Annotated in this window: 56 protein-coding genes (1 of these 56 only partly in view); 27 read left to right on the top strand and 29 right to left on the bottom strand. The window is 69.1% G+C overall.

Annotated features, from left to right (window positions below; all coding sequences use genetic code 11):
- Together ACLQ7T_RS10910 and ACLQ7T_RS10915 are read right to left on the bottom strand one after the other, a co-directional pair.
- Positions 1-271, bottom strand: a 271-nt coding sequence (locus ACLQ7T_RS10910; protein ID WP_420479455.1) for a hypothetical protein, incomplete at its 3' end; no start/stop codon positions are given.
- Between the two features lie 378 nt (positions 272-649).
- Positions 650-1,018: a hypothetical protein gene (locus ACLQ7T_RS10915; protein ID WP_420479456.1), complete on the bottom strand. Its 369-nt coding sequence runs from the start codon at positions 1,016-1,018 to the stop codon at positions 650-652.
- Between the two features lie 435 nt (positions 1,019-1,453).
- On the opposite strand from ACLQ7T_RS10915, the gene ACLQ7T_RS10920 reads away from it, so the two are divergent.
- Positions 1,454-2,119, top strand: a complete 666-nt coding sequence (locus ACLQ7T_RS10920; protein ID WP_420479457.1) for a hypothetical protein — start codon at positions 1,454-1,456, stop codon at positions 2,117-2,119.
- A 71-nt stretch (positions 2,120-2,190) separates the two neighbouring features.
- Entirely contained in the window at positions 2,191-2,355 is a 165-nt protein-coding gene (locus ACLQ7T_RS10925; RefSeq protein WP_420479458.1) for a helix-turn-helix domain-containing protein, read from the top strand.
- Positions 2,356-2,412: 57 nt separating this feature from the next.
- Here ACLQ7T_RS10925 and ACLQ7T_RS10930 read toward each other — a convergent pair whose 3' ends face one another.
- The 3 genes from ACLQ7T_RS10930 to uvrB form a co-directional block, all read right to left on the bottom strand.
- On the bottom strand, positions 2,413-3,228 hold the full coding sequence (locus tag ACLQ7T_RS10930; RefSeq protein ID WP_420479459.1) for a hypothetical protein: 816 nt from the start codon (positions 3,226-3,228) through the stop codon (positions 2,413-2,415).
- On the bottom strand, positions 3,228-4,433 hold the full coding sequence (locus tag ACLQ7T_RS10935) for a GmrSD restriction endonuclease domain-containing protein (RefSeq protein WP_420479460.1): 1,206 nt from the start codon (positions 4,431-4,433) through the stop codon (positions 3,228-3,230). The genes ACLQ7T_RS10930 and ACLQ7T_RS10935 overlap by 1 nt, the downstream gene beginning before the upstream one ends.
- A gap of 105 nt (positions 4,434-4,538) precedes the next feature.
- A complete protein-coding gene (uvrB, locus tag ACLQ7T_RS10940; RefSeq protein WP_420479461.1) occupies positions 4,539-6,875 on the bottom strand; it encodes an excinuclease ABC subunit UvrB in 2,337 nt (778 codons plus the stop codon).
- A gap of 144 nt (positions 6,876-7,019) precedes the next feature.
- Between uvrB and ACLQ7T_RS10945 the strand changes: the two genes are divergently transcribed.
- The 4 genes from ACLQ7T_RS10945 to ACLQ7T_RS10960 all read left to right on the top strand — a co-directional run bounded on the left by ACLQ7T_RS10945 (position 7,020) and on the right by ACLQ7T_RS10960 (position 9,425).
- Complete coding sequence (locus ACLQ7T_RS10945; protein ID WP_420479462.1) at positions 7,020-7,529, top strand: methylated-DNA--[protein]-cysteine S-methyltransferase; 510 nt, start codon at positions 7,020-7,022, stop codon at positions 7,527-7,529.
- 70 nt (positions 7,530-7,599) lie between these two features.
- Positions 7,600-8,283, top strand: a complete 684-nt coding sequence (locus ACLQ7T_RS10950; protein ID WP_420479463.1) for a hypothetical protein — start codon at positions 7,600-7,602, stop codon at positions 8,281-8,283.
- The gene (locus tag ACLQ7T_RS10955; protein ID WP_420479464.1) at positions 8,276-8,485 is read left to right on the top strand and encodes a helix-turn-helix transcriptional regulator; all 210 of its coding nucleotides are present in this window, start codon (positions 8,276-8,278) and stop codon (positions 8,483-8,485) included. Before ACLQ7T_RS10950 ends, ACLQ7T_RS10955 begins: the two co-directional genes overlap by 8 nt.
- Positions 8,486-8,600: 115 nt before the next feature.
- Entirely contained in the window at positions 8,601-9,425 is an 825-nt protein-coding gene (locus ACLQ7T_RS10960; protein ID WP_420479465.1) for a sulfite exporter TauE/SafE family protein, read from the top strand.
- A gap of 16 nt (positions 9,426-9,441) precedes the next feature.
- Here ACLQ7T_RS10960 and ACLQ7T_RS10965 read toward each other — a convergent pair whose 3' ends face one another.
- Positions 9,442-9,951: a TIGR02281 family clan AA aspartic protease gene (locus ACLQ7T_RS10965; protein WP_420479466.1), complete on the bottom strand. Its 510-nt coding sequence runs from the start codon at positions 9,949-9,951 to the stop codon at positions 9,442-9,444.
- A 103-nt stretch (positions 9,952-10,054) separates the two neighbouring features.
- The gene (locus ACLQ7T_RS10970; protein ID WP_420479467.1) at positions 10,055-10,240 is read right to left on the bottom strand and encodes a DUF1289 domain-containing protein; all 186 of its coding nucleotides are present in this window, start codon (positions 10,238-10,240) and stop codon (positions 10,055-10,057) included.
- A gap of 196 nt (positions 10,241-10,436) precedes the next feature.
- Between ACLQ7T_RS10970 and ACLQ7T_RS10975 the strand changes: the two genes are divergently transcribed.
- Both ACLQ7T_RS10975 and ACLQ7T_RS10980 read left to right on the top strand, forming a co-directional pair.
- Positions 10,437-10,592 (top strand): hypothetical protein, encoded by a 156-nt coding sequence (locus ACLQ7T_RS10975; RefSeq protein WP_420471790.1) that lies wholly within the window; start codon positions 10,437-10,439, stop codon positions 10,590-10,592.
- Positions 10,593-10,823: 231 nt separating this feature from the next.
- Positions 10,824-11,621 carry a crotonase/enoyl-CoA hydratase family protein gene (locus ACLQ7T_RS10980; RefSeq protein WP_420479468.1) on the top strand — a complete coding sequence of 266 codons (798 nt, stop codon included), beginning with the start codon at positions 10,824-10,826 and terminating at the stop codon, positions 11,619-11,621.
- A gap of 7 nt (positions 11,622-11,628) precedes the next feature.
- Here ACLQ7T_RS10980 and ACLQ7T_RS10985 read toward each other — a convergent pair whose 3' ends face one another.
- Genes ACLQ7T_RS10985 through ACLQ7T_RS10995 form a run of 3 tightly spaced genes read right to left on the bottom strand, consistent with a single transcriptional unit; the run spans position 11,629 to position 14,593 of the window.
- Complete coding sequence (locus ACLQ7T_RS10985; protein ID WP_420479469.1) at positions 11,629-12,642, bottom strand: HlyD family secretion protein; 1,014 nt, start codon at positions 12,640-12,642, stop codon at positions 11,629-11,631.
- 26 nt (positions 12,643-12,668) lie between these two features.
- Positions 12,669-13,424 carry an ABC transporter ATP-binding protein gene (locus ACLQ7T_RS10990; RefSeq protein WP_420479470.1) on the bottom strand — a complete coding sequence of 252 codons (756 nt, stop codon included), beginning with the start codon at positions 13,422-13,424 and terminating at the stop codon, positions 12,669-12,671.
- Positions 13,421-14,593 carry an ABC transporter permease gene (locus tag ACLQ7T_RS10995; protein WP_420479471.1) on the bottom strand — a complete coding sequence of 391 codons (1,173 nt, stop codon included), beginning with the start codon at positions 14,591-14,593 and terminating at the stop codon, positions 13,421-13,423. Before ACLQ7T_RS10995 ends, ACLQ7T_RS10990 begins: the two co-directional genes overlap by 4 nt.
- A gap of 192 nt (positions 14,594-14,785) precedes the next feature.
- Between ACLQ7T_RS10995 and ACLQ7T_RS11000 the strand changes: the two genes are divergently transcribed.
- Both ACLQ7T_RS11000 and ACLQ7T_RS11005 read left to right on the top strand, forming a co-directional pair.
- The gene (locus ACLQ7T_RS11000) at positions 14,786-16,879 is read left to right on the top strand and encodes a S46 family peptidase (RefSeq protein WP_420479472.1); all 2,094 of its coding nucleotides are present in this window, start codon (positions 14,786-14,788) and stop codon (positions 16,877-16,879) included.
- A 117-nt stretch (positions 16,880-16,996) separates the two neighbouring features.
- A complete protein-coding gene (locus tag ACLQ7T_RS11005) occupies positions 16,997-19,072 on the top strand; it encodes a S46 family peptidase (RefSeq protein ID WP_420479473.1) in 2,076 nt (691 codons plus the stop codon).
- A 171-nt stretch (positions 19,073-19,243) separates the two neighbouring features.
- Here the strand turns inward: ACLQ7T_RS11005 and pgsA are convergent, their stop codons facing one another.
- The 6 genes from pgsA to ACLQ7T_RS11035 form a co-directional block, all read right to left on the bottom strand.
- Positions 19,244-19,888, bottom strand: a complete 645-nt coding sequence (gene pgsA / locus ACLQ7T_RS11010; RefSeq protein WP_420471797.1) for a CDP-diacylglycerol--glycerol-3-phosphate 3-phosphatidyltransferase — start codon at positions 19,886-19,888, stop codon at positions 19,244-19,246.
- A 68-nt stretch (positions 19,889-19,956) separates the two neighbouring features.
- Positions 19,957-20,568, bottom strand: a complete 612-nt coding sequence (locus ACLQ7T_RS11015; protein WP_420479474.1) for a carbonic anhydrase — start codon at positions 20,566-20,568, stop codon at positions 19,957-19,959.
- 56 nt (positions 20,569-20,624) lie between these two features.
- A complete protein-coding gene (locus tag ACLQ7T_RS11020) occupies positions 20,625-20,936 on the bottom strand; it encodes a YdeI/OmpD-associated family protein (protein WP_420471799.1) in 312 nt (103 codons plus the stop codon).
- Positions 20,937-20,966: 30 nt separating this feature from the next.
- Positions 20,967-22,862 carry an excinuclease ABC subunit UvrC gene (gene uvrC, locus ACLQ7T_RS11025; protein WP_420479475.1) on the bottom strand — a complete coding sequence of 632 codons (1,896 nt, stop codon included), beginning with the start codon at positions 22,860-22,862 and terminating at the stop codon, positions 20,967-20,969.
- A 49-nt stretch (positions 22,863-22,911) separates the two neighbouring features.
- Positions 22,912-23,394 carry a DMT family transporter gene (locus ACLQ7T_RS11030; RefSeq protein WP_420471801.1) on the bottom strand — a complete coding sequence of 161 codons (483 nt, stop codon included), beginning with the start codon at positions 23,392-23,394 and terminating at the stop codon, positions 22,912-22,914.
- A 6-nt stretch (positions 23,395-23,400) separates the two neighbouring features.
- Complete coding sequence (locus ACLQ7T_RS11035; RefSeq protein ID WP_420479476.1) at positions 23,401-24,294, bottom strand: alpha/beta hydrolase; 894 nt, start codon at positions 24,292-24,294, stop codon at positions 23,401-23,403.
- 134 nt (positions 24,295-24,428) lie between these two features.
- Between ACLQ7T_RS11035 and ACLQ7T_RS11040 the strand changes: the two genes are divergently transcribed.
- From ACLQ7T_RS11040 to ACLQ7T_RS11050, 3 genes are read left to right on the top strand one after another with little or no spacing between them, the layout of a single operon-like run.
- Positions 24,429-25,214 (top strand): prolipoprotein diacylglyceryl transferase, encoded by a 786-nt coding sequence (locus ACLQ7T_RS11040; RefSeq protein ID WP_420479477.1) that lies wholly within the window; start codon positions 24,429-24,431, stop codon positions 25,212-25,214.
- Entirely contained in the window at positions 25,129-26,562 is a 1,434-nt protein-coding gene (locus ACLQ7T_RS11045) for a radical SAM protein (RefSeq protein ID WP_420479478.1), read from the top strand. Before ACLQ7T_RS11040 ends, ACLQ7T_RS11045 begins: the two co-directional genes overlap by 86 nt.
- Positions 26,559-26,816: a hypothetical protein gene (locus tag ACLQ7T_RS11050; protein ID WP_420479479.1), complete on the top strand. Its 258-nt coding sequence runs from the start codon at positions 26,559-26,561 to the stop codon at positions 26,814-26,816. The genes ACLQ7T_RS11045 and ACLQ7T_RS11050 overlap by 4 nt, the downstream gene beginning before the upstream one ends.
- On the opposite strand, the gene ACLQ7T_RS11055 is transcribed toward ACLQ7T_RS11050, so the two are convergent.
- Entirely contained in the window at positions 26,800-27,273 is a 474-nt protein-coding gene (locus tag ACLQ7T_RS11055) for an NUDIX domain-containing protein (protein ID WP_420479480.1), read from the bottom strand. The genes ACLQ7T_RS11050 and ACLQ7T_RS11055 overlap by 17 nt on opposite strands.
- 27 nt (positions 27,274-27,300) lie before the next feature.
- Here ACLQ7T_RS11055 and ACLQ7T_RS11060 point away from each other — a divergent pair, with 27 nt between their 5' ends.
- From ACLQ7T_RS11060 to ACLQ7T_RS11085, 6 genes are all read left to right on the top strand, one after another.
- A complete protein-coding gene (locus ACLQ7T_RS11060) occupies positions 27,301-27,432 on the top strand; it encodes a hypothetical protein (protein ID WP_420479481.1) in 132 nt (43 codons plus the stop codon).
- Entirely contained in the window at positions 27,425-28,183 is a 759-nt protein-coding gene (locus ACLQ7T_RS11065; protein WP_420479482.1) for an SDR family oxidoreductase, read from the top strand. The genes ACLQ7T_RS11060 and ACLQ7T_RS11065 overlap by 8 nt, the downstream gene beginning before the upstream one ends.
- 12 nt (positions 28,184-28,195) lie before the next feature.
- Positions 28,196-28,582, top strand: a complete 387-nt coding sequence (folB, locus tag ACLQ7T_RS11070; RefSeq protein ID WP_420479509.1) for a dihydroneopterin aldolase — start codon at positions 28,196-28,198, stop codon at positions 28,580-28,582.
- A gap of 71 nt (positions 28,583-28,653) precedes the next feature.
- Positions 28,654-29,328: a hypothetical protein gene (locus ACLQ7T_RS11075; protein WP_420479483.1), complete on the top strand. Its 675-nt coding sequence runs from the start codon at positions 28,654-28,656 to the stop codon at positions 29,326-29,328.
- 55 nt (positions 29,329-29,383) lie between these two features.
- Complete coding sequence (locus ACLQ7T_RS11080) at positions 29,384-29,671, top strand: GNAT family N-acetyltransferase (protein WP_420479484.1); 288 nt, start codon at positions 29,384-29,386, stop codon at positions 29,669-29,671.
- 58 nt (positions 29,672-29,729) lie between these two features.
- Complete coding sequence (locus tag ACLQ7T_RS11085; protein ID WP_420479485.1) at positions 29,730-30,239, top strand: hypothetical protein; 510 nt, start codon at positions 29,730-29,732, stop codon at positions 30,237-30,239.
- A 6-nt stretch (positions 30,240-30,245) separates the two neighbouring features.
- Here ACLQ7T_RS11085 and ACLQ7T_RS11090 read toward each other — a convergent pair whose 3' ends face one another.
- The 4 genes from ACLQ7T_RS11090 to ACLQ7T_RS11105 form a co-directional block, all read right to left on the bottom strand.
- Positions 30,246-30,560: a hypothetical protein gene (locus ACLQ7T_RS11090; protein WP_420479486.1), complete on the bottom strand. Its 315-nt coding sequence runs from the start codon at positions 30,558-30,560 to the stop codon at positions 30,246-30,248.
- Between the two features lie 108 nt (positions 30,561-30,668).
- A complete protein-coding gene (gene dusA / locus ACLQ7T_RS11095; RefSeq protein WP_420479487.1) occupies positions 30,669-31,694 on the bottom strand; it encodes a tRNA dihydrouridine(20/20a) synthase DusA in 1,026 nt (341 codons plus the stop codon).
- Positions 31,695-31,836: 142 nt separating this feature from the next.
- Entirely contained in the window at positions 31,837-34,671 is a 2,835-nt protein-coding gene (locus tag ACLQ7T_RS11100) for a M16 family metallopeptidase (RefSeq protein ID WP_420479488.1), read from the bottom strand.
- 94 nt (positions 34,672-34,765) lie between these two features.
- Positions 34,766-36,628 (bottom strand): monovalent cation:proton antiporter-2 (CPA2) family protein, encoded by a 1,863-nt coding sequence (locus tag ACLQ7T_RS11105; protein ID WP_420479489.1) that lies wholly within the window; start codon positions 36,626-36,628, stop codon positions 34,766-34,768.
- A gap of 148 nt (positions 36,629-36,776) precedes the next feature.
- On the opposite strand from ACLQ7T_RS11105, the gene ACLQ7T_RS11110 reads away from it, so the two are divergent.
- Positions 36,777-38,684: a vWA domain-containing protein gene (locus tag ACLQ7T_RS11110; RefSeq protein ID WP_420479490.1), complete on the top strand. Its 1,908-nt coding sequence runs from the start codon at positions 36,777-36,779 to the stop codon at positions 38,682-38,684.
- Positions 38,685-38,748: 64 nt separating this feature from the next.
- Here the strand turns inward: ACLQ7T_RS11110 and ACLQ7T_RS11115 are convergent, their stop codons facing one another.
- On the bottom strand, positions 38,749-39,069 hold the full coding sequence (locus ACLQ7T_RS11115; protein ID WP_420479491.1) for a helix-turn-helix domain-containing protein: 321 nt from the start codon (positions 39,067-39,069) through the stop codon (positions 38,749-38,751).
- A gap of 155 nt (positions 39,070-39,224) precedes the next feature.
- On the opposite strand from ACLQ7T_RS11115, the gene ACLQ7T_RS11120 reads away from it, so the two are divergent.
- Genes ACLQ7T_RS11120 through ACLQ7T_RS11135 form a run of 4 tightly spaced genes read left to right on the top strand, consistent with a single transcriptional unit; the run spans position 39,225 to position 43,877 of the window.
- On the top strand, positions 39,225-40,415 hold the full coding sequence (locus ACLQ7T_RS11120; protein WP_420479492.1) for a winged helix-turn-helix domain-containing protein: 1,191 nt from the start codon (positions 39,225-39,227) through the stop codon (positions 40,413-40,415).
- Between the two features lie 55 nt (positions 40,416-40,470).
- Complete coding sequence (locus ACLQ7T_RS11125) at positions 40,471-41,034, top strand: TetR/AcrR family transcriptional regulator (protein ID WP_420479493.1); 564 nt, start codon at positions 40,471-40,473, stop codon at positions 41,032-41,034.
- The gene (locus tag ACLQ7T_RS11130) at positions 41,031-42,725 is read left to right on the top strand and encodes an MFS transporter (protein WP_420479494.1); all 1,695 of its coding nucleotides are present in this window, start codon (positions 41,031-41,033) and stop codon (positions 42,723-42,725) included. Before ACLQ7T_RS11125 ends, ACLQ7T_RS11130 begins: the two co-directional genes overlap by 4 nt.
- A gap of 27 nt (positions 42,726-42,752) precedes the next feature.
- Positions 42,753-43,877: an HlyD family secretion protein gene (locus tag ACLQ7T_RS11135; protein ID WP_420479495.1), complete on the top strand. Its 1,125-nt coding sequence runs from the start codon at positions 42,753-42,755 to the stop codon at positions 43,875-43,877.
- Positions 43,878-43,953: 76 nt separating this feature from the next.
- On the opposite strand, the gene amaB is transcribed toward ACLQ7T_RS11135, so the two are convergent.
- The gene (gene amaB, locus ACLQ7T_RS11140; protein WP_420479496.1) at positions 43,954-45,447 is read right to left on the bottom strand and encodes an L-piperidine-6-carboxylate dehydrogenase; all 1,494 of its coding nucleotides are present in this window, start codon (positions 45,445-45,447) and stop codon (positions 43,954-43,956) included.
- Between the two features lie 112 nt (positions 45,448-45,559).
- Between amaB and ACLQ7T_RS11145 the strand changes: the two genes are divergently transcribed.
- The 3 genes from ACLQ7T_RS11145 (at position 45,560) to ACLQ7T_RS11155 (ending at position 48,634) form a co-directional block, all read left to right on the top strand.
- Positions 45,560-45,970 carry a CBS domain-containing protein gene (locus tag ACLQ7T_RS11145; RefSeq protein ID WP_420479497.1) on the top strand — a complete coding sequence of 137 codons (411 nt, stop codon included), beginning with the start codon at positions 45,560-45,562 and terminating at the stop codon, positions 45,968-45,970.
- A 97-nt stretch (positions 45,971-46,067) separates the two neighbouring features.
- A complete protein-coding gene (locus ACLQ7T_RS11150) occupies positions 46,068-46,640 on the top strand; it encodes a hypothetical protein (RefSeq protein ID WP_420479498.1) in 573 nt (190 codons plus the stop codon).
- Between the two features lie 137 nt (positions 46,641-46,777).
- Positions 46,778-48,634 (top strand): PAS domain-containing sensor histidine kinase, encoded by a 1,857-nt coding sequence (locus tag ACLQ7T_RS11155; protein ID WP_420479499.1) that lies wholly within the window; start codon positions 46,778-46,780, stop codon positions 48,632-48,634.
- 10 nt (positions 48,635-48,644) lie between these two features.
- Here the strand turns inward: ACLQ7T_RS11155 and ACLQ7T_RS11160 are convergent, their stop codons facing one another.
- The 6 genes from ACLQ7T_RS11160 to ACLQ7T_RS11185 all read right to left on the bottom strand — a co-directional run.
- The gene (locus tag ACLQ7T_RS11160) at positions 48,645-49,151 is read right to left on the bottom strand and encodes a periplasmic heavy metal sensor (protein ID WP_420479500.1); all 507 of its coding nucleotides are present in this window, start codon (positions 49,149-49,151) and stop codon (positions 48,645-48,647) included.
- A complete protein-coding gene (locus tag ACLQ7T_RS11165) occupies positions 49,148-49,576 on the bottom strand; it encodes a hypothetical protein (protein ID WP_420479501.1) in 429 nt (142 codons plus the stop codon). The genes ACLQ7T_RS11160 and ACLQ7T_RS11165 overlap by 4 nt, the downstream gene beginning before the upstream one ends.
- 5 nt (positions 49,577-49,581) lie before the next feature.
- Positions 49,582-50,145 (bottom strand): RNA polymerase sigma factor, encoded by a 564-nt coding sequence (locus ACLQ7T_RS11170; RefSeq protein WP_420471827.1) that lies wholly within the window; start codon positions 50,143-50,145, stop codon positions 49,582-49,584.
- 65 nt (positions 50,146-50,210) lie between these two features.
- Complete coding sequence (locus ACLQ7T_RS11175) at positions 50,211-50,831, bottom strand: EF-hand domain-containing protein (protein ID WP_420479502.1); 621 nt, start codon at positions 50,829-50,831, stop codon at positions 50,211-50,213.
- A gap of 48 nt (positions 50,832-50,879) precedes the next feature.
- On the bottom strand, positions 50,880-53,786 hold the full coding sequence (locus ACLQ7T_RS11180; protein ID WP_420479503.1) for a bifunctional [glutamine synthetase] adenylyltransferase/[glutamine synthetase]-adenylyl-L-tyrosine phosphorylase: 2,907 nt from the start codon (positions 53,784-53,786) through the stop codon (positions 50,880-50,882).
- Positions 53,783-54,030 carry the end of a sensor histidine kinase gene (locus ACLQ7T_RS11185; RefSeq protein WP_420479504.1) on the bottom strand. Its footprint extends 1,189 nt past the window's final position, so only the last 248 of its 1,437 coding nucleotides appear in the window; its start codon lies off the right edge, out of view; it ends in the stop codon at positions 53,783-53,785. The genes ACLQ7T_RS11180 and ACLQ7T_RS11185 overlap by 4 nt, the downstream gene beginning before the upstream one ends.

The following is a 54,030-nucleotide window of genomic DNA, read 5'->3' on the forward strand; positions in this document are numbered from 1 at the left end:
CCACATCCGGGCCGACCCCCGCCTTGGCGGCGATGGCCCGCGCCCCCGGCGGGATCAGCCAGGGGGTGACGCGGGCGGCGAAGGCCGCCTTGGTCCAGCCCTCGCGCCCGGCCCGCCGCCGGATCGAGGTCTCCGACACCCCGAACCGCGCCGCCACCGCCGGCGCCGACATCCCCGACAGATAGGCGCCCCGGATCAGCCCCCAGGTCTCCGGACTGGCCGTCACATACCGCGTGCGCGGCAACCGCCGCCGCTGTGAAGTCTCCTGCATCTGTGTGTCCCCGTTGTGCAGCCTCCGACGCGCGGAGTCTGACACGCCGGTGCGTCGAATTTGGTCGCAGGCGCGGGATGGCAGGGTTTGGTGGGCGGGTTTGGCAGGGAGGGAGGGTGTCGGGAGTGGTGGGTTTTGAGGGTGTAGGGTGTGGGGTGTGGGGTGTCGGACGCCCCCGGACGTCCTGGCCCTCCCCCTCGATGGGGGAGGGTTGGGTGGGGGTGGAGGCAGGGCGGATGTGGACTAGCCCGTGAGGCTTTGCCCTCGCCTCGCGCACCACACTCTCACGCACCGAGCCCTCACCCCCATCCCCGACCCTTCCCCCGTCGAGGGGGAAGGGAGCGAACGCAGCGGCCGACCGGACAGGGCCCGCCCCCCTCACGTTCGCCGGAACCACGCATGCCAGTCCCGCCGGTCATACGGGTCCCAGCGCCAGTGGCGCCGCAGGCGTTCGGCGGTGAAGGCCTCGCCCAGCGCCCATTTCTCCTTGCGGCAACCGGCCAGCTCCGACTCCGTCACCTCCAGCGAGGTGGCCGGGCGACCACAGCCGGAACAGCGGAACCGCCCGCACAGCCACAACTCGCCCAGCGAGACGGCGCGCAACTGCTCCGGCAGGTCCGCCCCGCGCACCTTCCGCCACCGACCGCAGAAGTCGCAGCCGATCCTCAGCGCCATGTCATGGCGCCGCGCCGACTGCAGGGTGATCAGGGCGGGCGGCTTGTCCGGGCCTTGCGGGCGATGGTGCATGACCTACAGCCACCCGCAGCCGTTCTCGCGCTTCGGCTTGCGCGTCTCATGGCTGACATGCGCCGTCCGCGCCCCGCACTCACAGACGAACCGCCCCGACAGCCCCTGCGGCGGCAGCGCCCGCCCGGCGAACCTTCTGGCGACATCAAAGACCGCGTCATGACCGCAGCCGGGGCGGAGGCAGCGGACGTGGAGGAAGCGGATCGCGGCGGGATCCGGCGAGACAGGCGGGGTGGGCAAGGGGTTGGGCTTTCGTCGAGGGGCCATCCGACGAAGGCCGACGGTAGCGCGGGCGGGGCCGGGAGCGGAAGACGCCCGTTCGCTTTTTGTTCTCAATGCTGTGTACCGGCGACGGGACGATGCGAGCGAAGGTTTAACGGGCCCTCGCGCGCGGCCAGCGCCCCGATCCGTTCCACCACCGCAGGACCGGACGCCTTGACCTCGCATCCGGCGAGCCACCAAGATGGCGCTTGGGGGATTCAGACAATGAAAAAATCGACCGGTAAAAGCGTCGCGGTCACCGTGACGCAGATCGCATCTGAACCATCGACTGACCTGCGAAGCATCGCCGGGCGCATGGGCGAAAGCGCTCGCGCCTCTGTCCGCACCGGGGCCGAAGCCACGCGCAAGGTCGCGGCGAAGGCGGGCGCGGGCCTGTCCAAGGCTGGCGAAGGCATCGGCAAGGCGGCGGGATCAACCGCTCGGGCCGCAGGCAAGCTGGGCGGCGCCGCTGCCCATGCGATCGGGGACCTGAATGGCGACGGCAAGATTGATGAAGCCGACTTCAGGATCGCCCGCGACGCCGCTGCCCGGGTCGCGACCGCCGCGGCACGCGAAGCGGGCGAGCTGGGAAAGGCCGTCGCGCGTCACGAGATCACCAAGGACGCCGCCGCCGGAGCGGCGGTCGGCGCCCTGATCGCTGTCCCCATTCCGATTGTCGGTCCGGTCACGGGCGCCGCCGTCGGCGCCGCCATCGGCCTGACACGCGGCGTTGTGGACGCCGGGGTTATCGGGAACGTGGTCGGCCAGATTGCAGAGGGCGTCCGCAGCCCTCCGCGCCGGAAGACCACGCGGCGGAAGAAGCCCACGTCGAAGGCATAGCTGTCGGCGCCTGGGAGGAGATCACCCTACGCGCGATCAAGAGCGTCATCGCGCTCCAGCTCCGTCAGGCGATGAAGGACCGCAACCTGACCCTCTCCGCCATGGCCGCCGAGGTGGCTGCCAGCCGCGCCCAGTTGAACCGTGTGCTGGACCCGGACGCGGCCAATGTGACGCTGGAAACCCTCAGCCGCGCCGCGAAGGTGGTTGGGCGGGGGCTGAAGATGGAGCTGGTTTAGCAGGAAAGAGCGCGTCCCGCACTCGGTCCCATTCTCATCCCCATTCAACCAGCCCCCTTACGCAGCCGTCAGTGCTTTCGCCGCTGCCTTCGCCTTACGCTTTGCCAAATCGGCTTCGTACTCCCCCAGAGCGGCAACCATCGCCTCGGAAAGCGCGGTTGAGAAAGCCCTCAGAAAAACAGCCCATTGCGCGAATACAGTTCTGCCAATTCCAGAATTCTGAGAGATTGAATGAACGACCCCATTTCTTAGATCGTAAAATTCTTTCAATTTTACGCGCAAACTCACCGCGAAATCGTCCTTCTTCAAGGCCCCAACCACTGCCTTCAAGGCTGCGCTTTTGGAAAGTTTGCCTGCGAGATCTTTTATTCCCACCCGACCAGTAAGCAGCAGAACAGTGTCCATGCGCATGTTGTTTTCGTGCTCGCAGAGCCATGAGGCGACGAGGTGGCTATCATCGCCCGACACAGGAAACTTCAGCATTGATGACAGTGATGTCGAAGCTAACCCTGCCCAAGCAGGGTCATCCTTGGGTCGCAAACGCGACAGCTTTGAAAGACCCGCCTTCCAGTACGCGTCTATCATTTTTGCCTGCAGCGGCTCTTCGATATCTCCGTAACTAGCCACCAAAGATTTTGCGTACTCTTCCACCTGTTGGCGAACGCACTCTTCGAAATGAGCTGCGATCAGCACCACGCCGCAAGCCGCCATTGTGTTCTGGCCACCAGCGGCGACAAGCGGAAGCAAATTACTTTCGACGGCGTATCTGGTTTGGCCGTCCTGCTTGGCAGTCACGTCCACGATATCAAAAAGATTATCGAGAATGTCGCACTGGCGCTGAAAATCAGCGTTTGCCACCGCAAAATCAGCCATCAGAGCGCCGCAGCAATAATTTTTTCCATCGCGACGATACGCGCTCGAACATCGCTCGATGTGTTTGCGCGACCAGTGAAAGTCTCGACCTTCTCCGGTGTATCCAAAGCCGCCCAATAAGCTGCCTGGACCTGGGCTTTCCGGGCAATAATCCGTGCACGGTCCTTCCAGAGTCGGTCGATGGCAACCATAACCGCGTCATACATGCTTACCGATGGCGGCCGGTCGCCTTGGCTGAGCCTAAAGGGACGCTGGTCAAATAGATCGTCTGCGAGGGCTAATCGCTCTTCATATTCAGAGAAAAGCTGTCCGGCCTCAACATTGGACATCTGCAAGTTTGTCTCCATGCACCGGTCCAAAATAGACCTCATGGAACCCTTGATCAGCGACGTCCGGCGCAAAGCAAAGAACCTCAATGCGATCTCACAATCGCCCATCGTACGATACAAGTTGTTTGCTTTACGTTCCGGACTTTCATAATCACGCTCGTCGAAAGACGCGCTATACTCCGGTATTCCCCAAATTCGAGCAAATCGCGACTGCCTAGTGAGCGCAACGACAACCTCGTTAAAGGGCCCTGCGAAAATCGCGTTTCGTATCTCTTGGGCATTGAGCCGCTTACCGCCGGTGTTCAGGCGTTCGAAAACAAACTTCCTAAGCTCCAAAATTCTTTGAGTGCTCGACTCTCTTAGCGCGGAACGAGACTCTTTCAGCAAGACTATCGCAGATAACGACGCCCTCTCCAGAGTCCGCCTAGTCCTCAGCGGAAGCTGCGAATAAGTCCTACCATTCAAGGGAGCCAAAACGCTCAATGAGGAAAGTTTATAATTACCGCTAAAAAATTCTTTGATGGCAAGCAACCTCTGCTGACCATCCATGACCTCATACCGAGCAAATTCATTCTCAAACAAGAATATCGGAGGAACGGGAATGTTGAGCAAAAAAGATTCTATAAGAAGAGACTTTTGCTTAAGTGTCCAACGAGATCGCCTTTGATATTCCGGCCTAAGATTTACAGTCCTTTCCTCATCGACAATGTCTTTTATCTGAGGAAGAAGGAAATTGTTCGTCTGATATATAGCCCTGAATGGCGTCTCGACGATGGACCGCTCAATCTCATCGACGCTTTTAAAGGAAATGATATCAAGCGCCTCATCATCGACATCCGAAGCGATGCTGAGGTCCATTTCAAACGTATCGGTCATAAACGATCACTTCCGAGCCACTCGCGTTGATGGAGTTCGTAGCCGCTCAAACGCGTTGAGGCTACAGCTGAGCCACCAGACCGCACAACGGAAGCTCCTCCCCCCTCACCGCCCCTTCCGGAACGCCTCCGCCTTCTCCGCCGCAGCCTCCGCCCGCCACCGCTTCGGCGCGCTCTTGTCGACCTCTTCCCCGGCGCCGGTCAGGGCTTCGTTGGCGAACTCGAGGTCGAGGAGCTTCATCTTCTTGATCTCGTCGCGCAGACGGGCGGCTTCCTCGAACTCCAGGTTGGCGGCGGCGTTGCGCATGCGGCCTTCCAGGTCCTTGAGGGCGGCCTGGAAGTTGGAGCCGATGAAGGGCTTGGCCTCTTCGGCCACGCCCGGGCGGGTCAGGCGATCCATCTCGCGGCTCTCGTAGGGCGAGGCCATGATCTCCTTGATGTCGCGCTTGACCGATTCCGGCGTGATGCCGTGTTCGGCGTTGTAGGCCTCCTGCTTTTCGCGCCGGCGGTTGGTCTCGGCGATGGCGCGCTCCATCGAGCCGGTCATGCGGTCGGCGTAGAGGATGACGCGGCCGTCGACGTTCCGCGCGGCGCGGCCGATGGTCTGGATCAGGCTGGTTTCGGAGCGCAGGAAGCCCTCCTTGTCGGCGTCGAGGATGGCGACCAGACCGCACTCGGGGATGTCGAGGCCCTCGCGCAGCAGGTTGATGCCGATCAGGACGTCGAAGGAACCCAGGCGCAGGTCGCGCAGGATCTCGATGCGTTCGAGGGTGTCGACGTCGGAGTGCATGTAGCGGACGCGGATGCCCTGCTCGTGCATGTATTCGGTCAGGTCCTCGGCCATCTTCTTGGTCAGGGTGGTGACGAGGGCGCGGTAGCCCTTGGCCGCCGTCTGGCGGACCTCGTCGATCACGTCGTCGACCTGGTTGCGGGTGGCGCCGGAGACGGGGCGGATCTCGACCGGGGGGTCGATCAGGCCGGTGGGGCGGATGACCTGTTCGGTGAAGACGCCGCCGGTCTGGGCCAGCTCCCACGGGCCGGGGGTGGCGCTGACGTGGACGGTCTGGGGCCGCATGGCGTCCCATTCGTCGAACTTCAGCGGGCGGTTGTCGATGCAGCTGGGCAGGCGGAAGCCGTACTCGGCCAGGGTCGATTTGCGGCGGTAGTCGCCGCGGTACATGGCGCCGATCTGGCCGATGGTGACGTGGCTCTCGTCCACGAACAGCAGGGCGTTGTCGGGGATGTATTCGAAGAAGGTGGGCGGCGGCTCGCCCGGGGCGCGGCCGGTCAGCCAGCGGCTGTAGTTCTCGATGCCGGCGCAGGAGCCGGTGGCCTCCATCATCTCCAGATCGAAGCGCACGCGTTGCTCCAGGCGCTGGGCCTCCAGCAGCTTGCCGTTCTCGACCATCCAGTCGAGCGTCTCCTTCAGCTCGGCCTTGATGCCGGTCATGGCCTGGTTGAGGGACGGGCGCGGGGTGACGTAGTGGCTGGCGGCGTAGACGGTGATCTCGTCCAGATCGGCCGTCTTCTTCCCGGTCAGGGGATCGAACTCCTGGATGGATTCCAGCTCGTCCCCGAACAGCTGGATGCGCCAGGCGCGGTCCTCCATGTGGACGGGGAAGATTTCCAGCGTGTCGCCGCGCTTGCGGAACATGCCGCGCTCGAACTGCAGGTCGTTGCGCTTGTACTGCAGCGCGATCAGGTCGGCCCGCAGCTTGGCCTCGTCGATCTGGTCGCCGACCTTCAGGGTGAAGGTCATGGCCGTATAGGTCTCGACCGAACCGATGCCGTAGATGCAGCTGACCGAGGCGACGACGATGACGTCGTCCCGCTCGAGGATCGCCCGCGTCGCCGAGTGGCGCATGCGGTCGATCTGCTCGTTAATCGAGCTGTCCTTCTCGATGTAGGTGTCGGTCCGGGGGACGTAGGCCTCAGGCTGGTAGTAGTCGTAGTACGAAACGAAATACTCGACCGCATTGTCCGGGAAGAAGGCCTTGAACTCGGAATAGAGCTGGGCCGCGAGGGTCTTGTTGTGGGCCAGGATCAGGGCCGGGCGCTGGGTCTGTTCAATGACCTTGGCCATGGTGAAGGTCTTGCCCGAACCGGTGACGCCCAGCAGGACCTGATCGCGGTCGCCCTCCCCGGCCTGGGCCACCAGTTCGGCGATGGCGGCGGGCTGGTCGCCGGCGGGGGTGTATTTCGTCTCCAGCCGGAAGGGGACCCGCTTCTTGTCGCCGGGCCGCTCGGGGCGGTGGGGCGTCCAGCCCTCGGGCTTGCCCGGGGCCTCCTCGGGGGTCAGCCGGGGGCCGGTGACCGGGGCGAACATGGGCATGCGCCCGCCGCCCGGACCGTCCGGAACGAAGGGCGCCTGGGCCTCCTGCATCCCCGGGGAATGGACGGGTTTCGGCGTCCCCTGCGGGGTCGGACGGGTAGAACGGGCCATGAACGCAATCTAGGGGGCGGAGCGGGTGTGCGCCAGTCAACGCGCGAGCGCGGCGGCGGGATGCTGACAGCAGGGTGGCGGCAGGGCGCGGGGCAGGTCCGGAAGCCGCGCGCGCTCCGGCGGGACTCGCGGCAGGATGCCGGCATGATCCTGATCCTCTCGACCCTGCCCTCGCCCGTCGGTCCGCTGGCGCTGGCCAGTGACCCCGGGGGGCGGCTGCGCGGGGTGTCGTTCGGCGATGGACTGCAACGGGAGATGCGGCGTGAGTATCCGGGCGCGACGCTGGCCGAGGGCCCGGTCCCGGAGGCGGTCCGGTCGGGGCTGGACGCCTATTTCGCGGGAGATCCGGGCGCGCTGGGCCGCATTCCCTGGTCGCTGGACGGCGCGGCGGCGGGCGACGGTTTCCAGGCCCGGGTCTGGCGGGCCCTGGCCGACATCCCGGCGGGCCTGACCATCAGCTACGGCGAAATGGCGAGGCGGGCGGGCGAACCCGGTGCGGCGCAGGCTGCGGGCGTGGCGCTGAACCGCAACCCGCTGCCGGTCGTGCTGCCCTGCCACCGCGTCGTCGGCGCGGACGGCGCCATGGTCGGCTTCGGCGGCGGACTGGAGCGCAAGGCCTGGTTGCTGAGACACGAAGGCGCCCTGCTGCTCTGACCCCTTGACTCATGTAACCCACAGGTGACATGTAACCTTCAGGTGACATTCACACAGGGAGGGCCTCATCATGGACGACGCCAGACTTCAGATCGAACTCAAACAGCGCCGGCGGAAGTTCCGGATGGCGGTGGCCGCAGCCGTGCTGGGCGCCGGGATGGCGGCGGTCGGCGTCGCCATCGGGCTGGACCGGACCGGCGACGCCGCGACCGGCTGGGGCGTGCTGACCGGCGTCGGCGCGGGCCTGGCCGTGGGCGGAGCCGTCATGGCCTGGCTGGTGCGGCCGGGCGCGACCGGCTGGCGGACCGAGGGCGAGCAGACCAAGCGCGACCGCCTGCAGGCCCAGCGCGCGCGACAGCTGTGGATGTTCCCGCTGCTGACCCTGGCCTTCCTGTTCCAGTCGACGCTGGCCGTGCAGGACATCCTGGCCGGCGAGGGCAATTTCGCCGACTACATCATCGCCCCCATGCCGGTGATCTACGCCTGGATCGTGGCCTCGATCGCCATGGGGTGGGATCACATGTCGCGGACCCAGAAACGCTATCTGGAGGACGAACTGACCGCGGTCCTGCGGGCGCGCGCCATCGCGGCGGCCTTCGTGGTCCTGATGGCCGGCGGCACCCTCGCCTTCGTGCTGGGCCTGTGGCGGACCGACGCCGCCGTCACCGCCCTGCCGTTCGTGCTGTCCGCCGCCGGCGCCACGGCGGGCATCCGCTACGCCTGGCTGGATCGGGAGTTCGGCAAGGATGCCTGATCCACGGCTGGCGTCCCGCCTGAAGGAGGCCCGGCAGGCCGCCGGACTGACGCAGGCGGAACTGGCCGAAAAGGCCGGGGTCTCGCGCAAGACCATCAACACCGTCGAGAACGGCGTCTTCATCCCCTCGACCATCCTGGCCCTGAGCCTCGCGCGGGCGCTGGGCACCACGGTGGAGGCGCTGTTCTGGCTGGCGGAGTGAAGTGAGGGGCCAGGGATTGGGGATCGGGCCGCCGACGCCGCTACCACCGACGCCCCCGGCCCTCCGTAATCCCTAATCCCTTCTCCTCCCCACGGCGGACAGCTAGACCGTCCCCATGACCGCCCTCCCCCTGTCCGAGATCCTGATCCTGCTGGCGGCGCTGGTCGCGGCGGGGCTGGCGGGCGGGCTGGTCGCGGGGCTGTTCGGGGTCGGCGGCGGGACGGTGATCGTGCCCGTTCTCTTCTACGCCTTCGAGGTGCTGGGCGTCGGCGGCGAGAGCAATCTGCACGTCGCGGTCGGGACCTCGCTGCTGACCATCGTCGCGACCTCGCTGCGCTCCCTGAAAGCGCACCGCAGTCATGGGGCGGTGGACGAAGCCGTGCTGAAAAGCTGGACGCCCTGGGTCGGACTGGGAGGACTGGTCGGCGCGGCCGTCGCGGGCGTCGCCTCGATGGAAGGGCTGGCCATCGTCTACGGCGTCTGTCTGGCGCTGATCGGCCTGCAGCTGGGCCTGCTGCCCGAGCGGTTCACCCTGGCCAGGGATCTGCCGACCGGCGGACTGCGCCGCGTGGTGGCGACCACCATCGGCGGGCTGTCCGCCATGATGGGGATCGGCGGCGGCAGCTTCGGCGGGCTGGTGATGACCCTCTGCGGCCGACCGATTCATCAGGCGGTGGCGACGGCGTCCGGGTTCGGGGTGGCCATCGGCGGGGCGGCGGCGCTGGGCTTTCTGGTCTTCGGCTGGGACGCCGCCGGCCGTCCGCCGTTCAGCCTGGGCTACATCAACATCCCCGCGGCGCTCATCATGGGCGTGCTGACCACGGCCGTCGCGCCGTGGGGCGCGAAACTGGCGCACCGGCTGGACAAGCGGGTCCTGCGACGGATCTTCGCCCTCTACATGATCGGGACCGCGCTGTCGGTGGTGCTGAAGGCGCTCTGAGCGCGCCCCGGCCGCCTCAGGGCGTCAGGGTCATCGCCGCGGGCGTGGCCGTGAAGCTGGACAGCCGGCCGAGATAGCTCATGCCCAGGAGGGAGTGGGGCAGGCCCTCGGCGACGACCAGGGCGTCGACCTGTTCCACGCTGGCGCCGGAGACCGAGACCAGCGGCAGACGCACCGGCGCGGCGCGGACCGGTCCCGAGGCGGTCACCAGTTCGGCGTCGAAATCGACCGGCTTGAGCCCGAGGCCCAGCCGCACCGCATCCTCCTTGGTCAGCACCATGACACTGGCGCCGGTGTCGACCATGGCGCGGATCGTGTGGCCGTGAATCCGGACCTCGGCCCAGTAGTGGCCGTCGGCGGCCTTGGGCAGACGGGCCGGACCACCCACGGCCGGGGCGGCGATCGCCACCGGCTCGGCCGCCCTCGCCTCGCCGCGCAGGCCGGCCTGGTCCATCCACCACAGGACCGTCAGTGACGAGGCGACGGCGAGACCGAGCACGCCGAGAGAGGACAGATTGAAACGCATCAGAACGCGCATCCGCGGCAACCGCCGCTTCCTGCGGCTGTCCCACCTGTCGCACAGGGCGATTGGGATGCGGTGAAGGAGGATGGTGGACGGGGGGTTAAGCTCAGGCCGGCCCCAGCTTGGCCGGATCGATCCGCGACCGGCGAGACGGCAGCTCGGCCATGATGGCGGCGCGACGCGCGTCGTCGAGCGCGCTCCATCCGCCGATCTCCTGCAGTGTCCGGTAGCACCCCAGGCAGAGGCCTGTGGGGCCGTCGACGATGCAGACCTTCACGCACGGCGTGGCCACGGGCGACGGGGGGCGGGCGGGGGATGAGGCGTTTGATGACATCTGAACGAAATATGGTCCGCTAGCGGAGTAAAAGCTGTTGCAATTCGCGCGATCGCGATCTACCTTGACCATGACGCGAAACGACTATGACGGTGAGACCCCCGATCAGCACGACGTGTCTCTTTTCATCGTTCAACGAAAGGAGACATCACAGATGAACGATAAGGACCGCAACCTGCAGCACGCCATGATGAGCTTTGCGCTCTGGGGCGGGATGCTCGTGAATACGAAGCACACCAACGGCGCCGGCGATCGCGTGATCAGCCACCCGTCGAACTTCGTGCCGATCAAGATCGAGAAACGCAGGTAACACGCGCGCCTGAACGGCGCGCCCCAAGCCTGAAGAACAGAAAAGCCCCGGATCGCAAGGTCCGGGGCTTTTGCTTTGTCGGGGCCGCTGGCGCTCGGGGCTTGAGCGGGTCGAGGGTCGAGGGTCGAGGGTCGAGGGTCGAGTTTGCGGGTTGGGCCGGGGAGGACAAGCGACTACTGAATCAGCCCCGGGGTCCTGACCCACTCGCCATTCATCACTCGCCACTTCCTCATGACCCTGATCCACATCGAACGTCGCGGCCCGATCGAACTCTGGACGCTGGACCGCGCCGACCGGCTGAACGCCCTGCCCGATCCCGGCGACGGGGCCGCCTTCGCCCGCGCCTGCGAGGCGGTGAACGCCGACCGCGAGGTGCGCTGCGTGGTGCTCACCGGGGCCGGTCGGGCCTTTTCGGCCGGCGGCGATCTGAAGGCCATGCGCGACAGGGCCGGGGCCTTCGGCGGCGCAGGGCCGGACATTCGCGAGAGCTACCGGCGCGAGGTGCAGCTGATCGTCCGCGCCCTCTACGGCCTGGAGGTCCCGCTGGTGACGGCGATCAACGGACCGGCCATGGGCCTGGGGGGCGACATCGCCGGGCTGGGCGATATCCGCATCGCCTCGGAGCAGGCAGCGTTCGGCGCGCCCTTCCTGCGACTGGGCATCCTGCCGGGCGACGGCGGGGCCTGGCTGCTGCCGCGCAATGTCGGCTACGCCCGGGCGGCGGAGATGCTGTTCACCGGCCGCACGGTGGACGCGCGGACGGCCTATGAGTGGGGACTGGTCAACCGCGTGGTCCCGGGCGACGCCCTGCTGGACGAGGCGATGAAGACCGCCGGCGAGATCGCCGCCCAGGCCCCGCACGCCCTGCGCATGACCAAGGCCCTGCTGCGCCAGGGCCGCGACGCCACCTTCGACCAGATCCTGGAGATGACCGCCGCCATGCAGGCCCTCGCCCACCTGACCGACGACCACGCCGAGGGCGTGGCCGCGGTTCTGGAGAAGCGGACGCCGGACTTCAGCGGGCGTTGACCGGGCCTCAGCCCTGACGGGCCGGGGTCTGCATGGAGCGGTTGGCGGGAACGCCGACCGCGGCCTGACGCGGGGCGCCGGCGACCTGGCCGGGCTTCATGAACTTCACCAGGACGCGCTGGCCGATCAGCAGGGGCGCGTCGCCGGCCGAGACCACGACCTCGACCACCCGTTCGTCCGAGCGCTGCGACGGGTCGTCCGACGCCAGCTTGCGGGCGCCGAAGACGGCGGCGCGCCGCATCACCGTGCCGACATAGACCTTGGACGGATCGCCCTCGGGCTGGATCTCGACCTGCTGGCCGTCGCGGACGTTGGGGATGTCGCTCTCGACGATTTCGGCGCGGGCGATGCGCGGGGCATCGGGCTCGAGGTCGAACATGTTCGACACGTTCAGGGTCGAGGCGCCGGCGCCCGGATTGGCGTAGCGCCGCACGATCCGGCCGTTGGCGGGCGAGCGGATGATGGTCAGCTCGACATTATAGGCCGCCTGGTCGCGACGCGCGCGGGCGGTCTGGACAGAGGCCTGCTGGGCGCCGAGGCGGGCTTCCGCCTGGGCGATGGCGTCGCGGGCCTGATCCAGGCGCTGGGCGGCCACGAAATTGGTGGCGGCGAGGCGCTCGAGACGTTCGAACTCGCGACGGGCCGTGCGGATGTCGACCTGGATCAGCCGCAGCTGGCTTTCGGCCGAGGCCAGATCGGCGTTGGCGGTCTGCAGGGCGAGACGCGGCTCGTCATCTTCCTGACGGGCGAGAATCTGGCCGGCGACGACCCGTTCGCCTTCCTGCACCAGCACCTCGCGCACGACACCGCCGCGACGGGCCGCGATCTGGATGATGCCGCCCTCGATATCGACCTTGCCGTTGGCGATGGCCGCATAGGGGCTCTCGACCTTCTCGGCCTCGGCCTTCTCGTCCGCAGCCTTTTTCTTGGCCGTGTTGCCGCTCACCACCGTGAAGCCGATGACGATCGCGAGGATCAGCGCGATGCCGATCCAGAGCCATTTGTTCTTGAGGAAGCGCATAGTCGTTTCTCGGTCCGGAAAGGCGTTCAGTGCGACGCCAGGGCGGCGTCAGGATTGGGCGTGCGGCGTTCGTCGCTGATGATGACGCCGTCCTCGATATGGATGACCCGGTCGGCCCAGGCCTCGAGGCGCGGGTCGTGGGTCACGCAGATGACCGCGGCGCCGTGTTCGGTGGCGGCGCGGCGCAGCAGGCGAATGACCACCTGACCGTTTTCGCCGTCCAGCGCCGACGTCGGTTCGTCCGCGAACAGGATATGCGGGTCCTTGGCCAGGGCGCGGGCGATGGCGACCCGCTGCTTTTCGCCGCCGGACAGGGCCGTCGGGCGCTGGTGCAGACGATGACCGAGCCCGACTTCCTCGAGCGCGAGCTGGGCCCGCTTCTTCGCGTCGCCGGCCGACAGCCCCTGGAATTTGAGCACGATCTCGACCTGCTGCAGGGCGCTCAGGGCCGGGAACAGGTTGAAGCCCTGGAAGATGAAGCCGCAGTGATCGAGGCGGAATTTGTCGATCTTGCCCGTGGAGAAGGCCCACAGGTCATCGACGTCCAGCGCATCCACCCGGCCCTGCTCGGGCCGCAGCAGGCCGGACAGGGCCGCGATCAGGGTCGACTTGCCCGACCCCGACGGTCCCATGACCATGGTCAGGTCGCCGTGGCGGGCGTCGAAATCCACGCCCTTGAGCACCTCGACGTAGCTCTTGCCGGACTTGAACCGCTTGACCAGACCCTTGGCCTCGATCGCGAAGTCGCCGTGCTTGCCGTGAACCTTGGTGTGACCGGTCATCGCAGCAGGTCCGCGGGTTGGCTGTTCTTGAGGATGCCGAGCGACAGCAGGCCGGACAGCATGGCGATGACGATCAGACCGCCGCCGACGATCAGCAGAAGGCCGAACGGCAGGGCGATGATCACGGCGTTGGCCATGGCGAACAGCGAGATCAGCCAGGTCAGCACGATCGCGGCCACGACCCCGACACAGCCGACCCAGAAGCTGAGCTCCATGACGATCCGGCGCAGGCTGCCCATGCCGACGCCGAGGGCGCGCAGGGAGGCGAACTCCTTGATATTGGCCATGATGGCGCCGCGCAGGGTCTGCCAGGTGATGGCCACGCCGATGATGGTGCCCAGCACCACACAACCACCGATAATGATGACGAGGATGCCTTCCTCGAACATGGCGCCGGCATTGGCGTCGGCCAGCTGCTGGCGGGTCCAGGCCTTCCACTGGCCGTCGCCCTGGACGTTCAGCTCATTGGCGACCCGCTCGGCCTGCGAGGGATCGCTCAGCTTGACCATGAGCGGGCCGACGCGCGGACCGGTGTCGGCCTGGCCCAGCATGCGCAGGGTGTCGCGCGACATGATGACGGTGGCCTGCATCATGTTCGGATAGCCGCGGGTGATGCCCACGACGGTGACCGTCTGGCCGTTGTACAGGGCCCGGTCGCCGAGATTGACGCCCAACTTCCGCGTCGCGGTCTCGTCGATGGCGACGGTGTAGGGCTGACGCAGGGCGTCGACCAGCTCCTGCGAATAGTCGGTCGGGATCGTGACGGAGCCCGGGGTCGTGTCGATGACCATCGACTGCACATACTGCTGACGCGGCGCGCCCATCTTGGCGCGGTCCGCCTGCGACAGGGTCGGGTCGACATTCTTCACCGACTGGAACGAGCCGCCCGCGCCGTCCAGCGGCTGGACCTCGACCACGGCCGGGTTGCGATAGGCCAGCGGAATGAAGCGACGGGGCACGCCCGAGGGGCCGCCGATCAGGCTTTTTGCGCCCGGCTGCATGATGATGATGTCGGCGCTGGAGCGCTCGATGGTGGCGGTGAAGCCCTTGCCGATGCCGATGAAGACGCCGGTCATGGCCAGCACCAGCAGGCCGGACAGGGCGAGCGCCATCACAGCCGCCATGTAGCGGCGCCATTCATACAGAAGGGTTGAAAGAGCAAGCGACATGAAGTGCGACATTTCCCCGGCGTTGGTCGTTATGTGACGACCCCTGAGGTTGTGGCCAAGTTAAATCGGGGTAAGGCGATCACCGTTCAGGCACGCAGCTGTGCGTTAAGCCGTGGACGACTGCGGAAGTCTGGCGCTAGGTACGGGCTCACGAGGGCTGACGCGCGCTCAGACCCAGAGGAGACCCCCCGCATGCTGTTCCGCTCGTTGCGCTCCGCCGTCCAGGCGACCGCGTCCATCATCGCCGTCGGCGGCGTCATGGCCATCATGGCCACGCCGGGCACGGCCCGCGCCGACGAAGGCATGTGGACCTTCGACAACTTCCCGATCGCCACGGTGAACCAGCGCTACGGCACGCATCTGGACCAGCAGTGGCTGGACCGCGTGCGCAACGCCTCGGTGCGCATCCAGGGCTGCTCGGCCTCCTTCGTCTCGCCGGAAGGCCTGATCCTGACCAACTGGCACTGCGTGGTCGGCTGCTCGCAGGAGCTGTCCAGCCCGCAGGAAGATCTGGTGAAGAACGGTTTCATGGCCGGCACGCGCGAGGAAGAGCGCCGCTGCCCGGGCCAGACCGCCGAGGTGCTGACCGAGATCGTCGACGTCACCGACCGGGTCCTGGCCGCGGGCGAAGGGCTGGAAGGCGCCGCCTTCAACAGCGCCCGCGCGGCCGAGATCGGCAGGATCCAGACCGAGGCCTGCGCCGGCGACGCGAAATTCAGCTGCCAGGTCATCAGCTTCTACCGCGGCGGCAAATACGCCCTGTACAAGTTCCGCAAGTACGATGACGTCCGCCTGGTCTTCGCGCCGGAGAACCAGGCCGCCTTCTTCGGCGGCGACCCCGACAACTTCAACTTCCCGCGCTACGCCCTGGATGCGGGCTTCCTGCGCGCCTACGAGAACGGTCGCCCGGTCAACGTCGGCAACAACTATCTGCGCTGGAACCCGAACGCCCCGTCGGAAGGCGACGTGACCTTCGTCTCGGGCAACCCCGGCACCACCCAGCGCCTGCTGACCGTCAGCCAGTTGGAGCGACTGCGCGACCAGCAGCTGCCGGTGACCCTGATCCAGAACTCGGAACTGCGCGGCCGCCTGCTCGAGTACTCGCTGACCGGCGACGAGGCCAAGCGCGTCTCGTTCGACCCGATCTTCGGCCTGGAGAACAGCTTCAAGGTCTACTACGGCCAGCAAGGGGCGCTGACCGACCCGACCTTCATGGGCCGCAAGCGCGAGGAAGAAAACGAACTGCGCGCCCGTGTCTCGGCGGATCCCGCCCTGCTGCAGCGGATCGGCGACCCCTGGGCCGACCTGGAGCGTGTGCAGGCCACCGCCCGCGACCTGTACCTGCCGTACCGCCAGCTCGAGCAGGCGGCCGGCGGCGGCTCGCAGCTCTACGCCTATGCCCGCGCCATCGTCCGCGCCGCGAAGAACACCAGCCTGACCGCCGAGCAGCGCGCCCGGATGTCGGCGGCGATCGCCGCCGAGACCCCGATCTATACGGATATGGAAGAGATCCGTATGCGCTACTGGCTGTCGAAGACCCGCGAGTATCTGACGGTCGACAATCCGCAGGTGAAGGCCCTGCTGGGCCGTGAAAGCCCCGAAGCCCTGGCCGACCGGCTGATCTCGGGCACCAGGCTGGGCGACCCGGCCTTCCGCGCCGAGGCCCTGACCCTGACCACCGAACAGCTGGCCGCGGCCGATCCGCTGCTGGCCTTCGTCCTGGCCAATGACGAGGCCGCCGCCGCCGTGGGCGCCCGCTGGAACGCCGAGGTCAACGCCCCGACGGCCCGCGCCGCCGAGAAGGTCGCCCAGGCCCGCTTCGCGGTCTACGGCACCAACCTGTACCCCGACGCCACCTTCAGCCTGCGCCTCTCCTATGGCCAGGTTCAGGGCTGGACCTATCGCGGCGTGACCGTCCCGGCCTTCACCTACATGGGCGGCGCCTATGAGCGCGCGACCGGCTCGGAGCCGTTCAACCTGGCCCAGGCCTTCATCGACAACGAGGCCCGGGTGAACAAGGAGGTCGTCTACGACTTCTCCTCGACCAACGACATCATCGGCGGCAACTCCGGCTCGCCGGTGATCAACGCCAACGGTGAAGTGATCGGCGCCGCCTTCGACGGCAACATCCACTCCCTGGGCGGTTCGTTCGGCTATGATCCCGAGCTGAACCGCACGGTGACCGTCTCGACCGCCGCCATCACCGAGGCCCTGCGCAACATCTATCCGATGCCGCGCATCCTGCAGGAGCTGAACGTCGACCGTCCGCAACGTCGCCGCCGCTGACACCGGCGCGACATCGTCGAACCTTCAAGGGGGCCGTCCGCACTTGCCGGGCGGCCCCTTCTGGTTTCATGGTCCGCCGCAACAACGGGGCGCCCCGCCGCCCGCCGGAGTCTTCTGATGCGTCACCTCACCCCTGCCCTCGCCGCCGCCGTCCTCACCCTCGCCGCGGGCTCCGCCGCGAAGGCCGAGGAAGGCATGTGGACCTTCGACAACTTCCCCATCGCCCGCGCCAACCAGACGCTGGGCACCAACATCGATCAGGCCTGGCTGGACCGGGTCCGCCTGTCCTCGGTGAAGTTCGGCGGCTGCTCGGCGGGTCTGGTGTCGGCCGAGGGTCTGGTGATGACCAACAACCACTGCGTCGCGACCTGCGTGGCGAACCTCTCGACCCAGGCGATCAACTACGCCGAGACCGGCTTTACGCCCCGCACCCGCGAGGAGGAGCTGAAATGCCCCGGCGGCACGGCCGAGATCCTGACCGAGATCACGGACGTCACCCAGCGCATGCATGCCGCCGGCGCCGGCCTGTCGGGTCAGGCCTTCACCCGCGCCCGCGACGCCGAGGCCAGCCGGATCGAGCAGGAAGCCTGCGGCGGCGATCCGAACCGACGCTGCCAGGTCGTGACCCTGTACCGGGGCGGCCAGTTCAAGCTCTACACCTACAAGAAATACTCCGACGTCCGTCTGGCCTGGGCGCCCGAGGATCGCGCGGCGACCTTCGGCGGCGACCTGGACAATTTCAGCTTCCCGCGCTTCGCCATCGATGCGGCCTTCATCCGACTGTACGAGAACGGCGCGCCCGCGCAGACGCCGGTTCACTTCAAGTGGAACGCCGACCGCCCTGTCGAGGGCACGCCGGTCTTCGTGTCAGGCAGCCCGGGCTCGACCCAGCGCCTGCTGACCCAGGACCAGCTGTTCAGCGTGCGTGACGTGGTCCTGCCGATGGACCAGTTGATCGCATCCGAACTGCGCGGCCGCCTGATCCGCTATTCGGAAGAGGGCGAGCGGCAGGCCTTCGAGGCCATGGACCCGATCGTCTCGATCGAGAACACCTACAAGCGCGGTCTGGGCCGGATGCGCGCCCTGACCGACGCCAACTTCATGGCGATGAAAGCCGAGCAGGAGGCCGATTTCCGCAGCCGCGCCGAAGCCGGCGTGGGAGCGGACAATCCGTGGACCACCCTGACCGGCGTCCAGCCGATCCTGCGTGAGAGCTATCCGGCCTACGCCCTGCTGGAAGGCGGCACCGGCATCGGCACCACGCCGGTCGGCGGCGGCTCGCAGCTGTTCTCCTGGGCCCGGACGCTGGTGCGTGGCGCACAGGAACGCGGCAAGCCGTCGGCCGAGCGCCTGCCCGAATACGCGGACAGCCGTCTGGCCGGGGTGCAGAACGCCCTGTTCGCCGAACGCCCGGTCTATTCCGGCCTGGAGCAGGTCCGGATGGAATGGTGGCTGTCCAAGACCCGCGAATGGCTGACGGTCGACAATCCGAACGTCCGTGTCCTGCTGGGCAATGAGTCGCCGGAAGGCCTGTCGGCCCGCCTGATCGAGGGCACGAAACTGGCCGATCCGGCTGTGCGCCGCGCGCTGTGGGAAGGCGGACTGGCGGCCATCGAAGCCTCCGACGATCCGCTGATCCAGTACCTGCTGCGTCTCCAGGAGCCGACCCGCGCGGTCCGCGCCGCCTGGGAGGAGCAGGTGCAGGCCCCGACCGACCGGGCCTCCGAGCAACTGGCCGCCCTGCGCTTCCAGACCTACGGCGACACCGTCTACCCGGACGCCACCGGCACCCTGCGCCTGACCTACGGCCAGATCGAGGGCACCGACGTTCCGGGTCAGCGCTTCGGCGCCTTCACCACCTTCAGCGGCCTGTGGGACCGGGCGACGGGCGCCGCCCCGTTCGACGTGGCTCCGAAGCTGCTGGCCGCGCGCGGTCGCATCGACGGCTCGACCGTGCTGAACATGGCGGTGTCGTCTGACACCATCGGCGGCTCGTCGGGTTCGCCGGTCGTCAATGCGGCGGGCGAGATCGTGGGGGCGAATTTCGACTCCACCGTCCTGACCCAGCGCAACGCCTACGGCTACGACCGCAACGTCAACCGCTCGGTCATCGTGACCACCGGCGCGGTGACCACGGCCCTGCGCGATGTCTACGGCATGCAGCGCCTGGTGGAGGAGCTGGGGGTTCGCTGAGCCCCGGTGAAGAGTGAATGGTGAGTAGCGGCTCCGCTCCGCCGCACTCTCCGGACAGAGAAAACCCCGCCCGGTCGAACCGGACGGGGTTTTTTATTGCCGCGTCCGGTCACAAGGCCCCGGTCCGCGCTCCTCAAAAATCACCCTTCACTCTTCACCCAATGCCGCGACCTACAGCTGGCTCATCTTCTGCTGGGCCTTGGAGAAATACTGCCAGCCGGTCCACAGGGTCACGACGGCGGCGACCCAGGTCAGGGCGACGGCGAAGGTCTCGAAATGGCCCTGCCAGGCCGGGGTGGTGCCGTCCGGGTTGGTCAGGCCGAAGGCGTCCCAGAGCAGGGTCAGTTGCAGGGCGCCGAGGGCGAACATCTGCAGGGTGGTCTTCCACTTGGCCAGCAGGGTGACCGGCAGCTTGACCTTGCCCGCCACGGTTTCGCGCAGGGCCGAGACGGCGAACTCGCGGAACAGGATCAGGCCGCAGGGGATGGCGATCCCCGGCAGGGAGCCCGAGGCCAGCACGCCCAGGATGGCGCCCGTGATCAGGACCTTGTCGGCGATCGGATCCAGAATGGCGCCCCAGCGGGTGGTCGCGTGCCAGCGACGCGCCAGGAAGCCGTCGACCCAGTCGGTCGAGGCGGCGACGGCGAAGATCCAGAAGGCCCAGACGCCGAAGCTCAGCTGCTGCTGGGGCGACAGGAAGCTGTCCATGAAGCCGGGGGCGGCGCCCGCCAGCATCAGGAACATCACCACCCCGGCCGCGAGGCGCAGGCCGGTCAGGATATTGGGGATGGGATTGGCGTGGTGGGTGGGGGTCATCGCGGCCTTCCGAAAACGGACCTCCGGTGTGCCACGCTTCGCCCGGCGAGGCGAGGCGTCAAACCGGTTCAGGTGAGCGGCTTGAACCGCCCTGACCCCTGCAACGCGCGAAGCACGCCATCGGCGATGCCGAAATGCAGCCCGATCAGCTTCAGCGTGCCCTCCGCCTCGCGTTCGGCGATCCACGGGAAGGTGCGCAGGTTGTCCAGCGACAGTTTGACCACCGCCTCTTCCGCCGCCTGCCCCTGCCCTTCCGGCGACACTTCCTCGCACACGCGACGCACCACCGGCGCGCCCTGCGCGACCCAGGGAGCGACGAAGTCCTGCACATTGTCCGGCGCGCCGTGGATCATGGCGTTCACCCCGCCGCAGGAGGCGTGGCCCATGACGACGATGCGCGACACGTTCAGCACCTTGACGCCGAATTCCAGCGCCGCCGACACACCGTGCAGATGGCCGTCCGGCTCATAGGGCGGCACCAGGTTGGCGACGTTGCGCACCACGAAAAGCTCGCCCGGGGCGGCGTCGAAGATCAGGGCCGGGTCGGCGCGGCTGTCCGAACAGGCGACGATCAGGGTATGCGGCTGCTGCCCCTTGGCGAGCGCCTCATATTCAGCGCGGGCCTCGGGCCAGCGGTCTTGGCGGAAGCGGCGATAGCCGGCGGCGATCTGGTCGGTCATGACGGCGGTATAGGCGATCCCCTGACCCGGGGGAAAGGGGCGGACCGGCCGTCCCGTCAACGCCCCTTGCGGGCCGCCCCGTCGATCAGCACCGCCTGTTGCCAGCGGCCGGGGGCCTTGTCGGTCCGGTGGATGCAGCCGGCCCAGCAGCAGGGCCGCTTCTTGCCCTCCTGAAGCTCCTCCACAGTCCGGCCGATGCGCCGTTGGCGGGTCGCCGGCTGTTTGGCGTCCTCGACCCAGCAGATGAACTCATTGCGGCCCAGCGGCGTCAGCCCCTGCCAGAGCGCCAGCACCTCGGGATCGGCCTGCAGGGCCTCCCGGAGGTCGTCTCCCGCGACGTGGACCGTCCCCTGCGCGAACTCGCTCATCCCGTCCTCCGCTGCTCTGTCCGCCCGACCCTAACCCCGTGCGGCGGGATGGAAGAAGCCGTAAATCCGCTCGGCCAGCGCCTGGCTGACCCCGTCCACCTTGACCAGGTCGGCGACCGAGGCCCGCCCCACGCCCTTGGCCGAGCCGAAGGCGTGCAGCAGGGCCCGCTTGCGTCCCGGGCCGACCCCCTCGATCTCATCCAGCGGATTCTTCCGGATATCCATGGACCGGCGCGTGGCGTGCGCCCCGTTGGCGAAGCGGTGCGCCTCGTCGCGCAGACGCTGGATGTAGTAGAGCGCCGGCGACTTCAGCGGCAGCATGAAGGGCGGCTTGCCGGGGATGAAGAAATGCTCCTTGCCGGCGTCGCGGTCCGGCCCCTTGGCCACCCCGACGGCGAGGATGTCGTCCAGGCCCAGGTCCGCCAGAACCGCCAGCACCTCGGCCAGCTGGCCCGCGCCGCCGTCGATCAGCAGCAGGTCCGGGCGTTCGACCTCCTCGCCCTCATCCTCTTCCTTGACCAGACGGCTGAAGCGACGGCGCATGACCTCGCGCATCATGCCGTAGTCGTCGCCGGGGGTGAGCTCATCGCCCCGGATGTTGAACTTCCGGTACTGGTTCTTGCGGAAGCCCTCGGGACCGGCGACCACCATGCCGCCGACGGCGTTGGTCCCCTGGATGTGGGCGTTGTCGTAGATCTCGATCCGTTCCGGCCGGCTCTCCAGCCCGAAGGCCTCGCACAGCTCGTCGAGGATTTTCGACTGGGCCGAGTTCTCGGCCAGCTTGCGGCCCAGGGCCTCGCGCGCATTGGTCAGGGCGTGGTCGACCAGCGCCTTGCGGTCGCCGCGCTGGGGCCGTTCGATCGACACCACCCGGCGGCCGTCATCGAGCCGGGCCTTCATCGAGAAGGCCTCCTCCAGCAGTTCCTTCTCGTGCGGGACGATGTTGGACAGGATCTGCCGGGGCACCGGCTTGTCCTCGTAGAACTGCCCGAGGAAGGCCGCGAGGATTTCAGGATCGGTGTCCGCCCGGTCGACGCGCGGGAAGTAGGCGCGGCCGCCCCAGTTCTGGCCGCCGCGATAGAAGAAGACCTGCACGCAGGCCTGACCGGCTTCGGAATGCAGGGCGAAGACGTCGGCCTCGGCCACGCCCTCGGCGCTGACCGAATTCTCCATGGAAATGGCGGACAGGGCCCGGATGCGGTCGCGGACGCGGGCGGCCTGTTCGAAATCCATCTCGTCGGACGCCGCCTGCATCTCGGCCGAGAGACGGCCGATCACCGCCCGCGACCTGCCGCGCAGGAAGGCCTCGGCCTCGTCGACCAGACCCTCATAGTCCTCAAGCGAGATCAGCCCGGTGCACGGGGCCGAGCAGCGCTTGATCTGGTGGAGCATGCAGGGCCGGGTGCGGGTCTCGTAGACACTGTCCGAACACGACCGCAGCAGGAAGGCCTTCTGCAGGGTGGTCAGGGTCCGGTTCACCGCCCAGGTCGAGGCGAAGGGGCCGAAATAGTCGCCCTTGATCGTGTGGGCTCCGCGATGCTTGCGGACCTGGGGCGCCCGGTGGTCGCGGCGGATCATCAGCTCGGCGAACGACTTGTCGTCCCGCAGCACCACGTTGAAGCGCGGCTTCAGCTTCTTGATGAAGTTGGATTCCAGCAGGAGGGCTTCGGTCTCGGACGCCGTCACCACCAGCTCCATCGCGCGGGTCAGCGAGACCATCAGGCCGATGCGCTGGGTGTGGAACCGCCCCTGCGCGTACTGGAGGATCCGCTTCTTCAGACTGCGCGCCTTGCCCACATACAGGCACGCCCCGTCCTCGCCGTACATGCGATAGACGCCCGGCTTGTCCGGCGCGCGGCGCGCCTCGTCCCGGATCAGGTCGGCCGCCTGCAGGGGCGAATCGGTGGCGGGCGTCTCCTCGGTCATCCGCGCCAATATAGGCGTCCCCGCGCTGTCGCGAAGCGTCAGCAGTCGATCAGAACCGGCGCACCATCACGACGCCGGCGATGACCAGGGCCACACCGGCCATGCGGCCGAGGCTGATCGGGTTCTGCGGCGTGCCGAAGGCGCCGAAATGATCGAGGATCAGGCCGATCAGAAGCTGGCCCGCCACCATCAGGGTGATGGTCAGGGCGACGCCCAGACGCGGCACGCCCCAGGCGGCTGCGACCACGAAGATCGCGCCGTACAGCCCGCCGATCCAGGCATACCAGGGCAGGGCGCGCGCGGCGGTAAGGTCCGGCCTGGCCTGCAGGATCATGGCGATGATGCCGAGCGCCGCAGTTCCGACCGCGAAGGAAACGAAGGCCGCGTTCACCGGCGAGCCGACGGCGGTCATCATCTTCGCATTGGTCGGCGCCTGAAGCGCGGTGGCGCCGCCGGCGAAGACGACAGCGATCATGGACAACAGCATCGGGTTCATGCCGCCATGGCTATCACCGTTGTCGACGGCGCGCACCGGGTCTCAGCGACCGAGGATGAACCGGGCGGCGCGCTCTCCCTCCGCATCCCCCGCCTGACCGAACTCGACATTGATGTCGCGGTGGCTGTCGTCCGGCGCAACGACCACTTCGGCGCGGCCGCCCGCGCGGTTCAGCGCCTGCGCCAGGGCCTCGCTCTGCCCGCGCGAATCCTGACGGCTTGAAATGTGGAAGATCAGGAAGGGCGGATAGGTCACACCGGCGCGGACCAGCAGCGTCGGGGACAGGGCGGCGGCGTTGTCGCCGAAGGCCGCGTCGTACAGATGGCCGAGCAGACGACCGGAATAGCCGTCCCCGCGGTCCCCGGTGGCGTCGTAGCCCGCGCCGTCCAGCAGGATGACGCCCGCCAGATCGGACGGCTGCAAACCCTGACCGGCGAGCCAGGTCGGATCAGTCCCGACCAGGGCCGCCAGGTGTGCGCCCGCCGAATGGCCCATCAGGAAGAGCGGGCGGCCCGGATGGGTGCGCCTGAGAGCCGCAACGGCGGCGGCCACGTCCTGCGCCTGCTCGCGCGGTGTGACCTGCGGCACCAGCCGGTAGCCGATGGACGCGAAAGTCAGCCCGTGACGCTGCGCATACTCCGGCAGGTCGTGCACCATGGACTTGTCGCCCATCGACCAGCCGCCGCCGTGGATGAAGGCCAGCACCGGGCCGGTGGCGGCGGCGTTCGCATAGAGGTCGTAGGCCTGCTTCGGATCGGAGCCGGTGGAGATCGACGTGTGCGGCGCGTCAGATCGCCCGTTCCCGCCCGCGCGGTCCGGGGCGCGGCGACGCCGCCGCTCGCGAAGACGGGGCCGGTCCTGGGCCGTGGCGGTTCCGGCCACGAATACGGCCGCCAGCCCCGACAGCAGGGCGGCGCGGCGATGCAGTTCACGCATGAGCAGTCTCCATTGTAAGCCCCCGAACCGGTTATACGCTACATTTGTAGCGTTCCGTCGCCACAAATGTAGCGGTGCGGAAAAACCTGTCGAGCCGATTGCTCCCGGCGATCGGACATGTCCTGTTCCGACCTATGACTGTCGTCCCCACCCTGCCCGGCATCCATCTGGCCTTCGACCTGCTGGGCTGGCTGGCGGGGGCGACTCTGGGCGCCGCCCTGTACCGGTGGCGTCTGCGGCCTCTGGTGGAGCGGACCGCGCGCTCCGTGGGGCCGGGATATGTGCTGGCCCTCGTGACGGGCGCGGTGGCCGGAGCCTGGCTGTCCGGCTCGCTGAACACCCTTCTGTCGACCAGCCCTTCCCTGTCCCACAGCGTCCTCGGCGCGCTGGCGGGCGCCGTGATCGGGGTCGAGCTGTACAAGCTGGCGCGTGGGGTCCGGGGCTCCACCGGCGGGGTCTTCACCGGCTCGCTCGCCCTGGGCATCGCCGTCGGCCGGCTGGGCTGCCTGTTCCAGGGCTTGTCGGACCGGACCTACGGTACGCCGACCCGGCTGCCCTGGGGCGTCGACCTGGGCGACCACATCGCCCGCCATCCGGTACAGGTCTATGAGGCTCTCGCCATGCTGGCCTTCGTGGCGGTCTATGTCGCCGCCCTCGCGCGCCGGGCGCCCTGGGCCCTGCGCCGCAGCTTCTACGTCCTGTGCATCTGGTACGGCGCCCAGCGCTTCGTCTGGGAGTTCCTGAAGCCCTATCCAACCGTGGCGGGACCGTTCAATCTGTTCCACCTGATCTGCCTCGGGCTGATCGTCTACGGCGGGGTGATGTATGGACGGGATGTCAGGCAGGAGCGCCGCGGCGGCGCTCCCTTCCAGGAAGGCGGCCCCGTATCTGTTCCACGGCCAGACCACGAGCCTGTGTGAAACCTGCTACCGGCTGGTCCCCGCCAAGATCCTGATCGAGGACGACAGGGTCTTCTACCAGAAGCGCTGTCGCGAGCACGGGGTGCAAAAGACCCTGATCGCCGACGACGTCGCCTACTACAAATCGCAGAAGGACTGGCTGAAGCCGGGCGACCGTCCACTGGCCCCGCAGACGCGCACCGACCACGGCTGTCCCTGGGACTGCGGCCTGTGCGCGGATCACGAGCAGCATTCCTGCCTGGCCATCATCGAGGTCAATGAGGCGTGCAATCTCAGCTGCCCCGTCTGCTTCGCGGACTCCTCGGTGAAGCGGCAGGGGCACCGGCCTCTGGACGAGATCGAAGCCATGCTGGACGTCCTGGTGGCGTCGGAGGGCGAGCCGGACCTGGTCCAGCTGTCCGGCGGCGAGCCGACCATCCACCCGCAGTTCTTCGATATCCTGGACGCGGCCCGCCGGCGGCCGATCCGGCACCTGATGATCAACACCAACGGCCTGCGGATCGCGCGGGAGCCCGGTTTCGCCGAGCGTCTGGCGACCTACGCCCCGGCCTTCGAGGTCTATCTTCAGTTCGACAGCCTGAAGCGGGACGCCCTGATGGACCTGCGCGGCGCCGACCTGCGCGGCATCCGTCAGGAGGCGCTGGAGGCGCTGGAGCGGGTCGGACTTTCGACAACGCTGGTGGTCACCCTGAAGAAGGGCGTCAATGACGATGAGATCGCCGACATCGTCCGCTTCGCCCTGGAGTGGCGTTGCGTGCGCGGCGTGACCTTCCAGCCGATCCAGGACGCGGGCCGCAACGACGGCTTTGACCCCAAGGCCAACCGCATCGTCCTCACCGAGGTCCGGCGCCGCATCGCCGAGGCCGGCGTCTTCGCGCTCGAGGATCTGATCCCCCTGCCCTGCAATCCGGATCAGATCTGCATCGGGTACGGCCTGCGCAACGGCGAACAGGTCGTGCCGGTCACCAGCCTGATCCCGCGCGAACTGCTGGTCGCCGCCGCGCCGAACACCGTGACCTTCGAGGCCTATCCGGAGCTTCAGCGCCGGGTGTTCGACCTGCTGTCGCTGTCGACCGCCCAGACCGACACGTCGGACAAGCTGTCCGCCCTGCTCTGCTGCCTGCCGGAGGCGGCGACGCCGCAGTCCGTCGGCTACGCCGACACCTTCCGGGTGGTGGTCTCGCAGTTCCTGGACCGGTTCAATTTCGACCTTGGTACGGTGAAACGGTCCTGCGTTCACTTCGTCCAGCCCGACGGCCGGATCATTCCGTTCGACACCTTCAACACCTTCTACCGGCCCGGCGCGCCCGGCGCCGACGCCCTTGAGCAGGGGAGACTGTCCCGATGACCGGCAAACCCAATCCGGTGGCCGCCTTCTTCGGCTGGCTGCTGATGGCGGCGGGCGTCCTGATCGCCCTGACGGCCGGCGCCTGTTCAGTGGTCTTCATCGTCAGCCTGTTCAGTTCAGTCGGAGCCCCCGAGGCCTGGCTCAGCATGCTCGGCCTCATCTTCCTCTTCGGGGGTCTCCCCGTCGGCTTCGGGGTCGGTCTGATCTTCATCGGCCGGATGCTGGCGCGCCGGAAGATCACCAGGCGGGACTGACCGGCGCCCCCCCGAACACCTCGGCCAGACGGGCGCGGGTGGCGCGATGGGTGTCCGCAGGCAGGTCCGCCGGATCGAACCAGCCGATCTCCGCGATCTCGCCATGACTCGACCGGTCGGTCAGCGTGAACCGGTCGATCCGGTAGACCAGCACGTGGTCGCCCCGGAAATACCGCTCGTTCGAGTGGACGCTGACCAGCGTCGGGCGCTCCTCGACGATCAGTCCGGCCTCCTCGCGCATTTCCCGGATCAGCGCGTCCCCGGCCGTCTGCCCCCGCTCGACCCCGCCGCCGGGGAGCCACCAGCCGTGGACATAGGTGTGCTTGACCAGCAGCACCCGCCCCTCGCCGTCCACGGCCACCCCGCGCACGCCCAGGGTCATCCCCCGCGTCGCACGGGAGAAGGCGAAGAACAGGGGCCGGGTGAAGGGTTCGATGCGCGCGCGCCAGGTGGTCATGCGGCGACGATAGGCCCTGATGCGTTCTTGAACAGCGGAGCCGGGCGCTTTATTGCCGGTCGCATCAAGGAGCTTTCCATGCTGGCCCTCTACATCATCCTCGGTTTCGTCGCCGTCATCGGCGTCATCAACTTCATCGAGTTCGGCCGGGTTGACTAAGCCCGACGCCGATCGCGGCGTCGCGCTGGTCACCGGCGGCGGCAAGCGGATCGGCAAGGCGATCTGTCTGGAGCTGGCGCGCGCCGGCTTCGACCTTGTGATCCACTATCGCGGATCGGGGGACGCGGCCGGGGCCGTGGCCGAAGACGTGCGCGCCCTGGGCCGCCGCGCCGCGACCGTTCAGGGCGACCTGTCCGTCGAGGCCGAAGTGCGCGGCGTCGTTCCCGCCGCCGTCGAGGCCCTCGGCCCGCTGACCGTGCTGGTCAACAACGCCTCGGTCTTCGAGGACGACCGGGTCGGCGGTCTGGGTCGCGACAGCTGGGACGCCCATATCGAGACCAATCTGCGGGCCCCCATCGTGCTGGCCGAGGCCTTCGCGGCCCAGGCGCCGGACGGCGGCTGCGTCGTCAATCTGCTGGACCAGCGGGTGCTGAAGCCCGATCCTCGCTTCTTCTCCTACGCCCTGTCGCGCAACGGCCTGTGGTGGGCGACGCGGACCATGGCGCAGGCCCTGGCGCCGCGCATCCGCGTCAACGGCGTCGGGCCGGGGCCGACCCTCCCGTCCATCCACCAGAGCGCGGCCGACTTCGCCGCCGAAGCCGCCGCCGTGCCCCTGCGGAAGGCCGGCAGTCCCGAAGCCGTGGCCGCCGCCGTGCGCTGGCTGGTTGAAGCCGACCTGGTGACGGGCCAGATGATCGCCGTCGACGGGGGCCAGCACCTGGCCTGGCAGACCCCGGACATCGTGGAGTAGGCCGTGGCGCCCCTGTCCCCCCTTCCCTTCCCCGCCTCCGGCGCGCCCGTCCGGGAGGCCCTGACCGTCTTCGTGCGCGGGCTGGCGGTCGAGGCCGGCATCGGCGTCTATGACCACGAACACGGCCGGCTGCAGCGGCTGGTCATCGATGTGACGCTGGAGCTGACCCCGGCGCCGATCGAGCGGCTGGCCGACACCATCAACTATGAGGCGGTGGCCGAGGCGGCCCGCGCCATCGTGGCCGAGGGCCACATCGGCCTGGTCGAGACCTTCGCCGAGCGGCTGGCCCTGGCCCTGCTGGAAGACCTGCGCGTGCGGCGCTGCACCGTGCGCATCGACAAGCCGGGCGCTCTCGGCGGCGACACGGTGCCGGGCTGTGAACTGGTGCTGGCGCGCTGACCGCCGGACGCGACAGGTTGCGCGGCGCGAGCGAGGCCGTCATACCTGACGACGGACTTGAAGGACCTCCGATGGCCGAACCCGGCGATCCGCAACACCCTGATGATCATGATGATCATGTCGGCTTCTCCTCGGCGGCGTCGCTGCAGGGACGTGCGCGCGAGGTCCCGCCCGAACCGACCCCCGAGACTGGGGCTGAGGTCGAACCCGACGCGCCCCCCCAGCCCGCGAGCGAACCCGCATCGTCCGAAGCCGAGCCCGACCTGTTCGATCCCCCGCCGGTGATCGAGACGCCGGAGCCGGTGATCCCGCCCCCGGCGAAGGCCGCGCCTGCGTCCGCCGAGTCGATCTTCCAGCCGACCCCGGGCTTCACCGGCCGCTCGCGGGTGCGCGAGACGGTGCAGGACCCGCCCGGCGGCGGGACCGGCGTCTACGCCGTCTACGCCCTGATCCTGCTGGCTGTGCCGACCGTGGGCGTGTCGGCCGTCATCGCCCTGCTGGCGGTCACCGGCCGTCCGGCGCCCGAGGACGACCTGACCCGGTCACACTTCATCTTCCAGCAGCGCACCCTGTGGGCCGCCGCCGTCGCGGTGCTGGCCGGCGTGATCCTGCTGGCCGCGCCGTTCGGCCTGGGCGTGCCCCTGCTCTTCCTGGCCGCCCTCTGGGTGGTGCTGCGCGGGGCGACCGGCGTCTGGATGCTGAAGTCCGGCAAGCCCATCGCCCGCCCGCGCGGCTGGTGGGTCTGACCCGGGAACGCCGCGGCCCGCCGGGGATTGAACCCCCGACGACCAGGAGCGCCGCATGACCGCCCTTCGAGACCTTCCCGACGCGCACCGCTTCGAGCAGGACTTCACCGACGCCTCGGGCCAGACCCGCACGGTGTTCGCCGACTATGCCGTCCATGACGACGTTCGGGTGATCCTCCACGTCGAGGCCGACCCCGCCCTGCGGGGCGGCGGTGCGGCCGGGCGTTTCATGCAGTCCCTCGCCGCCCACGCCCGCACCGAGGGTCTCCGGCTGCGACCGCGGTGCAGCTATGCGGTCCTGTGGCATCGCCGGCATCCCGAATACGACGATCTTCTCGCCTGATCCGGTCTGTTCCCGCGACGCGGGGTGTGCTGGACTGCATCGGACAGGGGGATTCTGCATGTTCAGTCGTCGTCTGGCCGCGCTGGCGGCCATGGTCGTTCTCGCCGCGCCCGGCGCCGCCATGGCCCAGGTGTGGAGTGACTGGAGCGAAGCCGATGGCCGGAGTCTGGTCACCGCCGAAAACGGCGTGGTCGATGAGGTTCTCCGCCCGGACGACGGAACACTGGAAATCTACGCCACCTTCGACGACTGGCTGAAGGTTCTGATCAAGGGCGACGAGTGCAGCGGACGCGGCGCGTCCATGCGCTGCAAGAAGATGGCCTTCAACGCCCTGTTCGAGATCGATGACGTCGCCCGCGCCCGTCAACTGGACGCCGAGTTGATCAACAATTTCGTCGCCGACATGGCCGATGGCGACGACTACGTCATCGAGCGGTCGGTGGTGCTGACCGGCGGGGTCAATCTGACCAACATCCGGGCCCAGCTCGACCGGTTCATCGGGGCCGGGGAGCTGGTCGCCGACGCGGCCTGGCCCGCCAAGGGCGGCGCGCCGGCCAAGACCCGCTGAGCCCCGTCAGAGCGATCGGCCGACGATCGCCTTCAGGGTTTCGGACTTCGACGGCAGGTCCGACGCCAGGCGCCCGGCGATCTCGCGCGCGCCGACCGGGTAGGCGTCGCCGCCTTCGGAAATCTCCCGCGCCAGGGCCGCGGCCTGCATCAGGGCCGCCTCAAGCGCCTCGACCTGCTCCACCGCCAGCGCCCGCGCCTCAAGCTGCAGGCGTTTGACGCGGTCGGCCGTCGTCTCGGGCTGACGCATCAGATCGTAGATTTCAGCCTCGGCCTGAACGAGACGCAGACTGGACCGGGCGGGCGGCGTGCGCTTGGGCATGACAGTTCTCCTGCCAAGCCAATGCCGGCCGGGACTCCGCGGTTCCCCCTCCGGCCGGACGCCGTTCGACAAAGGCCACGCTGTGACATTCCCGCCGCAGGGCGGCAGTCAGGCCGCATCCTCGCGGTCCGCCATCCGGGCCTCGGCCTCGCGCACCGCCTCGACTGCGCGATCCACCACATCGATCCCCGCGCCCGGCTTCACGCTTTCGACGGTCAGGATACGGCGGAAGGCCCGGGCGCCGGCGCGGCCGTGCATCACGCCCAGCAGGTGCCGGGTCATGTGCGCCAGATGCACCCCCTCTTCCAGCCGCGCGACCAGATAGGGCCGGTAGCGGGCCAGCGCCTCGTAGGCGTCCACGTCCGCCGTGGCCGCCCCGAACATCCGCCGGTCGGCCTGCCCCAGCAGGGCGGGCTCGTGATAGGCGGCGCGGCCCAGCATCACGCCGTCCAGCTGCACGCCGTCAGCGTCGGCCATATGCGCCTCGGCCTGATCGAGGTCGGGGATGCCGCCGTTGATGCTGATCGACAGATGCGGCCGCTCGCGCTTCAGCCGACGCACCAGCGCGTAGTCCAGCGGCGGCACGTCGCGGTTCTCCTTCGGCGACAGCCCCTTCAGCCAGGCCTTGCGGGCGTGGACGATGAAGGTGTCGATGCCGACGGCGGCGCTGGCGTCGACGGTGGCGAACAGGCTGACCTCAGGGTCCTGGTCGTCCACGCCGATGCGGCATTTGACGGTGGCGGGAACGGAGACCGCTCCCTTGATGGCGGCCATGCAGTCGGCGACCAGTTCGGGCTCGCGCATCAGGCAGGCGCCGAACTTGCCGGACTGGACCCGGTCTGACGGGCAGCCGACGTTCAGATTGATCTCGTCATAGCCGTACTGTTCGCCGATGCGGGCGGCCTCGGCCAGTTGCACCGGATCCGAGCCCCCCAGCTGCAGCGCCACCGGATGCTCGACCGGGTCGAAGCCCAGAAGCTTGTTCCGGTCCCCGTGCAGCACCGCCGGCGCCGTGACCATCTCGGTATAGAGCAGGGCGCGCGCGGACAGGGCGCGGTGGAACGCCCGGCAGTGCCGGTCGGTCCAGTCCATCATCGGAGCGACGGACAGCCTGCGGTCGAGGGGCTTGGACATGGCGGGGGACGGTCGGCCGGAACGGGAGGTCAGGAGGGCGCTATATAGGCGAGACGGCCCCCGAACGCGAAGAGGGCCCCGAAGGGCCCTCGAAAAGCGATGAACCGGCCGGACGGAACGCCCGGCCGGCCTTTTGCGGGGATCAGCGGATCGGCCGTTCCTCGATCGGCAGACCCAGGGCTTCCAGCTGCGGACGGACCACCGACGCGTCGCCCACCACAACCCAGACGAACTGGTCCGGGTGGATGTCGCGACGGGCCGCGGCGTCCATCTGGGCGGCGGTCAGGGCGCGGGTGCGGCTGGCCAGGGTGGTCTGATAGTCGTCCGGACGGCCGTACAGGGCGTTCGAGCGCAGGGCGCCGAGGATCTGGCCCGACGTTTCGAAGCCGCCCGCCAGCGAACGGGTGTTGCCGTTGATCGTCCGCTCCAGCTCCGTCGGCGAAACGCCGTCGGTCTCGAGGAAGCGGTCGTACTGGGCGATCAGGGCCGCGATCGACTCGCCGGTCCGGTTGGCCTGCACCGGCGCGTTGACGATGTAGGGCACGCGGTGCTGCAGGCTGTTCACGCTGCCGCGGACACCATAGGACCAGCCCTTGGTCTCGCGCAGGTCCGAGTTGATCCGCGACAGGAAGTCCGAGCCCAGGGTGACGTTGGCGGCGTTCAGCGCCAGCAGGTCGTCGGTGCCCGAGACCGGCAGCACGGCGCCGCCGTAGATCAGGGACTGCGGCGACTGCGGACGGTCGATCAGGACGATCCGGCTGGTGGTGGCCGGGATGGGCGCCGAGAAGTCCTTGGTCCCCTTCGGCGTCGCCGGCGCGCGCCAGTCGCCGAAGGCGGCTTCCAGCTGCGGGGTCACTTCCGCCAGCGGCAGGTCCGACACCACGAAGATGGTGGCGTTGTCCGGGCGGATCCAGGCGTCATGGGTGGCGACCAGGTCGGCGCGGGTCAGGGCGGTGATGGTCGCCGCGTCGCCGGTGCCCGTGAAGGAGCGACCATAGGGGCTGCCCTCGCCGTAGATCAGCGGCGGCAGGGCGCGGGCGGCGATGGCGCCCGGGTTGGTGCGTTCACTGGCCAGGCCCGAAAGACGCGAGGCGCGGATGCGTTCGATCTCGGACGGAGCGAAGGCCGGGTTGCGGATGACGTCGGCCAGCAGGGTCAGGCCGGGCGTCAGGTTGGCGGTCACCGTCGAGAGATCCGCCGAGGTGCGGTCCATCGAGGCGCCGACGTTGACCGAGGCGCCGAGGCGTTCTTCTTCCTCGGCCAGCTGGTTGGCGTTGCGGCTGGTGGTGCCCTCGTCCAGCAGGTCGATCATCATCGCCTGGGCGCCGAGCTGGTCCGCGCGGTCGGAGGCGAAGCCGGCGTCGAACTCGACGGCGACGCGGGTCACCGGCACGGTGTCGACGTGCGCGTAGACGACCCGGACGCCGTTCGACAGGGTGGCGCGTTCGACCGCGGGGAATTGCAGGTCCGGCACCTGGCCGATGGTCGGCATCGGATCGCGGGCCACGCGCTGGATTTCCGCGGCGGGAACCGGGGTCGCGCCGGACGGAGCCGCCGCAGCCTCCTCATAGGCCTCGCGCTCGCCGGGGGCGATGGTCATGTCGTAGACCGGGCGGGTCAGCCAGCGCCGCATGGCGGCGGTGACCTCGGCCGGGGTGACCGAGGCGTACTGGGCCAGCTCGTGCTTGTAGTGGTCAGGATCGCCCGCATAGAGCTGGCCTTCGGCCAGGACGTTGGCCTTGCCGTTGACCTGTTCCAGGCTCTGGATGCGGCGCGAGACGTACTGGGTCGCGACGCGCGAGACTTCTTCCTCGGTCGGACCGTTGGCGATGAAGTCGGCCATGATGGCGTCAAGGCGACGGCCGACCTCGGCGGCGTCCTGCCCCGGCTTCACATCGACCGACACCTCGAAGATGCCGACGCGGTGGAAGTCCTGCAGGCCGGCCGAGACCGAGACCGCGCTCTGCTCGTCACGCACCAGGGTGTTGTCGAGGCGCGAGGAGGCGAGGCCGCCCAGCACCGAGGCGGCGACCGAGAGCGGCACGGCGTCGTCGCTCAGCAGACCGGGCACGGCCCAGCTGCGGATCAGGCGGGTGTTGGCCACCCGGTCATGCATGGTGGCCACGATCGGGGCGGCGAGCGTCGGCACATCGGCTTCCGCCGGCACATTGACCGGGCCGCGCGGGATGGCGCCGAAATAGCGCTCCATCAGCGGACGGGCCGTCGCGGCGTCGATGTCGCCCGACAGCACCACGATGGCGTTGTTCGGGCCGTAGTTCTCGCGGAACCAGTTGCGGACGGTCTCCAGGCTGGCGGCGTCCAGGTCGGCCATCGAGCCGATGGTGGAGTGACGGTAGGGGTGGCCTTCCGGGAAGAGGGCCTCCAGCTGGGCGTACTCGAACAGGCCGTAGGGCTGGTTATCGCCCTGGCGCTTCTCGTTCTGGACGACGCCGCGCTGCAGATCGAGCACCTCCTGCCCCACCTCGCCGAGCAGGTAGCCCATGCGGTCGCTCTCAAGGAACAGGGCCTGTTCCAGCGCCGGGGTCGGAACCGTCTCGAAATAGTTGGTGCGGTCGAACCAGGTCGTGCCGTTCAGGTTCGACGGTCCGAGATTGCGCATGCGGCCGAGGTAGCTGCCCGGCGCATTTTCCGAGCCGCCGAACATCAGGTGCTCGAACAGGTGGGCGAAGCCGGTCGAACCGGCGGGCTCGTCCTTGGAGCCGACGTTGTACCAGACCGACACCGCGACCACCGGAGCCTTGCGGTCCTCGTGGACGATCACCGTCAGGCCGTTGTCCAGCTGGAAGCGGCTCCACGGGATATTGACCTCGGACACCAGCTCCGACACCGGCGCGGCCCGCAGGTCCGCCGCCTGCGCGGCCGGAGCGTGCGCGGCGTGACCGGCATGCTGTGCGAAGGCGATGGCCGGCGAGGTGACGGCGATCAGGGCGGCGAGCGATACGGCGCGAAGCTTCATTGACTGGGTCCTTGGGAAACAAGAGCTGCCGGACCTTAGCGACAACCTCCCCAGACACAATCCTGACACCTTGCGAATGCGTCGAACGGTCCCGTCAGACGCCGGATCGTTCGCGCTCGTCCTCGTCTTCCAGCGCCTCGGCGGCTTCGTCGTTGAGCGCCTGACCTTCGCGACGCGGCTTGATGTAGGGCTCGGGTCGGGTGGTGCGGATGTTGCCGCGCATCAGGGATCGCCCGCCGGTGATGCCCTCGACCATCTGGATCGACAGCCGTTCCTCGTCCCGCCGCCGGACGTCCTCCAGGGTCTCCTCGGCCTGTTCGTGGGTGAAGCCCAGATCGATCAGCACCTGGTAGCCGAACACCAGGGCGCTCTCGAAGGTCTCGCGCAGCTGGTATTCGACCCCCGCCTGCACCAGACGGATGGCGTGGCCGCGATCGTAGGCGCGGACGAACAGCTTGGTCAGCGGGAACTCGGCCTTGACCAGCTCGACGATCCGGTCGGCCACCTCGGGCTTGTCGACGCAGACCAGCACCGTCTCGGCCTTGTCCACGCCCGAGGCGCGCAGCACGTCCAGCCGGGTTCCGTCGCCGTAATAGACCTTGAAGCCGAAATTCCCGGCCGCCTGGATCATCTCCACGTCCATGTCGATGATGGAGACGTCCACGTCCCGGGCCAGCAGGGGCTGGGACACGACCTGGGCGAAGCGGCCGAAGCCGATGATCAGCACCCGCTCGCGCAGGTTCTTCGCCTTGTCGACGCCGTCGGCCTCTTCCGGGTTCAGGGTTTCGGCGGGCATCAGACGGCTGACCAGAATGGTCGTCACCGGCGTCAGCATCATCGACAGGATGACCACGGCGCTCGCAATGGCCGCGATCCGGGCGTCGAAGACCCCGCTGGCGAGGGCGGCGCTGTAGAGAACAAAGGCGAACTCGCCCCCCTGGGCGAACAGGACGGCCCGCTCGACCGCCTCCCGCTCACTGGCCCTGAAGATGCGGGCGACGCCGTAGATGGCCACGGCCTTCACCGCCATGAAGGCGATCACCCCGCCCAGAACCACCTGCCATTCGGCAAGAACCACCGACAGGTCGAGCGACATGCCGACGCTGAGGAAGAACAGGCCCAGAAGGATGGCGCGGAAGGGCTCGACGTCCGCCTCCAGCTGGTGCCGGAAGGTCGATTCCGACAGCAGGACCCCGGCCAGGAAGGCGCCCATGGCCATCGACAGGCCGCCGAGGTCCATCAGCCAGGCCGCCCCGACCACCACCAGCAGGGCCGCCGCCGTCATCACCTCCCGACCGCCGTAGCGGGCGAGGATGCGGAAGACCGGGTTCATCAGGAATTTGCCGGCGAACAGGACGACGGCGATGGCGCCGACGGCCAGAAGCAGGGTGCGCCACAGCGGCGGCCCGCCCTCGCCCGCCAGTCCCATCACCGAGGCCATGATCGCCACCACCGCCAGCAGCGGCACGATGGCCAGGTCTTCCAGCAGCAGGATGGAGATGGCGCGGCTGCCCTGCGGGGACCCCATCTGCCCCCGCTCGTCCAGCATCTGCATGATCACGGCGGTGGAGCTGAGCACAAACCCCATGGCGGCGATGAAGGCGACCGGCGCCGCCAGCCCGGCCGCCATGCCGGTGAAGGTCAGCAGCAGGCCGCAGCCCAGCACCTGCGCCACGCCCAGGCCGAAGATGTCCTTGCGAAGACTCCACAAGCGGCTGGGCCGCATCTCAAGCCCGATGATGAACAGGAAGATGACCACGCCGAACTCGGCGACGTGCAGGATGGTCTCCGGCTCCCTGAACAGGCCGACGCCGAACGGGCCGATGGCCAGACCGGCCGCCAGATAGCCGAGCACCGAGCCCAGTTGCAGCCGCCGGAACAGGGGCACGGCCACGACGCCCGCCGCCAGCAGGGCGGCAACATGCCCCAGCTCAAGTCCGCCAGCCGCTTCCGCCATCGCCATCCCCCTGTGCGCGAAGCTTCCATAGTGGGGTGCGCAGGGCCCGCGCGCCAGCCCGTCCTGTCAGGGTTCGTCAGGGTCGGCCGCCACAGTTTGGCCTGATGCTGACCGGCCAGATGCCGCCGTCACACAGGGGAGAGACGCCATGCCCGCCCACCCGTTGAAGTCCGCCGCCGCCGTAACCCTGAGCGCCGTCATGACGATCGGCGCCGCGCCCGCACCGATCACCGCGCCGCAGCGCAGCCTCGCGCGGGACGGCGAGGTCTCGGCCGCCGCCTGCCGGGAGGTCGGGATCGAGTTGACCCGCCCGACCCCGCCCGTGATGCCGTCGCGCCCCGGCATGCCCCGGTCGTCCGGAGCCCCCATTGAAGCTTCGCTGCCGCCTCCGTTCCCACCACCCCCGCCCCCGCCTCCGCCTCCGCCGCCGCCGCCGCCGCCTCCACCAACGGCGCGGCCGACCGGTGTTGAGGACGTCGTCGTCACCGGCAGCCGTCTTCAACGCGATCCGGCGAACTCGCCCACCCCTCGGGTCAGTGTCGATCGCGAACGGTTGCTGACCACCGGCCAGTCCACTGTCGTGGACAATCTCGCGACGGTCCCCGGCCAGCCGCCCAGCCCCGACACGGAGCGCTATCCGGACGCCGCGCCCAATCCGGTTCGCCGGGTCGCCGACGAGCCCGTCTCGACCTTCTCGATCGACGTGGACACGGCCAGCTATTCAAACGTGCGGCGGTTCATCAACGACGGCCGCACTCCGCCCGCCGACGCCGTCCGGGTCGAGGAGCTGGTCAACTATTTCGACTACGGCTACGCGCGCCCCCGGTCCTCACGCGAGCCGTTTGCGGTGACCACCGTGGTCGCCGCCTCGCCCTGGTCGCCGGGCCGTCAGATCGTGCATGTCGGCCTGCAGGGCTATGAGCTTCCGCAAGGCGAGCGCCGGCCGCTGAACCTGACCTTCATGGTCGACGTGTCCGGCTCCATGCACTCGCCCGACAAGCTGGCCCTGGCCCAGCAGACCATGAACCTGATCATCGACCGCCTGCGGCCGCAGGACCGGGTCGCCGTCACCTATTACGCCTCGGATGTCGGCACCGCCGTCGGCCCGACCCCGGGCGACCAGAAGCTGAAGCTGCGTTGCGCGGTCGCCGCCCTCAACGCCGGCGGGTCGACCGCCGGGGCGCAGGGCATGGTCAACGCCTACCAGCAGGCCGAAGCCGCCTTCGGTCGCGACAAGGTCAACCGCATCCTGATGTTCACCGACGGCGACTTCAACGTCGGCGTCACCGAGAACCAACGGCTGGAGGACTATATCGCCGCCAAGCGCGAGACCGGCATCTACCTGTCCGTCTACGGCTTCGGCCGGGGCAATTACCAGGACGAGCGGATGCAGACGATCGCCCAGGCCGGAAACGGGACAGCAGCCTATGTCGACGACCTGAACGAGGCCCGTCGCCTGTTCGGTCCGATGTTCGATCGCGGCGCCTTCCCGATCGCCGACGATGTAAAGATCCAGGTCGAGTTCAATCCGGCCCGCGTCGCCGAATATCGGCTGATCGGCTACGAGACCCGCCTGCTGAGCGAGGCCGACTTCAACAACGACCGCGTCGATGCGGGCGAGGTCGGCTCGGGCGCCTCGGTGACGGCCCTGTACGAGATCACCCCGGTCGGCGGCCCCAGCCAGATCCCCGAGCGCCGCTATGACCGCAACCGCGTCGAGGTGGGGGGCGGCGATCCGGCGGGCGAAATCGGCTTCGTCCAGGTCCGCTACAAGCTTCCCGGCCAGGACCGCTCGCGCCTGATCCAGCAGGTGGTCTCGAACCGCGGCCCGTCGGGCGCCTCGGCCCAGCCGCCGGAAAGCACCCGCTGGGCCCTCGCGGTCGCCGCCTTCGGACAGCGTCTGCGCGGTGATCCGTGGATGCCCGCCGACTACGGCTGGGACCAGATCGTCGAACAGGCCCAGGGCGCGCGCGGCGACGATCCCTACGGCGACCGCGCGGCGTTCGTGCAGCTGGTCCGGGCGGCGGCTGCGGTCCGAGACCAGGCCACGCCGTAAAACTAAACCCCAGAACGCAGAAACGCCGCCCTATCGGGCGGCGCTTCCTTGCACGCGTACTAACTCATGCAACAACACTGAATTCCAGCCGGATCTTGCTGGCCGGAACACCGTGAAGTTTCGAAAGCGCCGCCTTGGCATCTTCCAGAACCTGAGTGGTCGAGGTCGGTGCAGAGGAGGTCTTCGACATGATCCCGCTCGACAGATAGAGCAGATCAACGTCCAACACCTTGGCAATTTTCTCTAACATTTCCGGCCTGGGCGTGGTGTTGGCATGGTCCCAGTTCCATGCCGCCGTCGAACTCACCCCCAAGGCCAAGGCAAGAGCGTTGACGCTCATATCCTTCGCCAGCCGTGCGTCGCGAATACGTTTGTGAATAGACATAGAAAATCTCCAAGCGATCAATGAGGATAAACTTATTGACCGTGTATCACTTTGTCAATTTAAAAGTGATGTCGCATTCTGACACTTCCGACTGACCAGCCGCTTTCCGCCACCGCTGACATGGCGTGGCGGGAGAGTTGGTCTAGGCTGATCGCGTGACCGAAACGATCAGCCTCAGGACCGCCCGCCGCATCGCCCTGGCCGCGCAGGGCTTCGGACGGACCCGCCCCGCCTCGCCGGGGCGGAGCCATGTCCGCGACCTCGTCCGCAAACTGGGCGTGGTGCAGATCGACAGCGTCAACGTGGTGGCGCGCACCCACTACCTGCCCGCCTTCTCCCGCCTCGGCCACTATCCGCGTGAGGCGCTGGAGGCCGAGGCCTGGGGGCCACGGCGCAGCCTGTTCGAATACTGGGGCCACGAGGCCTCATTGATGCCGATGGAGCTTCAGCCCCTGTTCCGCTGGCGCATGCAGCGCGCACAGGAAGGGGCCATGTGGACCGGCATCGCCCGCTTCGGGCGCGAGCGGCGCGATTATATCGACGGGGTGCTGGCCGAGATCGAACGGCGCGGCCCCGTGACCGGCGGCGACTTCGCCAGCGGGCCGCGCGGCCAGCCCGGCTGGTGGGAATGGTCCGACGGCAAACGCGCTTTGGAGTGGCTGTTCTGGGCCGGGATGATCACGACGAAGACCCGCAACGGCTTCGAGCGCGTCTATGACCTGACCGAGCGCGCCCTGCCTGCCCGCATCGTCGACCTGCCGACGCCGGACGAGGCGGACGCCCAGCGCGAGCTGATCCGCATCGCCGCCCGGGCGCTCGGCGTCGCGACCGAGGCTGACCTGCGCGACTGGTTCCGCATGCCCATGGCCGGGACGAAGGCGCGGATCGCCGACCTGGTCGAGGCGGGCGAGCTGACGCCGGTGAAGGTGACGGGCTGGCGGCAGGCGGCGTACCTGACGCCGGGCGCGCGGACGCCGCGCAAGGTGGCCGGTCAGGCCCTGCTGTCGCCCTTCGACAATCTGATCTGGGCGCGCGACCGCACCGAACGGCTGTTCGGCGTGCGGGTGCGGCTGGAGATCTACACCCCCGCCCACAAGCGCGAGCACGGCTACTACGTCCTGCCCTTCCTTGAGGATGAGGCGATCACCGCGCGGGTCGATCTGAAGGCCGATCGCAAGGCCGGGGTGCTGCTGGTGCAGGCCGCCTGGCGCGAGCCGGACGCCACGCCGGACACCCCCGCGCGACTGGCGGCCGAGCTGGGGCTCATGGCCCGGTGGCTGGGGCTGGACCGGGTGAAGGTTGTCGGCAAGGGCGATCTGGCGGAGGCGCTGGAGTCCGCGCTCTGAAAGTTTCAGCGCGGCTCTTGAATAAGTGGACACGCGTGTCCACTTAGCCGCGATCATGGTTCGCCCCCTCCGAAAAGACGCCGCCGACCGACGCGCCGCCCTGCTGGACGCCGCCCGGGTGGTCTTCGCCGAGGAAGGCATCGACGCCCCGCTGGACCGGATCGCCGAGCGGGCGGGCGTGGGGCGGGCGACCCTGTACCGGAACTTTCCCGGCCGGACCGAGATCGCGCTGGCGGTGCTGCTGGATGACGTGGCCGAGCTGGGCGAGACCTTCGCCTCACCGACCGCGCCTGACGCCTTCCTCGACTTCCTGGTCGATCTGTCCGCGCGGCTCGTGCGTAACACGGCCCTGGGCGGGGTGGTTCGCGCCTCGCCCTCGCCGGACATCCTGACGCCCCTGCGCCAGGCCATGGTCAAGGCGGCCCTGCCGTCGCTCAGGGTCTCGCAGGCGGCGGGCGTGGTGCGCCCGGACCTGAAGGGCTCGGATGTCCGGGTCCTGTCGGCCATGCTGGGCGGCGGCATTCACAACGCCAGACCCGCCGAGCGGAACGCGATCGCCCGTCGCACGCTGGAGCTTGTGCTGGACGCCGTGAGGGCGCGCGCCGGAGACGGGGCATGAGCCGTCGGAACTTCAACCTGCCCTGGGCGGAGTACGTCCAGACGCTGAAGCCGCACGAGCGGCCGATGTTCCCCGGCTCGCCCGCCACGCCGGACCACACCCTGCCCTATCGGCTGGCCTATCTGGCCGTCGGCATGCTGGTCACCGCCACCGGCAGTGTCGGCGCGGCCATGGTCACGGCCAACACGCCGCAACTGGCCGGCGCCCTGGGCGTCTCCCTGACCGAAGCGGCCTGGCTGCCGGTCGTCTTCGTCATGACCAACGCCTGCATGAACCTGCTGCTGGTCAAGTTCCGCATGCAGTACGGCCTGCGTCTGTTCGCCCAGATCTTCATCAGCGCCTATGCCCTGATCAGCATCGGCGGCCTGTTTTTCGAGGACTACCAGTCGACCCTGATCGTCCGGGCCTTCGCCGGCATGGCGTCCGCGGCGATGTCGACGCTGGGCATCCTCTACACCATCCAGGCCTTCCCCGCGGCGCACCGGCTGAAGGGTCTCGTGCTGGGCATCGGAGCCTCGACCCTCGCCCTGCCGGCGGTGCGCATCTTCTCCAACCATCTGGTCGACCTGTCCGAATGGCGGGGCTTCCATGTGTTCGAACTGGGCCTTTCCCTGCTCGCCCTCGCGGCGGTCTTCGCGCTCAGGACGCCGCCGTCGGAACGGTTCCGGGCCTTCAGTCCGATGGACTTCGTGACCTTCGCCCTGTTCGCCCCCGGCATGGCCCTGCTGTGCGCGGTGCTCGGCCTGGGCCGGATCGTCTGGTGGACCGAAGCCGCCTGGGTCGGCTGGGCCCTGATCGGCTCCATCGCCCTGCTCACCGCCGCCCTGGTGATCGAGTACAATCGCGAAACCCCGCTGATCAGCCTGAAGTGGATGGCGGGGCCCGCCATCATCCGGCTGGCCCTGATCATCGTCGGCGTGCGGGTCGTCCTGTCCGAACAGACCTACGGCGCCGTCGGCCTGATGACCCAGATGGGGCTGGGCCCGGACCAGCTTCACGGCCTGTTCTGGCTGATCCTGATCGCCACTGCCGCAGGCTCCGTCGTCAGCGCCCTGACCATGAATCCGGCCAAGCTCTACAAGCCGATCGCCATAGCCCTGGCCCTGATCGCCGTCGGCGCCTGGCTGGACTCCCACGCTACGGTCCTGACCCGTCCGGGCCAGCTGTATCTCAGCCAGGCCCTGCTCGCCTTCGCGGCCGCCTTCTTCATCGGCCCCGCCATGATCACCGGCGTGGGCGAGGTCCTGCAGAAGGGCGCCCAGAATTTCGTCAGCTTCATTGTGGTCTTCGGCATCGGCCAGAACGTCGGCGGCCTGCTCGGCTCGGCCGTGGTCGGCACGGTGCAGACGGTGCGTGAGAAATTCCACTCCAACCAGTTGTCCGAGCAGATCAGCCTCGGCGATCCCGACGTCGTGCAACGCCTGCAGCAGCTGTCCGGCGCCTACGCCCGCGTCATCGGCGACCCCGCCCTGCGCACCGCCGAGGGCCAGGTTCTGCTGCAGCAGCAGATCAGCCAGCAAGCCCATGTGCTGGCCTACAACGACGTCTTCCTGCTGATCGCCGCCTTCGCCGCGCTCGGCTGTCTGTGGGTGACCTTCCACCATTTCAGGCCCCGCATCGCCGCCCGCCGCGCGGCGCGACAGGCCGCCAACGCCGAGGCGACCGCCGCCGCGGCCGCCGCCATCGACTGACCCCCCTTACGATCCGACCGACACGCCATGACCGACACCGCCGCCCCCGCCTCCGCCCCTCCCCAACCGGCGCCCCAGCCCGCGCCGCCCCCTTCCGCCGCTCCGTCGGAGCCGCCGCGGAAGCGGGTGCTGATCAGCGTCCTGCTGGTCGCCGTCGCCGTCGTCGGCGTGCTGCTGGTGCTCTGGGCGTGGCGGCTGCCGCCCTTCACCTCCGGCGTCCAGCACACGGACAACGCCTATGTGCGTGGACAGGTGACGGTGATCGCGCCGCAGGTCACCGGCTATGTGACCGCGGTGGAGGTCCAGGACTTCCAGACCGTGAGACAGGGCCAGTTGCTGGCCACGGTCGACGACCGCATCTACCGCCAGCGGCTGGAGCAGGCCCAGGCCCAGCTGCACGCCGCCGAGGCCGCCCTGGCCAACTCGGCCCAGACCCAGACCTCGGCCCGGGGCTCGGTGGCCCAAAGCAACGCCTCGATCGCCGCCGCCCGCGCCAGTGTCGCGAAGGCCCAGGCCGACCACAACCGCGCCCGAACCCTGTTCGAGGGCGGCTGGGTGGCGCAGGCGCAGGTGGACGTGACCCGCACCGCCCTGCAGGCCGCCCAGGCCCAGCTGGCCGCGGCGCAGGCCGCCACCGGCATCGCCGAAACCGGCGTCACCTCGGCCATCGTCAGCAGGGGCTCGCTGGAAGCCGCCGTCGAGAACGCCCGCGCCGCCGTGCATCTGGCCGAGATCGACCTGTCGAATACCCGCATCGTCGCCCCGCGCGACGGACGCCTGGGCGAGATTTCAGTGCGGCAGGGGCAGCAGGTGGCCGTCGGCACCCAGCTGATGGCGCTGGTTCCGGACCGCATCTGGGTGACGGCGAACTATAAGGAGAACCAGCTGCGCGACATCCGCGTCGGCCAGCCGGTCGAACTGTCGGTCGACGCCCTCGGCGGCCGGACCTTGACCGGTCGGGTCGAACAGATCGCTCCGGCGACCGGCTCGGAGTTCAGCGTCATCCGCCCGGACAACGCCACCGGCAACTTCACCAAGGTCGCCCAGCGGGTGCCGGTCCGCATCGCGCTGGACCCGGGACAGGACGGCCTGGACCGCCTGCGCCCCGGCCTGTCGGTTGTGGCGCGGGTGGATACGCGGGGGAGGAACTAGGGCTTGGGAATTAGGAGTTGGTGGAGGCATGCGCCGGGCGACCACGCCCTAACTCCCAAGCCCTAATTCCTACTCCCTAGACGTCGAACTTCACGCCCTGCGCCAGCGGCAGTGCGGTGCTGAAATTCACCGTCTGCGTCTGCCGTCGCATATAGGCCTTCCACGCGTCCGAGCCGGACTCCCGACCGCCGCCGGTGTCCTTCTCGCCGCCGAAGGCGCCGCCGATCTCGGCGCCCGACGGGCCGATGTTGACGTTGGCGATGCCGCAGTCCGAGCCCCAGGCCGACAGGAACTGCTCGGCCTCGCGCACGCTGTCGGTGAAGACGCAGGACGACAGCCCCTGGGGCACGGCGTTCTGAAGCTCGACCGCCTGATCAAAGTCCGACCACGTCAGCACATACAGGATCGGGGCGAAGGTCTCGTGCTGGACCACCGCCGTCTGGGCGGGCATGCGGACGATGGCGGGTTTGACATAGGCGCCTTCGGCCTCGACCCGGCCACCGCCGGTGACGATCTCGCCGCCCTGCTGGACGGCCTGCCTCAGCGCCGCCTCGAAGGCCTCGACGGCCGGCACATCGATCAGCGGCCCGACCAGGGTCCCGGCCTCCCGCGGGTCGCCGATGGGCAGGGTCTCGTAGGCGGCTTTCAGTCGGGCGATCAAGGCGTCCGCCACGCTCTCATGCACCAGCAGGCGACGCAGGGTGGTGCAGCGCTGGCCCGCCGTGCCGACCGCCGAGAAGGCGACCGCGCGCACGGCCATGTCGAGGTCGGCGCTGGGCGTCACGATCATGGCGTTGTTGCCGCCCAGTTCCAGCAGCGACCGACCCAGCCGCGCCGCGACGGTCTGCGCCACGGCCCTGCCCATCCGGGTCGAGCCGGTGGCCGAGACCAGCGGGATGCGCGCGTCGGCGGCCAGCGCCTCACCGGCTTCCCGTCCGCCGATGACCAGCTGCGACAGCCCCTCGGGCGCATCCCCGAACCGGGCCAGGGCCCGCTCGAACACGGCCTGCGTGGCCAAGGCCGTCAGCGGCGTCTTCTCCGACGGCTTCCAGATCACCGGATCGCCGCACACCAGCGCCAGGCAGGCGTTCCACGCCCAGACCGCCACCGGGAAGTTGAAGGCCGAGATCACCAGCACCGGCCCCAGCGGCTGATATGTCTCGCGCATGTGGTGGCCGGGCCGTTCGCTGGCGAGAGTCAGGCCGTACAGCTGGCGCGACAGGCCTACGGCGAAGTCGCAGATGTCGATCATCTCCTGCACCTCGCCGAGGCCCTCCGAGACGATCTTGCCGGCCTCCAGGGTGACCAGCCGGGCGAGGTCGTCCTTCGACGCGCGCAGCTCCTCGCCGAACAGGCGGACCAGCTCGCCGCGCCGCGGCGCCGGGATGCGCTTCCAGGCGTGGAAGGCCTCAACCGAGCGGGCGACCACGCCGTCCAGATCCGGCGTCTCGACCACCGCGCCGGCGGTGGAGCCGTCGATCGGCGACCGGGTCGGCAGGTGGCCGTTCCAGATCCCGGCGTCCACGCCCAGTCGCTCAAGAATGGCCTTCGCCTCATTCGCCGCCGTCATCTTCGCTCTCCGTGATCCGCCGCGGGCTGTAGCCCGACCCTGCGTCCGGCGGAAGCGGAACCGGCTCGCCGGGCGCGGGTTCTGTGGGGCATCCCAGCCAAGGAGAGACCCGATGAAGGTACGTGACCTGATGAGCAAGGACGTGCAGGTGGCCCGCCCCGGCGACACCCTGCAGGACGTTTCCCGCCGCATGCACGACGGCGACTTCGGCTTCATGCCGGTGGCGGACGGCGACAGCCTGATCGGCACAATCACCGACCGCGACATCATTGTGCGCGCCATCGCGGGCGGCGCCCCGGTGACGTCCCCTGTGGTGGAGTTCATCACCCGTGATCCGCAGACGGCCCGCGATGACGATGACCTCAGGACCGTGCTCGAGACCATGAGCGGACGCCAGATCCGCCGCCTGCCGGTGCTCGACAAGCACGACCGTCTGGTCGGCGTCGTCTCGCTCGGCGACCTGTCGACGCGGGTGAAGGAGAAATACGCCGGCGAGGCGCTGGAAGACATTTCCCGTAGCTGACGCGCGGCGGCGCGTTAAGGTCTGTTTCACCCTTTCGCCAAACCGCCTGTTCATAGGCCGCGCGCCATGATCGCCGCTCGCAAAACGGGAGCGATCAATGGCGCGCGCGCAATTCCAGAAGGGCCAGAAGGTCTGGGTCGAGTGCGTCGGCGCCTGGGCCCAGATCGAGAAGGTTCAACCTGTCTGGGCCAAGGGTTTCGAAGAGCCCGTGCGCGTCACCTACGACGTCGGTCTCGGACGCGAATTCCTGGGCCATGAACTGCTGCTCCCGACCGAGGATCCCGCCGCCGATCTGGGCCAGAACTGGCGCCTGATGCGCGCACGGAACAAGTGGCAGAACGCAGAGGACTGCCCCCACCATCCCTTCCCGGGCACCTATCCCGTCGTGGTCACCGACAAGGCGGACTGGGGCGGCTGGCGCGTGCCGGGCGCCGAATACGACCGCGACCCGGACCAGATCGAATTCCAGGCCCGGCTCATCGCCGCCGCGCCGCGGCTGATGGCCCTGGCCACCCAGCTGCTGGCCTCGGTGGATGAGGCCCCCGACGATGCGCCGCCCGAGATGCGCGCCCTGGCGCGGGATGCGCGCGGCATTCTGAAAAGCGTCACGGATATTCTGGCCGCCCCCATCGTCGACCCCCAGGCCATGGCGCCCGGCGAGGCGGCCTGACCGTGGGGAATCACCGAGTGCGACTCTGGTGACTCACCCCCGGTCGAGAACGTTGATTCAGGGTTAACCCTGCTCGACACGAATCCGCGACGCAGCCTAGATTCGCGGCTCGTTGTCGAATCGTCCGGGAGAGCGCCTTGCGGGGTGAGGAACGCCGCATATCACCACAGGGACGGCGCGCTTCCGACCGCGAGCGCGGCGCCCCTGCGTGGCTGCGCATCTCGATCCTGACCCTCGCGCTGGCGATCACCGCCCATGTGCTCCTGGTGGCGCGGGACGTCGCCGCGCCGCATGAGATTTCGAGCGGTTTCTCCCTGTCCGACCTCTGGGTGCTGGGCCCGCCGATCGGCATCGGCCTGTTCACCCTGGTGCTGGTCGTGATCATGCAACGTCGGCAGATGGGCATCAGCCAGGCCTGGGCCGCCTCCGAACGGCGTTTCCGCGGCGCTGTCGAGGCGGCGCATTGCGGCGTCTGGGAATGGGACCTCGAAGCCGGCCAGGTGACGGTGTCCGACTACATGGCCAGCCTCATGGGGCTGGATCGCAGCGGCTCCCTGCCGGAAGAGTCCGTCATGGCGCGCATTCACCCGCACTACCGCGAGGCCGTGCAGCACGCCCTGAGACAGGCCCAGGCCTACGGCGCCTTCGAGGTCAGCTTCCCGGTGCCGGACGAACAGGGGCGCGCGCGCTGGATCGACGCCCGGGGTCAGGCCCGCGGCGAGCGCGGACAGGACGGGTTCACCTCGGTTCTCGGCGTGGCGCTGGACACCACCGAGGCCCGTCGCGCCAAGGCCCAGGCCCAGTCGGCCGAGGGACGTCTCCGCGACGGCATCGAGAGCGTGTCCGACGCCTTTGTCCTGTTCGACCGCAACGGCCGGCTGATCCTGTCCAACCAGGCCTTCCAGGACGCCTTCGCCTTCGAGGACGGGGTCGTGCGTCGGGGCGCCTACAAGCAGGACCTCAACCGCATCGCCGGACTGGCCATCAAGTCCGAGCAGCCGGCCGCGGGCGGACGGGCCGGCGCCCGCGAGGTCGAACTGGTGGACGGACGGTGGCTGCAACTGGTCGAGCGCTTCACCTCCGACGGCGGCTCGGTGGTCACCGCCGCCGACATCACCGCGATCAAGCAGAAGGAAACCGAGCGCCAGCGCGCGGTGGAGCGCCTGCACGCCACGATCACGGAACTGGAGGATCGCGAGGAGAAGCTGTCGCTTCTGGCCCGCAAATACGAGGTCGCCATGACCCGGGCCGAGGCCGCCAACCAGGCCAAGTCCGAGTTCCTGGCCAATATGAGCCACGAACTGCGCACCCCGCTGAACGCGATCAACGGCTTCTCCGAAATCATGGCCGGCGAGCTGTTCGGCCCACTCGGACATGACAAGTACAAGGGCTATGCCGCCGACATCCTGAAGTCCGGCCAGCACCTGCTCAGCCTGATCAACGACATCCTCGACATGGCCAAGATCGAGGCCGGCAAGCTGACGCTCCACTACGAGCAGGTGTCCCTGCGCGAACTGATCGAGGACGCCACCCGGCTGATGCGCGGCAAGATCGAGGAAGCCGGTCTGAAGCTGGTGGTCGAGGCGCCGGAGCTTCCCGAGATCGAGGCGGACCACCGCGGCCTGAAGCAGGTCATTCTCAACCTGATCTCGAACGCCGTGAAGTTCACGCCGGAGGGCGGCGAGGTGCGGGTGGCGCTGTCGCGGCTCGACGCGGACCGTATCCGCGTCGCGGTGACCGACACCGGCATCGGCATCGCTCCGGAGGATCTGGCCCGTCTCGCCCGACCGTTCGAGCAGGTCGAGGGACAGCATTCCAAGACCACCCAGGGCACCGGCCTGGGCCTGGCCCTGACCAAGTCCCTGATCGAACTTCACGGCGGCGAGCTGGTCATGGAGAGCGAGCCGGGTCAGGGCACGACCGTCAGCTTCGACCTCCCCATCGTCCGCCCGGCGCAGACGCAGCAGCCGCAGACCCAGGCCCGGGCGGCCTGAGATCGCGACCTCAGCGGGCCGGCGCGTCGGGCGCGGGCGCCTCGCGGTTCCGGTCGCGGGGCGTGGTCCGGCCCTTCCGGCTCAGGATTTCCGAGAGGATCGCCCGGTCTTCCGGCGTCAGGGTGCCGAACAGGCGCACCGCCTCGGCCTCGAGCCGCGCCCGTCCCCGAAGCTCCGCCGCCCGCGATTCCGCCAGCAACCCGCGAACCCTTTCGGGATCAAATTGGTCCGAGGCCGACAGGGCGATCGCCTCGCGCCGTTTGGCCCGGGCTTCCTCGAAGTCGGGCTTGGCGGCGAGGGCCGAGGCCTTCAGCGTCCGCCGCACGCGCGTGCGCTCCTCCGGGCTGAGCCGCTCGATCAGGGTCAGGGTCGAGCTCTGACGGGCCGGCCGTTGCTGCGCCTCGATCCGCGCCTCGGCCCGCTCATGCGCCACCCACAGGGTCGCGCCCGCCGCGACGCCGAACAGGTTCAGCGCGACGGAGGCCGCCAGCACGATCTTCAGCGTCTTCGGGCTCAACCGAGAACCTCCGCGTCATCCACGCCCACAAGGGTCGACTGGTACAGCACCGCGTCCGCCTGGGCGTCGGCGGTCAGGTGGGACGTCATGATGACGCCGGCGGCGACGCCGGCGCAGGCCGCCGCCGCCCAGCCGGCGCCGAAGATCAGGGTCAGCCGGTCCAGCCAGTGACGCTCCCTCCGACCCGCCTTCAGCCCGGCCGTCGCGGCCGAGGCGATGACGCGGTCCCGCAGGGCCGCGGACACCTGCGGCGTCGGCGCGGCGTGCAGCAGGGCGTCCAGGGCGTCAGCCTCCAGCAAGGCGGCGCGCGCCGCCCCGGGCTGCGCCGCCTTGAAGGCCCGCGCCGCCGCCCGCTCGCTTTCAGGCCAGCGCCGTTCGTCGGCGCCATAGGCCGCGACCAGGGCGATGAACCGTTCCGCCGTCATCTCACTCACGCTCCTTCAGCGCCCGGCCGCATGTCGGCCAGAGCCAGTCTCAACGCCCGCCGTCCACGAGACAGCAGGCTTTCCAACGCCTCGACGCTGACCTCCATCAGGGCCGCAGCCTCGATGTTGGTCAACTCCTGATAGTGACACAGGACGATGGCCTCTCTCTGGCGGTCCGGCAAACGGGCCAAGGCCGCCTCGACCCGAACCCCCACGTCGGCCGCCAGCAACCCCCGGTCCGGCGCAGCGCCCTCGTCGGGCCGGTCGGGCGGGGAATCCGTAGCGATCTCGCGCCTGCGCCGCAGCCGGTCGTAGCAGAGGTTCAGCGCCACCCGGTGCAGCCAGGTGTCGAACCGCGCCTTGCCCGGCGTCCATCTCGGCGCCTGCCGCCAGGCCCGCAGCAGAGCCTCCTGCGCCACGTCCTCGGCCTCCACGGCGTCGCCCAGCATGCGACGCGCCAGCGCCAGCATGCGGGGCAGCTTGCGCGCCACCATGGCCTGAATGGCCGCAGGGTCGCCCTGACCCACGCGGCGCACCAGATCCTCGTCGGGGTCGGCGATCAGCGCCAATCGGCCCTCGTTCGAACGTCATCGACTGGGTCGTTCGGCGCAGAACCGTCGTCCCCGACATCTCCTTACTCCGAAGCGGTCGCCGGAGGCGACGCCTGTTGTGCGGCGCGCCGCGCCATCATCCGCTCGCGGCGATGCTCCCGGGCCTGCGACGCCCCGGCCCGACGCTCGGCCTCGGTCAGGAAGCCGTCGTTGTCCGTGTCGAGACGGGTGAAAGCCTGCTCCATCCGGGTCCGCGCCTCGGCGATCTGAACCGGACCGCGCTCGCCGTCGCCGCGCCGCTCGAAGCCGGCCTTGCGGGCGCCGTGACGGCCATGGCCGCCGCGCGCACCGTCGGGTCGCCCCTGACGCGCCTCACGGGCCATGAATTCCTCGCGGCTCAGGGCGCCGTCATGGTTCGCGTCGAGGCGGGCGAAGCGGGCCTCGGCCCCGGCCTGCCGCCGGGCGACCGCCTGGGCGCGCATCTCGTCGCGGGACACGGCGCCGTCGCCGTTCGCATCCGCGGCGGTCAGCCGGTCCAGACGGCTGAGGAATTCGGCCCGGCCGATGCGGCCGTCGCCGTCGGCGTCGCCGCGCGCGGCATGGCGTTCACCCGCGTGGGGCGCGGGCTGCTGGGCAAGGGCCACGCCCGTCGCCGCTGCGAGGGTCAGGGCGGCGACGCCGCCAATCACCAGGGTCTTTCTCATTCGATGATCTCCATGGCCGTTCCGGCCTTGTGCATCCCTGTCAGGAGATCAAACGCGCCCCGCCCCCTTCTCCGTCGCCGGCGCGGGCAGCGCGGCCTCGAAGGCCGCCCGCGCGGCCGCGCGAACCGTCTCCAGCCGGGCGGTCAGGGCCTCGAAATCCTCGCATCCGGCGGCCGCGGCCAACCGGCGGCGGAACCCGTCCGGCTCGCTCGACGGGTCGCCCGGCTCATCGAAGGCCGCCGCCAGCACCTGGCCCAGCGCCTGCTGCAGCCGCCAGGCCTCGGCCAGTTCGGGCTCCGTCGCCAGGGCCTGCAGGGTGGAAACGGTCAGCGGTTCGCCGATGGCGGCGGCCTGCAGTTGGCCGACCTGGGCGACAAACTCGGCGTCGACCTGCCCCCCCGGCGCCAGCTTCAGGTCCCAGGCGCCGCGTCCGGGACGTTCCCGCGCCATCAGGTCCCGCATGCGGCGAGCGTCGCCGGCGACGTCCACCCCCGGCCGGGGTCGACGCAGGATGGACTCCAGCGCGGCCGTGACCTCGGCGGCGAAGCCCGCGTGATCCGCCCACACCACGCGGGCCCGCGTCAGGGCCATGAACTCCCAGGTGTCGGCCTCGGTGGCGTAGTAGTCCTTGAGGGCCGAGAGGCGCAGCGAGACCGGCCCCTTGGCCGCGCCGGGCCGCAACCGCATGTCCACCTCGTAAAGACCGCCCTCGGCCGTATGGGCGGACAGGGCCGCGATCAGCCGCTGGGTGAAGCGGGAGTAGAAGGGCCCAGCGGCCCAGCCCCGGACCTCCGACACCACGTCGGGCGCGGCCTCGTAGAGGGTGATCAGGTCCAGATCCGAGCTGGCGCGCATCTCCCGCGAACCGGCCTTGCCGAGGGCGACCACGGCCACCCGACCGCCGGGCAGGGCGCCGCCCTGACGCTCGGCCTCGGCCAGCGCCGCCGGCCCCAAAGCCGACATGGCCGCGTCGGCGAGGGCGGTGAGGGCCCGGCCGGCCGTCTCCGCCCCGGCCCGCCCCGTCAGGATCTGCAGGCCGATCCGGAACATCTGGTCGCGGTGCAGGCGGCGCACCGCATTCATCGCCGCCTCGAAGTCCGGCGCCGCCTCCGCCTCGGCCAGCATCTGCTCGGTCAGTCCGGTGTCCTCGCCCAGATCGCGGGTGAAGCGGGCGTCCAGCATGCTGTCCAGCGCCGCCGGGTAGCGTCCGAGCGCCCTGGCCAGACGCGGGGCGAAGGCCATCACCCCGACGATCAGCTCGAACAACCTCGGCTGGGCCAGGAACAGCGCCTGCACCTGCACCCCGGCGCTGAGCCCCGAGAAGAAGACCGCGAAGCGCCGGAAGGCGTCGTCCGCCGCCCCTGTGTCCGCCAGAGCCGTCAGCAGACGGGGCGCCAGCCGGGTGAACAACTCCCGTCCGCGCGCGGTCCGCGTCGCCGGAATTCGCCCGTGGTGCCAGCTGCGGATGGTGTCGGCGACGTTGGCGGGCTCGGAGAACCCCATGCGCGCCAGGGTCTCCAGCGTCTCCGGATCGTTCTCGACGCCGGTGAACACCAGCGACCCGTAAGGCGACGACAGCGCCTCCTCATCCTCGAACAGCTCGCCGTAGCGCTGGTTGACCCCGACCAGCAGCGCCTCGACGCGCGCGTCGAAAGCGGCCAGCGCCCCCTCCCCGGCCAGGACCGCGACGGCGGTCCGTCGGGCGGGGTCGACCGGCAGGCTGTGCGTCTGCTCGTCGTCCAGCATCTGGATCCGGTGCTCCAGCCCGCGCAGGTCGACGTAGGCCGCGGTCAGGGCCTCGCAGACCTCCGGCGTGATATGACCGGCGTCCCGAAGCGCCGCGAGGGCCTCCACGGTCCGGGGCGTCCGAAGCTTCGCGTTCCGGCCGCCGAGGATCAGTTGCTGGGTCTGGGCGAAGAACTCGATCTCGCGAATGCCGCCCCGGCCCAGCTTCAGATTGGCGCCGGCCGCCTCAAGGCCCTCGCCGGTCTTGTGGACATGGATCTGTCGCTTGATCGACTGGATGTCGAGGATGGCCGGATAGTCCAGACTGCGCCGCCAGATGAAGGGCGTCAGAGCCTTCAGGAAGGCCTTGCCCTCGCGGATGTCTCCCAGCATGGCCCGCGCCTTGATGAAGGCCGCCCGCTCCCAGTTCTGGCCGACGCCTTCGTAGTAGGTCAGGGCGAACGGCACCGCGACCACCGGCGGGGTCGAGGACGGATCGGGCCGCAGTCGCAGGTCGACGCGGAAGACATAGCCGTCCCCCGTCCGCTCCTGCATCAGGGTGGCGAAGGCGTGGGCCAGCCGGTCCAGGAACCGTTGCGGTTCGACGCCCTCGGTCAGGGCTCCCGCGACGATTTCCGGCGACCAGAACAGGCTGATGTCGATGTCGGACGAATAGTTCAGCTCGTCCGCCCCGTGCTTGCCCATGGCCAGGCCGAACAGGCCCGGAACAGGACCGCGCCGGTCGTCCGCCTTCGACACCAGCTTGCCGCGCGCCCTCTGGTCGTGGGCGACGGCGGCCAGCGCCGCGCGGGCCGAGATATCGGCGAACCGGCTCAGGGCGCCGGTGACCTGATCCAGGGTCCAGACCCCGCCCAGATCGGCGATCGCCGTCAGCAGATGCAGTTCGCCCTTCAGCCGCCGCAGCGGCGCCCGGACATCATCAGCGCCGCCGGACAGGGCGGCCGTCTGCGTCAGGACCTCCGCCAGCCGGGCGTCCGGCCCCTGCTCAAGAAGCGCCTGCAGCCGGTCCGGCCAGCGTCGGGCGATGCCGAACAGATAGGGTGAGGCGGCGAAGACCGGCTCCAGCGCCGGCCAGCGCCTTTCGAGGGTGTCGCGCCAGTTGCCGGCGTCGGCCGCCTCAAACAGCCGCTCGTGCGCCCGGGCGGCGGCGTCGGCGTCCACGACCGGCCCGCAGGGGCGCAGGGCGAAGTCCGCCTCCTGCGCCGTCATGCCCCGGCCGCCGGCAGCACCAGCGCCACGCGCAGTCCGGGTCCGGAGCCTTCGAAGGCGCCGGGGCCCTCATCCAGGGTGACGCGCCCGCCGTGGGCCTCCATCACCGCGCCGACCAGCGACAGCCCCAGGCCCGACCCGGGCTCGGTGCGACTGTTGTCCAGGCGGACGAAGCGCTGGATCACCCGCTCCCGATCCTCCTCCGGAACACCGGGGCCGGTGTCGGTGACGGAGAACTCGATCT

The organism is Brevundimonas sediminis, from assembly GCF_048799765.1.
Taxonomy (GTDB): Bacteria; Pseudomonadota; Alphaproteobacteria; order Caulobacterales; family Caulobacteraceae; genus Brevundimonas.

Excerpts from the sequence above, each read along its gene's own strand:
- ACLQ7T_RS10915 (WP_420479456.1), bottom strand. The coding sequence starts at position 1,018 with ATGCACCATCGCCCGCAAGGCCCGGACAAGCCGCCCGCCCTGATCACC.
- ACLQ7T_RS10925 (WP_420479458.1), top strand. The coding sequence starts at position 2,191 with ATGAAGGACCGCAACCTGACCCTCTCCGCCATGGCCGCCGAGGTGGCT.
- ACLQ7T_RS10930 (WP_420479459.1), bottom strand. The coding sequence starts at position 3,228 with ATGGCTGATTTTGCGGTGGCAAACGCTGATTTTCAGCGCCAGTGCGAC.
- ACLQ7T_RS10935 (WP_420479460.1), bottom strand. The coding sequence starts at position 4,433 with ATGACCGATACGTTTGAAATGGACCTCAGCATCGCTTCGGATGTCGAT.
- uvrB (WP_420479461.1), bottom strand. The coding sequence starts at position 6,875 with ATGGCCCGTTCTACCCGTCCGACCCCGCAGGGGACGCCGAAACCCGTC.
- ACLQ7T_RS10945 (WP_420479462.1), top strand. The coding sequence starts at position 7,020 with ATGATCCTGATCCTCTCGACCCTGCCCTCGCCCGTCGGTCCGCTGGCG.
- ACLQ7T_RS10950 (WP_420479463.1), top strand. The coding sequence starts at position 7,600 with ATGGACGACGCCAGACTTCAGATCGAACTCAAACAGCGCCGGCGGAAG.
- ACLQ7T_RS10955 (WP_420479464.1), top strand. The coding sequence starts at position 8,276 with ATGCCTGATCCACGGCTGGCGTCCCGCCTGAAGGAGGCCCGGCAGGCC.
- ACLQ7T_RS10960 (WP_420479465.1), top strand. The coding sequence starts at position 8,601 with ATGACCGCCCTCCCCCTGTCCGAGATCCTGATCCTGCTGGCGGCGCTG.
- ACLQ7T_RS10965 (WP_420479466.1), bottom strand. The coding sequence starts at position 9,951 with ATGCGTTTCAATCTGTCCTCTCTCGGCGTGCTCGGTCTCGCCGTCGCC.
- ACLQ7T_RS10975 (WP_420471790.1), top strand. The coding sequence starts at position 10,437 with ATGAACGATAAGGACCGCAACCTGCAGCACGCCATGATGAGCTTTGCG.
- ACLQ7T_RS10980 (WP_420479468.1), top strand. The coding sequence starts at position 10,824 with ATGACCCTGATCCACATCGAACGTCGCGGCCCGATCGAACTCTGGACG.
- ACLQ7T_RS10985 (WP_420479469.1), bottom strand. The coding sequence starts at position 12,642 with ATGCGCTTCCTCAAGAACAAATGGCTCTGGATCGGCATCGCGCTGATC.
- ACLQ7T_RS10990 (WP_420479470.1), bottom strand. The coding sequence starts at position 13,424 with ATGACCGGTCACACCAAGGTTCACGGCAAGCACGGCGACTTCGCGATC.
- ACLQ7T_RS10995 (WP_420479471.1), bottom strand. The coding sequence starts at position 14,593 with ATGTCGCTTGCTCTTTCAACCCTTCTGTATGAATGGCGCCGCTACATG.
- ACLQ7T_RS11000 (WP_420479472.1), top strand. The coding sequence starts at position 14,786 with ATGCTGTTCCGCTCGTTGCGCTCCGCCGTCCAGGCGACCGCGTCCATC.
- ACLQ7T_RS11005 (WP_420479473.1), top strand. The coding sequence starts at position 16,997 with ATGCGTCACCTCACCCCTGCCCTCGCCGCCGCCGTCCTCACCCTCGCC.
- pgsA (WP_420471797.1), bottom strand. The coding sequence starts at position 19,888 with ATGACCCCCACCCACCACGCCAATCCCATCCCCAATATCCTGACCGGC.
- ACLQ7T_RS11015 (WP_420479474.1), bottom strand. The coding sequence starts at position 20,568 with ATGACCGACCAGATCGCCGCCGGCTATCGCCGCTTCCGCCAAGACCGC.
- ACLQ7T_RS11020 (WP_420471799.1), bottom strand. The coding sequence starts at position 20,936 with ATGAGCGAGTTCGCGCAGGGGACGGTCCACGTCGCGGGAGACGACCTC.
- uvrC (WP_420479475.1), bottom strand. The coding sequence starts at position 22,862 with ATGACCGAGGAGACGCCCGCCACCGATTCGCCCCTGCAGGCGGCCGAC.
- ACLQ7T_RS11035 (WP_420479476.1), bottom strand. The coding sequence starts at position 24,294 with ATGCGTGAACTGCATCGCCGCGCCGCCCTGCTGTCGGGGCTGGCGGCC.
- ACLQ7T_RS11040 (WP_420479477.1), top strand. The coding sequence starts at position 24,429 with ATGACTGTCGTCCCCACCCTGCCCGGCATCCATCTGGCCTTCGACCTG.
- ACLQ7T_RS11045 (WP_420479478.1), top strand. The coding sequence starts at position 25,129 with ATGTCAGGCAGGAGCGCCGCGGCGGCGCTCCCTTCCAGGAAGGCGGCC.
- ACLQ7T_RS11050 (WP_420479479.1), top strand. The coding sequence starts at position 26,559 with ATGACCGGCAAACCCAATCCGGTGGCCGCCTTCTTCGGCTGGCTGCTG.
- ACLQ7T_RS11055 (WP_420479480.1), bottom strand. The coding sequence starts at position 27,273 with ATGACCACCTGGCGCGCGCGCATCGAACCCTTCACCCGGCCCCTGTTC.
- ACLQ7T_RS11075 (WP_420479483.1), top strand. The coding sequence starts at position 28,654 with ATGGCCGAACCCGGCGATCCGCAACACCCTGATGATCATGATGATCAT.
- ACLQ7T_RS11080 (WP_420479484.1), top strand. The coding sequence starts at position 29,384 with ATGACCGCCCTTCGAGACCTTCCCGACGCGCACCGCTTCGAGCAGGAC.
- ACLQ7T_RS11085 (WP_420479485.1), top strand. The coding sequence starts at position 29,730 with ATGTTCAGTCGTCGTCTGGCCGCGCTGGCGGCCATGGTCGTTCTCGCC.
- ACLQ7T_RS11090 (WP_420479486.1), bottom strand. The coding sequence starts at position 30,560 with ATGCCCAAGCGCACGCCGCCCGCCCGGTCCAGTCTGCGTCTCGTTCAG.
- dusA (WP_420479487.1), bottom strand. The coding sequence starts at position 31,694 with ATGTCCAAGCCCCTCGACCGCAGGCTGTCCGTCGCTCCGATGATGGAC.
- ACLQ7T_RS11100 (WP_420479488.1), bottom strand. The coding sequence starts at position 34,671 with ATGAAGCTTCGCGCCGTATCGCTCGCCGCCCTGATCGCCGTCACCTCG.
- ACLQ7T_RS11105 (WP_420479489.1), bottom strand. The coding sequence starts at position 36,628 with ATGGCGGAAGCGGCTGGCGGACTTGAGCTGGGGCATGTTGCCGCCCTG.
- ACLQ7T_RS11110 (WP_420479490.1), top strand. The coding sequence starts at position 36,777 with ATGCCCGCCCACCCGTTGAAGTCCGCCGCCGCCGTAACCCTGAGCGCC.
- ACLQ7T_RS11115 (WP_420479491.1), bottom strand. The coding sequence starts at position 39,069 with ATGTCTATTCACAAACGTATTCGCGACGCACGGCTGGCGAAGGATATG.
- ACLQ7T_RS11125 (WP_420479493.1), top strand. The coding sequence starts at position 40,471 with ATGGTTCGCCCCCTCCGAAAAGACGCCGCCGACCGACGCGCCGCCCTG.
- ACLQ7T_RS11130 (WP_420479494.1), top strand. The coding sequence starts at position 41,031 with ATGAGCCGTCGGAACTTCAACCTGCCCTGGGCGGAGTACGTCCAGACG.
- ACLQ7T_RS11135 (WP_420479495.1), top strand. The coding sequence starts at position 42,753 with ATGACCGACACCGCCGCCCCCGCCTCCGCCCCTCCCCAACCGGCGCCC.
- amaB (WP_420479496.1), bottom strand. The coding sequence starts at position 45,447 with ATGACGGCGGCGAATGAGGCGAAGGCCATTCTTGAGCGACTGGGCGTG.
- ACLQ7T_RS11145 (WP_420479497.1), top strand. The coding sequence starts at position 45,560 with ATGAAGGTACGTGACCTGATGAGCAAGGACGTGCAGGTGGCCCGCCCC.
- ACLQ7T_RS11150 (WP_420479498.1), top strand. The coding sequence starts at position 46,068 with ATGGCGCGCGCGCAATTCCAGAAGGGCCAGAAGGTCTGGGTCGAGTGC.
- ACLQ7T_RS11165 (WP_420479501.1), bottom strand. The coding sequence starts at position 49,576 with ATGACGGCGGAACGGTTCATCGCCCTGGTCGCGGCCTATGGCGCCGAC.
- ACLQ7T_RS11175 (WP_420479502.1), bottom strand. The coding sequence starts at position 50,831 with ATGAGAAAGACCCTGGTGATTGGCGGCGTCGCCGCCCTGACCCTCGCA.
- ACLQ7T_RS11180 (WP_420479503.1), bottom strand. The coding sequence starts at position 53,786 with ATGACGGCGCAGGAGGCGGACTTCGCCCTGCGCCCCTGCGGGCCGGTC.